The 57,671-nt window shown below is 54.5% G+C and carries 47 protein-coding genes and 1 tRNA gene (2 of these 48 only partly in view); 16 read left to right on the top strand and 32 right to left on the bottom strand.

Annotated features, from left to right (window positions below):
• The 3 genes from ACKPCT_RS14595 to ACKPCT_RS14605 all read right to left on the bottom strand — a co-directional run.
• Positions 1-539, bottom strand: partial view of a lipopolysaccharide biosynthesis protein gene (locus ACKPCT_RS14595; RefSeq protein WP_319567258.1) — the beginning only. The gene continues 865 nt to the left of window position 1, outside the view; only the first 539 of its 1,404 coding nucleotides appear in the window; its start codon is at positions 537-539; the stop codon falls past the left edge of the window.
• A 210-nt stretch (positions 540-749) separates the two neighbouring features.
• Entirely contained in the window at positions 750-1,544 is a 795-nt protein-coding gene (locus tag ACKPCT_RS14600) for a YdcF family protein (protein WP_319569426.1), read from the bottom strand.
• A gap of 6 nt (positions 1,545-1,550) precedes the next feature.
• Positions 1,551-2,246: an SDR family oxidoreductase gene (locus ACKPCT_RS14605; protein ID WP_319567259.1), complete on the bottom strand. Its 696-nt coding sequence runs from the start codon at positions 2,244-2,246 to the stop codon at positions 1,551-1,553.
• A 385-nt stretch (positions 2,247-2,631) separates the two neighbouring features.
• Between ACKPCT_RS14605 and ahcY the strand changes: the two genes are divergently transcribed.
• From ahcY to trxA, 7 genes are all read left to right on the top strand, one after another.
• A complete protein-coding gene (gene ahcY / locus ACKPCT_RS14610) occupies positions 2,632-4,023 on the top strand; it encodes an adenosylhomocysteinase (protein WP_319515544.1) in 1,392 nt (463 codons plus the stop codon).
• Between the two features lie 531 nt (positions 4,024-4,554).
• Positions 4,555-7,251 (top strand): PAS domain-containing sensor histidine kinase, encoded by a 2,697-nt coding sequence (locus ACKPCT_RS14615; RefSeq protein WP_319567260.1) that lies wholly within the window; start codon positions 4,555-4,557, stop codon positions 7,249-7,251.
• 202 nt (positions 7,252-7,453) lie between these two features.
• Positions 7,454-9,085, top strand: a complete 1,632-nt coding sequence (tsaE, locus tag ACKPCT_RS14620) for a tRNA (adenosine(37)-N6)-threonylcarbamoyltransferase complex ATPase subunit type 1 TsaE (protein WP_319567261.1) — start codon at positions 7,454-7,456, stop codon at positions 9,083-9,085.
• A 135-nt stretch (positions 9,086-9,220) separates the two neighbouring features.
• Entirely contained in the window at positions 9,221-9,964 is a 744-nt protein-coding gene (locus ACKPCT_RS14625) for a nucleotidyltransferase family protein (protein WP_319567262.1), read from the top strand.
• Positions 9,965-10,131: 167 nt separating this feature from the next.
• Positions 10,132-13,254 carry a double-strand break repair protein AddB gene (gene addB, locus ACKPCT_RS14630; protein ID WP_319567263.1) on the top strand — a complete coding sequence of 1,041 codons (3,123 nt, stop codon included), beginning with the start codon at positions 10,132-10,134 and terminating at the stop codon, positions 13,252-13,254.
• 2 nt (positions 13,255-13,256) lie between these two features.
• The gene (addA, locus tag ACKPCT_RS14635) at positions 13,257-16,817 is read left to right on the top strand and encodes a double-strand break repair helicase AddA (RefSeq protein WP_319567264.1); all 3,561 of its coding nucleotides are present in this window, start codon (positions 13,257-13,259) and stop codon (positions 16,815-16,817) included.
• A gap of 130 nt (positions 16,818-16,947) precedes the next feature.
• Positions 16,948-17,265: a thioredoxin gene (trxA, locus tag ACKPCT_RS14640; protein WP_319515538.1), complete on the top strand. Its 318-nt coding sequence runs from the start codon at positions 16,948-16,950 to the stop codon at positions 17,263-17,265.
• 323 nt (positions 17,266-17,588) lie between these two features.
• On the opposite strand, the gene ACKPCT_RS14645 is transcribed toward trxA, so the two are convergent.
• The 13 genes from ACKPCT_RS14645 to aroA form a co-directional block, all read right to left on the bottom strand.
• On the bottom strand, positions 17,589-17,744 hold the full coding sequence (locus ACKPCT_RS14645; protein WP_394704683.1) for a DUF1127 domain-containing protein: 156 nt from the start codon (positions 17,742-17,744) through the stop codon (positions 17,589-17,591).
• Positions 17,745-18,353: 609 nt separating this feature from the next.
• Positions 18,354-19,664: a bifunctional folylpolyglutamate synthase/dihydrofolate synthase gene (locus ACKPCT_RS14650; protein WP_319567265.1), complete on the bottom strand. Its 1,311-nt coding sequence runs from the start codon at positions 19,662-19,664 to the stop codon at positions 18,354-18,356.
• Positions 19,665-19,897: 233 nt separating this feature from the next.
• Positions 19,898-20,944, bottom strand: coding sequence for an acetyl-CoA carboxylase, carboxyltransferase subunit beta (gene accD, locus ACKPCT_RS14655; protein ID WP_319567266.1), 1,047 nt, complete (start codon positions 20,942-20,944; stop codon positions 19,898-19,900).
• A gap of 380 nt (positions 20,945-21,324) precedes the next feature.
• Entirely contained in the window at positions 21,325-22,155 is an 831-nt protein-coding gene (gene trpA / locus ACKPCT_RS14660; protein ID WP_090069708.1) for a tryptophan synthase subunit alpha, read from the bottom strand.
• An 18-nt stretch (positions 22,156-22,173) separates the two neighbouring features.
• On the bottom strand, positions 22,174-23,406 hold the full coding sequence (gene trpB / locus ACKPCT_RS14665) for a tryptophan synthase subunit beta (protein WP_319567267.1): 1,233 nt from the start codon (positions 23,404-23,406) through the stop codon (positions 22,174-22,176).
• 44 nt (positions 23,407-23,450) lie between these two features.
• The gene (locus ACKPCT_RS14670) at positions 23,451-24,104 is read right to left on the bottom strand and encodes a phosphoribosylanthranilate isomerase (protein ID WP_090069704.1); all 654 of its coding nucleotides are present in this window, start codon (positions 24,102-24,104) and stop codon (positions 23,451-23,453) included.
• Between the two features lie 201 nt (positions 24,105-24,305).
• Positions 24,306-24,695, bottom strand: coding sequence for a lipopolysaccharide assembly protein LapA domain-containing protein (locus ACKPCT_RS14675; RefSeq protein ID WP_090069702.1), 390 nt, complete (start codon positions 24,693-24,695; stop codon positions 24,306-24,308).
• Positions 24,696-24,727: 32 nt separating this feature from the next.
• Positions 24,728-25,021 (bottom strand): integration host factor subunit beta, encoded by a 294-nt coding sequence (locus ACKPCT_RS14680; protein WP_090069699.1) that lies wholly within the window; start codon positions 25,019-25,021, stop codon positions 24,728-24,730.
• An 84-nt stretch (positions 25,022-25,105) separates the two neighbouring features.
• Complete coding sequence (sppA, locus tag ACKPCT_RS14685) at positions 25,106-26,071, bottom strand: signal peptide peptidase SppA (RefSeq protein ID WP_090069697.1); 966 nt, start codon at positions 26,069-26,071, stop codon at positions 25,106-25,108.
• 180 nt (positions 26,072-26,251) lie between these two features.
• Positions 26,252-27,949 carry a 30S ribosomal protein S1 gene (rpsA, locus tag ACKPCT_RS14690; protein ID WP_090070391.1) on the bottom strand — a complete coding sequence of 566 codons (1,698 nt, stop codon included), beginning with the start codon at positions 27,947-27,949 and terminating at the stop codon, positions 26,252-26,254.
• 333 nt (positions 27,950-28,282) lie between these two features.
• Positions 28,283-28,909 (bottom strand): (d)CMP kinase, encoded by a 627-nt coding sequence (gene cmk / locus ACKPCT_RS14695; RefSeq protein WP_090069694.1) that lies wholly within the window; start codon positions 28,907-28,909, stop codon positions 28,283-28,285.
• A gap of 82 nt (positions 28,910-28,991) precedes the next feature.
• Complete coding sequence (locus ACKPCT_RS14700; RefSeq protein ID WP_319567268.1) at positions 28,992-29,747, bottom strand: helical backbone metal receptor; 756 nt, start codon at positions 29,745-29,747, stop codon at positions 28,992-28,994.
• Between the two features lie 5 nt (positions 29,748-29,752).
• Entirely contained in the window at positions 29,753-31,090 is a 1,338-nt protein-coding gene (gene aroA, locus ACKPCT_RS14705) for a 3-phosphoshikimate 1-carboxyvinyltransferase (protein WP_090070389.1), read from the bottom strand.
• Positions 31,091-31,346: 256 nt separating this feature from the next.
• Here aroA and ACKPCT_RS14710 point away from each other — a divergent pair, with 256 nt between their 5' ends.
• From ACKPCT_RS14710 to ACKPCT_RS14720, 3 genes are all read left to right on the top strand, one after another.
• Positions 31,347-31,730 carry a TIGR02300 family protein gene (locus ACKPCT_RS14710; RefSeq protein ID WP_090069690.1) on the top strand — a complete coding sequence of 128 codons (384 nt, stop codon included), beginning with the start codon at positions 31,347-31,349 and terminating at the stop codon, positions 31,728-31,730.
• 406 nt (positions 31,731-32,136) lie between these two features.
• A tRNA-Ala gene (locus ACKPCT_RS14715) sits at positions 32,137-32,212 on the top strand.
• Between the two features lie 261 nt (positions 32,213-32,473).
• Positions 32,474-33,124: a hypothetical protein gene (locus ACKPCT_RS14720; RefSeq protein WP_319567269.1), complete on the top strand. Its 651-nt coding sequence runs from the start codon at positions 32,474-32,476 to the stop codon at positions 33,122-33,124.
• Between the two features lie 3 nt (positions 33,125-33,127).
• Here the strand turns inward: ACKPCT_RS14720 and ACKPCT_RS14725 are convergent, their stop codons facing one another.
• From ACKPCT_RS14725 to ACKPCT_RS14745, 5 genes are all read right to left on the bottom strand, one after another.
• A complete protein-coding gene (locus ACKPCT_RS14725) occupies positions 33,128-33,880 on the bottom strand; it encodes a M48 family metallopeptidase (protein ID WP_319567270.1) in 753 nt (250 codons plus the stop codon).
• Entirely contained in the window at positions 33,867-37,163 is a 3,297-nt protein-coding gene (locus tag ACKPCT_RS14730; protein WP_319567271.1) for a type I restriction endonuclease subunit R, read from the bottom strand. Before ACKPCT_RS14730 ends, ACKPCT_RS14725 begins: the two co-directional genes overlap by 14 nt.
• 133 nt (positions 37,164-37,296) lie before the next feature.
• A complete protein-coding gene (locus ACKPCT_RS14735) occupies positions 37,297-37,572 on the bottom strand; it encodes a hypothetical protein (RefSeq protein ID WP_319567272.1) in 276 nt (91 codons plus the stop codon).
• Positions 37,572-38,753, bottom strand: coding sequence for a restriction endonuclease subunit S (locus ACKPCT_RS14740; RefSeq protein ID WP_319567273.1), 1,182 nt, complete (start codon positions 38,751-38,753; stop codon positions 37,572-37,574). The genes ACKPCT_RS14735 and ACKPCT_RS14740 overlap by 1 nt, the downstream gene beginning before the upstream one ends.
• A complete protein-coding gene (locus tag ACKPCT_RS14745) occupies positions 38,743-40,257 on the bottom strand; it encodes a type I restriction-modification system subunit M (RefSeq protein ID WP_319567274.1) in 1,515 nt (504 codons plus the stop codon). The genes ACKPCT_RS14740 and ACKPCT_RS14745 overlap by 11 nt, the downstream gene beginning before the upstream one ends.
• 256 nt (positions 40,258-40,513) lie before the next feature.
• Here ACKPCT_RS14745 and ACKPCT_RS14750 point away from each other — a divergent pair, with 256 nt between their 5' ends.
• From ACKPCT_RS14750 to ACKPCT_RS14770, 5 genes are all read left to right on the top strand, one after another.
• On the top strand, positions 40,514-41,347 hold the full coding sequence (locus ACKPCT_RS14750) for a ParB N-terminal domain-containing protein (protein WP_319567275.1): 834 nt from the start codon (positions 40,514-40,516) through the stop codon (positions 41,345-41,347).
• 116 nt (positions 41,348-41,463) lie between these two features.
• Entirely contained in the window at positions 41,464-41,865 is a 402-nt protein-coding gene (locus tag ACKPCT_RS14755; RefSeq protein ID WP_319567276.1) for a hypothetical protein, read from the top strand.
• A gap of 235 nt (positions 41,866-42,100) precedes the next feature.
• Positions 42,101-42,556, top strand: coding sequence for a ribonuclease HI (rnhA, locus tag ACKPCT_RS14760; protein ID WP_319567277.1), 456 nt, complete (start codon positions 42,101-42,103; stop codon positions 42,554-42,556).
• A 161-nt stretch (positions 42,557-42,717) separates the two neighbouring features.
• Complete coding sequence (locus ACKPCT_RS14765) at positions 42,718-43,284, top strand: recombinase family protein (RefSeq protein ID WP_319567278.1); 567 nt, start codon at positions 42,718-42,720, stop codon at positions 43,282-43,284.
• A gap of 116 nt (positions 43,285-43,400) precedes the next feature.
• Positions 43,401-44,123, top strand: a complete 723-nt coding sequence (locus ACKPCT_RS14770) for a GIY-YIG nuclease family protein (RefSeq protein ID WP_319567279.1) — start codon at positions 43,401-43,403, stop codon at positions 44,121-44,123.
• Here the strand turns inward: ACKPCT_RS14770 and ACKPCT_RS14775 are convergent.
• The 4 genes from ACKPCT_RS14775 to ACKPCT_RS14790 form a co-directional block, all read right to left on the bottom strand.
• A complete protein-coding gene (locus ACKPCT_RS14775) occupies positions 44,116-45,585 on the bottom strand; it encodes a tyrosine-type recombinase/integrase (protein ID WP_319567280.1) in 1,470 nt (489 codons plus the stop codon). The two genes, ACKPCT_RS14770 and ACKPCT_RS14775, sit on opposite strands and share 8 nt — an antisense overlap.
• A 337-nt stretch (positions 45,586-45,922) precedes the next feature.
• Complete coding sequence (locus ACKPCT_RS14780) at positions 45,923-46,876, bottom strand: TIGR03571 family LLM class oxidoreductase (protein WP_319567281.1); 954 nt, start codon at positions 46,874-46,876, stop codon at positions 45,923-45,925.
• A 10-nt stretch (positions 46,877-46,886) separates the two neighbouring features.
• On the bottom strand, positions 46,887-47,339 hold the full coding sequence (locus ACKPCT_RS14785; RefSeq protein ID WP_210186663.1) for a nuclear transport factor 2 family protein: 453 nt from the start codon (positions 47,337-47,339) through the stop codon (positions 46,887-46,889).
• Position 47,340: 1 nt separating this feature from the next.
• Positions 47,341-48,480, bottom strand: a complete 1,140-nt coding sequence (locus ACKPCT_RS14790; RefSeq protein WP_319567282.1) for an alkene reductase — start codon at positions 48,478-48,480, stop codon at positions 47,341-47,343.
• 148 nt (positions 48,481-48,628) lie between these two features.
• On the opposite strand from ACKPCT_RS14790, the gene ACKPCT_RS14795 reads away from it, so the two are divergent.
• Positions 48,629-49,555 (top strand): LysR family transcriptional regulator, encoded by a 927-nt coding sequence (locus tag ACKPCT_RS14795; protein ID WP_090069682.1) that lies wholly within the window; start codon positions 48,629-48,631, stop codon positions 49,553-49,555.
• Between the two features lie 167 nt (positions 49,556-49,722).
• Here the strand turns inward: ACKPCT_RS14795 and ACKPCT_RS14800 are convergent, their stop codons facing one another.
• The 7 genes from ACKPCT_RS14800 to ACKPCT_RS14830 all read right to left on the bottom strand — a co-directional run.
• Positions 49,723-50,889 (bottom strand): MFS transporter, encoded by a 1,167-nt coding sequence (locus ACKPCT_RS14800; protein WP_090069680.1) that lies wholly within the window; start codon positions 50,887-50,889, stop codon positions 49,723-49,725.
• Complete coding sequence (locus ACKPCT_RS14805; protein ID WP_319567283.1) at positions 50,886-52,244, bottom strand: PDC sensor domain-containing protein; 1,359 nt, start codon at positions 52,242-52,244, stop codon at positions 50,886-50,888. The genes ACKPCT_RS14800 and ACKPCT_RS14805 overlap by 4 nt, the downstream gene beginning before the upstream one ends.
• A gap of 20 nt (positions 52,245-52,264) precedes the next feature.
• A complete protein-coding gene (locus ACKPCT_RS14810; protein ID WP_319567284.1) occupies positions 52,265-53,335 on the bottom strand; it encodes a hypothetical protein in 1,071 nt (356 codons plus the stop codon).
• A gap of 25 nt (positions 53,336-53,360) precedes the next feature.
• Positions 53,361-54,647, bottom strand: coding sequence for a glutamate decarboxylase (locus tag ACKPCT_RS14815; protein WP_319567285.1), 1,287 nt, complete (start codon positions 54,645-54,647; stop codon positions 53,361-53,363).
• A gap of 400 nt (positions 54,648-55,047) precedes the next feature.
• A complete protein-coding gene (locus tag ACKPCT_RS14820; RefSeq protein WP_319567286.1) occupies positions 55,048-56,352 on the bottom strand; it encodes a TRAP transporter large permease in 1,305 nt (434 codons plus the stop codon).
• A 15-nt stretch (positions 56,353-56,367) separates the two neighbouring features.
• A complete protein-coding gene (locus ACKPCT_RS14825) occupies positions 56,368-56,874 on the bottom strand; it encodes a TRAP transporter small permease (RefSeq protein ID WP_210186662.1) in 507 nt (168 codons plus the stop codon).
• A gap of 15 nt (positions 56,875-56,889) precedes the next feature.
• Positions 56,890-57,671 carry the 3' portion of a sialic acid TRAP transporter substrate-binding protein SiaP gene (locus ACKPCT_RS14830; protein WP_319567287.1) on the bottom strand. It continues 208 nt past the right edge of the window, so the window shows 782 of its 990 coding nt (coding positions 209-990); its start codon lies beyond the right edge, outside the window — the gene reads right to left on this strand; its stop codon occupies positions 56,890-56,892.

The raw sequence follows: 57,671 nt of genomic DNA on the forward strand, positions 1-57,671 counted from the left end.
CATGTGAATTCATAATGTCCGTCGGCCAGTTTGATGCTGACGACAGCTCGCGTCACATGGGAGCTATAAAGCGCAAAGCAGTTGCCCGCCAGAAAGGCCATGGAGAAGATGGCTGTCCAGTTGCTGCCCTGGATGGTTTCACGGAAGAAAGGCAGATCCATGGAATAGACGATCCAGAAGCCCAGACAGACGATCAGAACGCCGGCCGAGCTGACCATCCAGCCATAACGCACGGCACCCAAGGCCAATCCGGGGCGATCGGATGCCAGATACTCATTCCAGGAACGGACGACCTGCATTTCCTGTCCGGATGCCGCCACGATGGCCAAAATGGACAGAACCGAAAAGAGAATGGAAAAGCGCCCGAATTCAACGGCTCCGGCAGCGTGCGCCGCCAGCGAGAAGAGCGCAAAGGAGATGACAGCGCTGCCAGCTTTGAGCACCATCGTTCCAAACAGACCCCGCGCATCTCCACTACCGATCAACCGCCGTATCTTGGCCATGGCCCCTGTCGAGGCCACTTGTGTCGCTTCTGTCATATATTGCTTACCTGTATGCTTCCCAGACAGCCAAAGATGATCGACGCACCAATGCACATCGCCTGCTCGATACCGTTGACCCCACCCGTCCTAGACAACCAAAACTAGAGGATCTTCAAAAATATTCGGTTACGACACATGATTAATGAATGATTAATCCGGCAACTCTCACTTTTCGCTTAAGACCCTGCTTACCGTGCTGACAGGGGGCTAGCGGCCGGTCCAGCCATAGACGACCAGCCCGACCAGCTCCTTGATCAACAAGTCCGCTCGCTCGATCTTGCCGCCGGGATACCAGCTGAAGGGCTTACTGGAGAGGTTGGTGCGATGATCCACCGGATAGGGCATCAGGTCTGTCCAACCCGCACGTTCAAAACTGCGCATGGAACGGGCCATATGGAAGGCGCTGGTTATCAGTAGCCAATGCTTTGATATATCATCGCCAACCAGACGGGCGGAGAATGTGGCATTTTCAGCGGTATTGCGCGATTTGGTCTCTATCTGAATGCGGCTGGCTTCAACGCCCATCCCGACCAGCAGATCGCGGGTCATTTCCGCTTCACTGGCACCCCTGTTACCAAGCACGACATCAAGAGGCGACGCGTTGCCCCCTGATATGAAGATCGGAATATCGGGCAGCAAGCGGGCGAGACGGGCAGCTTCGGTGATCCGTTCCCCGGCATGGTTGAGTTCAGGCTGCTTCCATTTTTCGGAATGGCCGGTCACGATGCTGCCACCCAGCACGAGGATGCCATCGATCGGCTTGCCCTTGGTCAGATCGGGGTTTGTTGGATAAGTGGTCTCCAACTTGGCCAGCGCCATGTCCGTTAACGGGGACAGCACAAGGACGAGAATGAGCAAGGTTATCGTCAGCCCACATTTGGCAGGCACCACCGCGCCCGCAAACAGCATGGCCAGACTGAAAAGCAGCCCAAGCAAAAGCCAGCTCTCGACCAGCAACAGCAACCCGACAATCTTGGAAAGGACAAAGAAGACCGTACCCATCACCGCTTACCATCCATGAGGTTCACCATTCCATTTAAAGAAGCTGCCATTATCCTTGAGCGTTGCCTTATCGATGGTTTCGGCAATGCCTCTGGCGCTCTCTTTGGGCGAGATGTCGGCATGCGCTCCCCCCATGTCGGTTTGCACCCAACCCGGATGCAGCAGAATACAAATGAGGCCGTCGGCTGCCACTTCCTGCGCCAGAATAGACATGACCTTGTTGACCGCAGCCTTGGAGGAGCGGTAGGCATATTGTCCGGTTCCCTTATGGCAAATGGCTCCCATCTGGCTGGAGATGGTGGCAATCTTGGCGCCTTCAGCGGCGTTGAGATGGGGCAAAAATGCTTCGGTGACCCTCAAGGGGGCCATGGCATTGACAGCAAAAGTTTCGGCCCATGCATCATAATCCATATCGCTGCGCGATTGGTGCTTGGACCCCTTGATGCCAGCATTGTTGATCAGCAAATCGATAGGCAGATCCTTGAGATCTTCAGCCAGCGCATCAACCGAAGCCTGATCCACCACGTCAAGCGTATGAAGCGTGATGCGTCCCAGATGGCTTGTTACAAGTTCGCGCAGGGCATCTGCCTTCTCCGGCTGGCGACAGCAGGCATGGACGTGCCAATCGCCCTTTTCCAGATAGGCCGTCACCAAAGCAAGACCAACACCGCGGTTGGCTCCGGTTATGATGCAATGCTTCATTCATTCGTCTCCTGATACTTGCTTGCCAGCCCACATGGCCCGCACACCCTTTCCGGCAGAAGGATAGTCCCAAGGGTAATCCCCTGCTCCTCTTTCAATGGTTACACAAAAAGGAGGTAATATGACAGAGACCACATATTCGGTGCCTTTCCGGCAGGAAGGCAGCAGCAAAGGGTGGTATCTTCAACATATATTGTACGATTCAGACATTATAGATCATATAAAGAATTCTTTATATCATTATTGCTTTGCCGCGCCATGCAGGGTATAGCTGTGGCAACATCGAGCGGATCATGAAACCAATTCTGATTTTTCGCCGTAAGAAATGACACGATTGAATAGGGAGCAGGCATCATGACCCGGCTCCGGAGTTTGAGGAACCACTATGGCTGATTATGTCGTCAAAGATCTGTCCCTGGCTGATTGGGGACGCAAGGAAATAACCATTGCCGAAACCGAAATGCCCGGCCTGATGCAGACCCGCGCCGAATATGGCCCCTCCCAGCCGCTCAAGGGCGCTCGCATCACCGGTTCCCTGCATATGACCATTCAGACGGCTGTTCTGATTGAAACGCTGACGGCTCTGGGCGCCGAAGTGCGCTGGGCAACCTGCAATATCTTTTCGACCCAGGATCATGCCGCTGCGGCCATTGCAGCGACCGGCGTTCCTGTTTACGCTATCAAAGGTGAGAGCCTTGAAGAATACTGGGCCTATGTCGACCGTATTTTCGATTGGCCCGATGGCGAAGGTCCGAACCTCATTCTGGACGATGGTGGCGACGCCACCATGTATGTGCTGCTGGGTGCCAAGGTTGATGCAGGCGAAGAGATCATTCCAAATCCTGAAAATGAAGAAGAGGAAGTGGTCAAGGCCCAGATCCTGAAACGCGCTAAAGAAACACCGGGCTGGTTCACCAAAATCCGCGACGGCATCCTCGGGGTTTCCGAAGAAACCACCACAGGCGTGCATCGTCTTTATCATCTGGCAAAAGCGGGTGATCTGCCTTTCCCGGCAATCAACGTCAATGACTCGGTCACCAAATCCAAATTCGACAACCTCTATGGCTGCCGTGAATCTCTTGTTGATGGTATCAAGCGTGCAACCGACGTGATGATCTCGGGCAAGGTTGCCGTGGTTGCCGGCTTCGGCGATGTTGGCAAGGGCTCTGCCGAATCTCTGCGCTCTCAGGGTGCGCGCGTTCTCGTTACAGAAATCGACCCGATTTGTGCCCTTCAGGCTTCCATGCAGGGCTATGAAGTGGTCACCATGGAAGAAGCCGCCCCCAAGGGCGATATCTTCGTGACCACGACCGGCAACAAAGATGTCATCACCCATGATCACATGCGGGCAATGAAAGATCGTGCGATCGTTTCCAACATTGGCCATTTCGACAGCGAGATCCAGATCGGAGCGCTGCGGAACTATAAATGGCACAATGTGAAGCCGCAGGTCGATGAAGTGGAGTTCCCCGATGGCAAGCGTATCATCGTGCTGGCGGAAGGCCGCCTCGTGAACCTTGGTTGCGCCACCGGCCATCCATCGTTCGTGATGAGCGCCAGCTTCACCAACCAGACCCTTGCCCAGATCGAATTGTTCACGAACCATGACAGCTATGGCAAGGATGTTTACGTGCTTCCAAAGGCCCTCGATGAGAAGGTCGCCATGCTGCATTTGGAGAAACTGGGCGTCAAACTGACCAAGCTCAACAAGGAGCAGGCAGACTATATTGGCGTACCTGTGGAAGGACCGTTCAAACCGGACCATTACCGCTATTAAGAGTTTCCTTAATCTTTTGTTAAGGAATGGCGGAAAACCAACAGGTTAACCCATCTGCTCGGTTAACGAGCCATCAGGCACCCTTTTCCCAATGTGAAGAGGGTGCTTTTTTTTGGCCATTTTTACACGAGGACTCTTCTGCCCGAGTCGCGGAAAGGTTAATGTAAAGTGATTCGATTTGGAACGGAGGAGGCCCCGAACCAAATCTCTTAGTGGCGTGTATCTTAGCAGTATCCAATGCGTTGGGCCTGAGGCTTCTCCCCTGTTTGCACCATTCAGGGGCCAATGGAGGAGTCTGAGTCTTTTACGGATTCTGTCCGTAGCTGGCGAGAAAAAGACAGCCAAACACGTTAGGCTGAGAATAAAGAACCGGTCATGGTGTGTTGGGCACCGCAAATGACCAATTGGGCAGATAGACTGGCTTTTGGCCGGTCCCGGATATGGACTCTCGAAAAGAAGGGTCTGTTCGGAAATTTTAAAAAATGAATGACCGTTGAGCGGTCTTTCGAAGCGGCGGAAAGGACGAGCAAGATGCCGAAAAACGGCCTGTTCGGAGAAATAATAAAAACCCATCGTCTCGGTAGATCCAAGGCCAGTCCTTATTCATCCAAGGGCCTTTCATCGCGGGACGCATCCTCTTCCCCTTCGTTCCGCTTTTTTCTAACCCTGGTGGCTATTTCCAGCCTTTTCCCTGCCGCAGCTTTGGCGCAGGCCGAGGAGGCAGCCGCCCCTCTGTCTGATGCTGCCCAACAGAAGCTGGTGGCCGGAGAGTTGTTGCCGTCCATCCCTGCCCTTGTTGAACGCCCCACCTCTTCGCTCACGGAATCCTTTGGCGGCAACCCACTGCAATGGGAAATGCTCGGCCTTGCACTTATCTGCGCCCTCACAATCTTTGTGCTGATAGCCGGATGGGCGGTCATGCGCGAACGGCGGCGCAGTCGCGAACGCCTGATCAATGCCATGGAAGCGATCCAGACTTTGCAGACCAAGCTGGACCGTTCGGAAAGCCTTCTGGATGCCACCGATCAGTTAATGATCATCTGGAATGGCAATCACGAGCAGCCTGTAGTCATCGGCAATCTGGTCAGCAATGATCATCTGCTGCCCGTGGGCAATGCCATTCTCGCCTTTGGCAATTGGCTACAGATCGACAGTGTACAGGACATTGAGACGTCCATTGCCAAGCTGCGTGCAACGGGGCAGCGCTTTGTCCAGTCGGCCCAGACGCTGAATGGCAACCTTGTCGAATTCCGAGGTCGCACCTCTGGTGGACGGGCGCTGGTGCAACTGCGCGTTCTGGAAGGCGATGAACATGACCGCGTTCGGCTTGAACATGAAGTGTCTCGCCATCGCAAGGAACTGGGCCGAATGAGCACCCTGCTCAACTCCATGCCGATGCCTGTCTGGTCTCGCGATGAAGACGGTCAGTTGACCTGGGCCAATGATGCCTATGTAAAGGCGGTTGATGGCGGTGATCTCGAAGCCGTTCTGGAAGACCAGTCAGAACTGCTCGACCAGCGCGGACGGGAAGCTGTTTTGCAGATCCACGAACGCCGCAGCGAGGCTGGTGGCGACAAAGATCTGGCCATCAAACGCCTGCCAATTATCGCTGAAGGCAAGCGCAAGATCTTCGATGTAACCGATATTTACTTGCATCCGGGCTCTGTTGGCATCGCAACGGATGTATCCGATCTGGAATCTGCCGAAAAGGCGCTTGATCGCATGCATCTGTTCTATGCCAATACGTTGGATCAACTGACCACCCCGGTGGCCATTTTTGATTCATCCCAGCAATTGCAATTCTACAACGCCGCTTACAGCAGCCAGTTCAATCTGGACCCGGCATTCCTTGACAGCAATCCCGACGAGAATGCCATTCTGGAAAAACTGCGCATCAATCGCAGCCTGCCCGAGCAGGCCAATTTCCATGAATGGAAGAAGAAATTCCTCTCGTCCTATCGCGATGTGGAAGCCCATGAGCATTGGTGGCATCTGCCAGATGGCCAGTCCCTGCGCGTCATTGCTGCGCCCAATCCGGATGCGGGTGTCATCTATATCTTTGAGAATGTCACCGAACGGCTGGATCTGGAAAAGCGCTACAATGCCCTTATCCGTATGCAGAGCGAAACGCTGGACCATCTCAATGACGGGGTTGTGGTGTTCGGCTCGGATGGTCGCCTGCGCATGTCCAACCCGGCCTTCAGCCGCCTTTGGGACTTTCAGGAAGACCAGCTGGAAGGCGAGCCGCATGTTGCCGCCGTTCTGGAGCTGTGCCGCCGCAAATATGATTCCACCAAGGTGTGGGCAACCTTGATCGGCAGCGTCGTCGGGCTGGAAGACAAGCGCGAGGGCGTCATGGGTCGTATGGACTGCATCGACGGACGCTTCCTTGACTATGCCTCGATTCCGTTGCCCGATGGCGCGACCATGATGACCTTTGTCGATGTAACGGGCAATGTCACTGTCGAGAGAAGCCTGCAGGAACGCAACGAAGCGCTGCTGGCCGCCGATCAACTCAAGAACACCTTCATCCAGCATGTTTCCTACGAGCTGCGCTCGCCACTGACCAACATTATCGGCTTCACCGAACTGCTCACCAGCGAGTCCTTCGGCTCGCTCAATGAACGTCAGCGCGAATATACCGATCATATCATGACGTCCAGTTCGTCGCTGTTGGCTATCGTCAACGATATTCTCGATTTGGCAACCATTGATGCAGGCATCGTCGTGCTGGAGCTGGCAGAGGTGGATCCGGTGGATTCCATTCGCGCCGCCGCAGAAGGACTTCAGGACAGGCTGGCGGAAAAGAATATCCATCTCGATATCTCGGTTGCCGAAAGCATGGGGCAGTTCAAAGGCGATCCCAAGCGGGTGCGGCAGGTGCTCTTTAACCTGATCTCGAATGCAATTTCCTTCTCCGATCCGGAGTCATCGATTTCCATCGTGGCCGAGCGCACACCGAGCGACATCATTTTCACCGTGGCCGATCACGGCTGCGGCATGCCTGAGGAATATCTCGGTTCGGCCTTTGATCGCTTCGAGAGCCGCACGACAGAGACGAATCGCGGCGGAGCGGGCCTCGGACTATCGATTGTGAAGAGTTTTGTGGAACTGCATGGGGGTAAAGTGACGATCTCCAGCAATGAGGGAAAGGGTACGAGCGTACTCTGTAGCTTTCCCATTGACCCTCAAATAGACGCCCAATCCACGACTGCTGCTGCGGAATAACAAGCTCCGGCGGCCCTTTGCCTCGGGCGGTTAGACCCACCGCTCAAGGCGCAACAAGACGATGAGCGTCTTGCTCATGGCTCACATGCCGCAAGCGGCTTGTAGTTTTTCACCATAAGAGTCGACAAGCTCCCCATTCCTGCTATATCCAGTGCCCAGAACATGGCTTTGCATTTTCATCGCGCTGATAGCAGGGTGCCTGATGGCTGACCAAACATCCTCTTCTTTCCATAACAGCTCTGATTGGTCTTTTACCTTTGACCAGTTATCTGAGGCCGCAAGCGCAGCTCTGGCTGCGGACATTGCACCGCTGCTCACATGTGGCGATGTGCTTGCGCTGGAGGGGGATTTGGGCATGGGCAAGAGCTTTTTTGCCCGCGCCCTGCTCCGCGCACGGGCGGATGACCCGTTCATGGAAGTGCCTAGCCCGACCTTCACGCTGGTGCAGGGATATGACATTGCCTCCGGAGACCAAGAGCTGGAGCTGTTTCATTTCGATCTATACCGAATCAGCGACAGTGAAGAACTCTATGAGATCGGCTTCGAGGAAGCCTGGGAGACCGGCGCCGCCCTTGTGGAATGGCCCGACCGGGCGGATGATCTGATGCCCGCCTCGACCCTTTGGGTGTCCTTTGTTCCCTCTCAAAGCGATGATGCACGCCGGCTCACCCTTTCAGGCGATGCCCGCTGGGGTGAACGCCTCAAGCGCCTTTGTGCCAAGCGTCAGCTGCTGATTGATGCCGGTTGGGGCGATGCCTTGCGCAAGCCGATCGCTTCGGATCTGTCCCCGCGCACTTATGATCGTGTCCGGCATGCTGAAGATCTGACGGGAGAGAGCAATGAAACCGAGCCGTCAACTCAGGGCGCTCCGAGAGAACACGATAGTTCTCAAGCTGCCATCCTGATGGATATGCCCGAACGCCAGCCGGGCCCCAAGCTTGATGATGGCCGCCTTTATGATCTGGTCGCCCATCGCGTAACCCGCCTCGCCCCGATGCTCTCTATCAGCGAGGGGTTGGAAGCCATGGGACTGAGGGTTCCCAAACGCTATGGCGTCGCGCTCGAAGAAGGTTTGATGTTGTGGGAAGACTTTGGCGCCATGACCCTCGCCGAAGGACCGGAAGCGCCGGTGGAGGCGCGCTATCTGGCAACGGTCACCGCGCTGGCTGCTCTACATCAAAAGCCTTTACCCGACGCATTTGGTGGCTTTGGTGGACAACATAACCTGTCCCGCTATGACAAAGCTGCTTTCGAAGTCGAGCTGGATGTTTTTCTCGATCATTACTGGCCTCATATCCACAGCGCCCCCTGCCCTCAAGCCAAGCGGACAGCCTTCAAGGCTCTCTGGTCGCCACTGCTTGACCGGCTCGTGGAAGCGGAGCCGGTGCTCGTTTTGCGCGATGTGCAGGATCCCAACTGTTTCTGGCTGGGAGAGGCAGGGGAACAAGGTGAGGAGCGCATCGGCTTCATCGACTTTCAGGATTGCCTCATCGGTCCGAACGCCTACGACCTTGCGGCTCTTTGCATGGATGCCCGTGTTACCATTCCCGTTTCGCTTGCCGACAAGATGCTCGCGCATTACAAGACCAGCCGTGCGTTAGACGACGCCCAAAGCGCGGCTTTTGACGAAGCCTACCATCTTGCTGCTGCCCAGCGCATTTCGAAAAATCTCGGGGCCTTCGCCCGCGCGGCCAATGAGGCCGGGCGCACCACTTACCTATCCCACATCCCGCGCAGCCTTGCCTATCTGGCGCGCAGCATGGACCACCCTCTTTTGGAGACTCTACATAGCTGGTATCAGGCCGAACAGCTGATGCCGCCTTCTTCTGTCTGACGCTTTTTTGCGAAGCATTTAACCTTGTCTCCGGATTTTGCAGACAGAGACCGCATAGAATGATAACCACAGCCAAGCCCCGGTGCTTCCTGTTGCACCACCGGGGAAAATAAAGACTAAAGCACGGACGAAACCATGACCACGCTCAAACGCCCCAAAACCGGAATGATCCTCGCAGCCGGAATGGGCAAACGCATGCGACCCCTTTCTGCAATTACCCCCAAGCCCCTGATTACCGTAGGTGGCAAGGCGATCATCGACCGCCCGCTCACTGCACTAGAACGGGCCGGAGTGGATCGCACTGTTATCAACGTGCATTATCTGGCAGACTTGATCGAGGTGCATGTCAAGCAATATGACAAATTCGACATTGTCATTTCAGATGAGCGTGATGGCCTGCTGGAAACTGGCGGTGGCGTGACCAAGGCGCTGCCCCATCTGGGCAAAGAACCTTTCTATCTGCTCAATTCCGACAGCTTCTGGATGGAAGGGTCTGTTCCCAATCTTGATCTTCTGGCCCATTACTGGATCGACGAAACCATGGACGCCCTGCTGCTGCTGGCGCCAACCGTAACGGCAGTCGGCTACAAGGGGCGCGGTGATTTTCTGCTCGACCCGCATGGCCGTTTGCGTCGCCGCAAGGCCCACGAAGTCTCCCCTTATGTTTACAGCGGCGCTGCCATCATGCATCCACGCCTGTTCAAGGATGCACCAGCCGGCTCGCACTCCCTCAATGCAGAATTTGACAAAGCCATTGAAAATGGCCGCCTCTACGGCCTGATCATGGATGGCACATGGATGCATGTGGGCACACCGCGCGATATCCGCAGCGCCGAGCGGGCTTTGGCCGAAAGCGCAACCGGTGGACGCCAGCTCTGATTTCGGCATCTGTCGCCTTGCGTCTTGAGGCGATCTGGCTTCAAATACCCCAAACATGAATCAGTTGGCCGATACCTATCGGCCAATTGGCTTTTGTGGCTCGCTTTAGGCCGAGCTGGCCGGTCGTGAGCCTGAAATGAGCGAAGAAACCGCATGGGGAGTGTCAGATGTACGGCGCAGCAAAAGTTTTTACCATCTCTCCTTCCTGCACTTTTCTATCCACTCTGATCGATGCGCTGATTGATGGCCATCTGGTTGAGGGCTTCTGCGCCGAGAATCCTTCCGATCTGGGACGCGCCATTATCTATGTGCCCACACGGCGTACCGCCGATGCGCTCAAGGAAGCCTTTCTGCCCCATTTGCGAGAGCGTGGATGGCAAAGCGCCATTCTTCCCAAGATCCATGTGATCGGGGATGTAGAAGAGGATCTTCTGCCCTTCAAGGTGGCAGCCAGTGGCGGCGAGGATTTTCGGCATTTGCCAACCGCGATGGACAGCGTAGAGCGCCGCCTGACGATGACGCGGCTTGTGCATCACTGGGCCGAGACGGTGGCCCGTCAGGTTCTGGCGCTTGGGCCGGATCAGCCGTTGCATGTGTCCGGGCGCCCCACAGATGCCGCCTATCTGGCGATTGACCTTCTGGCGCTCATTGACGCTGTGCATCGCGAACGCTCCGACTGGGCTTATCTGGACAATCTGGTGCCTGAGGATTACGGCGCCTTCTGGCAGATGAGCCTTGAATTTCTCAAGATCGCCACGGCCACATGGCCTGAGCATCTCAAGGGACTTGAGCTTGTTGATCCGGTGGAGCGGCGCAACGCTGTGCTTGCTGCCGAGATCATGGCCATTGAGCAATATGACGGGCCTGTCATCGCGGCAGGCTCTACCGGCTCCATTCCCGCCACTGCCGACCTGCTGGAAGCAGTGGCACGCCACCCCAAAGGCGCGCTCATCCTGCCTGGTCTCGACAAGGATCTCGACGAGGAAAGCTGGCAGGCCATCGGCCATCTACATCCCGAGTTAGGGCAAGCCGAACCTGCCGCCGGTCATCCCCAGTTCAACCTTAAGCAAATGCTCGACCGCATGGCCCTCAAGCGCACGGATGTGATCAGCTTGGGCGCCGTATCCACCCCACTGGCCTTAAGGGAAAAGCTGGTCAGCGAAGCCCTGCGGCCTGCGGAGACCACCGAGCATTGGCGCTCAAGCCTTGAAACCCTATCTCTTGCAGACCGCGCCGCCGCGCTTGCTGGCGTGACGATGGCCGAGGCAAACAACGAGCAGGAAGAAGCCCGCATCGCCGCGTTGGCTTTGCGCGAAGTTCTCGAGCGCCCCGACGCCCGCACCGCGTTGGTAACACCTGATCGCGCACTGGCCCGGCGTGTACTGCTTGAGCTCAAGCGCTGGGGCATCAATGTGGAAGACACCGCCGGGATGCCCCTTGCCGAGACGCCGCCAGCTTTGCTTATGCGCCTGATGATTGACTGTGTGGTCAGCGGCTTTGATCCGGTCAAGCTGCTCTCGTTGATGAAGCACCCGCTGGCCTCTTTTGGCATGCCACGGGCAGATGTACGCCGTGCGGCCCGTTTTCTGGAGTTGCGCGTTTTGCGTGGTCCGCGTCTTGGCGACGGGTTGAAGCCGCTGCTTGATGAATTTGCCCGCAAGCACGACAAAGAGCAGGAAAAACTCGGAGCCGATATTGCTCTGCCGGAGGTCTGGCAGATTGCGGCACAACTCCTCAAGCGTTTTTCAGAGGCAATCGCACCGCTGATCTCATTGATGGATGCAGAAGAGGAGCCTTCCTTTGGTGAGTGGCTGGCCGGTGTCATCTCCGCCGTTGAGGCTGTTGCCATGGACAAGGATGGTCTGCCTGACCGTCTTTATGACGAAGCTGCCGGTCGCTCCATTCAGGACTTCTTCGATCGCGCTTCGCTGGCGGCAAGCATTTCGTCCGACCTTTCACCACAGGATCTGGAGCCATTTCTGGTGGCCATGATGTCTGGTGAAACGGTGCTCTCCCATGGCGAGGGCGATCCGCGCATTCAGTTGCTCGGCACGTTGGAAGCGCGACTGCTAGATGTGGATCGGGTGGTTATTGGTGGCCTCAATGAAGGATCATGGCCAGCGGAGACAAAAACAGACGCGTGGCTATCGCGCCCGATGCGCGCGCAAATGAAGCTCGAGCCGCCCGAACGCCGGATCGGGCTCGCCGCCCATGACTTTGCACAAGCCATGGGACGCTGCGAAGTCGTACTGATCCGTGCCCTCAAGACCGGCGGTGAGCCCACCGTGCCCAGCCGTTGGCTGCAACGCCTTGAGGCGGTTGCCGGTTCCGATGCCCGCCATGCCATGCATGAGAAGGGCGCCGAGCTGAAACGATGGGCTGAACAACTCGATGCCGCGCGCGCACAGATTACTCTTAAACGCCCAGCCCCCTGTCCACCTCTGGAAGCAAGGCCGCGCTCGCTTTCGGTCACAGAAATCGAGACATGGGTGCGCGACCCTTATGCCCTCTATGCCAAGCATGTGCTGGGTCTGAGAGATCTCGACCCCATCGGCTCGGCACCGGGCGGCGCGGAAAAAGGATCGATCATTCACGACATACTTGGCCGCTTCACGCAGGATTGGACGGGCCCCTTTGATGAAACGGCGGTTGAGTGCCTTCTGGATATGGGGCGGGAAGCCTTTGCCCAATGGGAAAATTTCCCTGATCTGTTGGCCTTCTGGTGGCCCCGCTTTGAGCGCATCGCCCGCTGGTTCATTTTGGAATGGGAGGCCGAGCGCGAGAACACCGTTGCTGGCCGCCATGCCGAGATATCAGGCCGCATCACCCTGCCGGTGCGCGGGGGAGATTTTGTGCTGCGAGGCCGTGCCGACCGACTGGACATTACCAAGGATGACCGGCTTGAGGTGATCGACTTCAAGACCGGACAGCCCCCTTCTGCCAAGCAGGTGTTGCCCGGCTTTGCGCCGCAGTTGGCACTGGAAGGCTATATGGCCAAGCTTGGCGGCTTTGAGACCATTCCGCGCGGCATAGAAGTGGGCGATATGGTCTGGATACGCCTTTCCGGCGGTCGCAAGGCAGGCGAACGCAAGCCGGGGGTGGAGAAGGATTACGCAGCCGAGGACATTGTCGAGCTGATCGGCAAGCGCCTGCTCGCCCTGATCACCGCCTATGATGATCCAGCCAAGAGCTATCCTTCACGGGCGCGGCCCATGTTCGAGCGGTTCGAAAGCCCCTATGATCATCTGGCACGCGTCAAGGAATGGTCGCAGCAAGGCGGGGAGGAATAGAGATGGCAATGCAAATCCCGCAGGAAACCAAAGACGCTCAGGCCCGCGCCTCAGACCCGGAAAATTCCGCCTGGGTAAGCGCCAATGCGGGCTCGGGCAAGACCTTCGTGCTCGCCCGCCGTGTTATCCGGCTGTTGCTGGCGGGCACCGAACCTTCCAAGATCCTATGCCTCACCTTCACCAAGGCGGCGGCGGCGGAAATGTCGAACCGCGTGTTCAAGCTGCTGGCCGGCTGGACCGAGCTGAGCGACGACGAACTGCGCGCTGAACTCGTCGAACTGGATGGCAAGCGCCCCACAGATGCCCAGTTGCAGCGGGCACGGCGCCTGTTTGCTCGCGCATTGGAAACGCCGGGCGGGTTGAAAATCCAGACCATCCATGCCTTCGCAGAACGGCTGCTGCATCAGTTTCCGCTGGAAGCCAATGTTCCGGCGCATTTCGAGATTCTTGATGACCAGCTGGCAGCCGACCTTCAGGCGGCGGCACTGGCTCATGTCATGCGGGCCGCACGGCTGCAAACACGCCCGCAATGGAGTGCAGCCCTGACGCTGCTGGTGGACCATATGGGCGATATGGACATCCAGAATGCGCTCATTTCTCTGGTCTATGACCGGGAAGGGTTTGGCCGCTTCATGGAAGGGGGCGAAAGCTCCGAAGCGGGTGCAGGCTCAACCGGGCTTGACGCAGCGGTTGCCAATCTCGCCCAGACGTTGGGGCTGTCCGGAACGGACAGCATCGATGCGCTGGAAGCGGATATCCCGTTCGGTCCGTTTTTCCCTGCCTATTATCTTGGAGAGTTGGCTCCCCTGTTCGAGACCGGTGGCAAACGGGACAAGGCGCAGGCGTCCCTTATGCGGGGACTTCTTGCCCACCCACCGCTCAGTGAGCAGACACGGCTCTGGCTTGAGCTGTTTCGCAAGAAGGATGGCGCGGCCAAGTCCCTCTCCTACACCGCGTCGAAAAAGATGCTGGAAGGCGATCTCGGCCTTGTCGACGCCATCGAGCGCGAGCAGATGCGGTTGGACGCCTTGTTTGACAAACGCAATGCCCTCATCACGCTGGAGGTTAGTCGGGCGCTTTTCACACTTGCCGAAGGGGTGATCGGCTATTATCAGCGCGCCAAGGCGGCGCGCGGGCTGATGGATTTTGAAGATCTAATCATGAAGGCTGCGCAAATGCTCCGTCCGGTGCGTGCGGCTGCATGGGTGCATTATAAGCTTGATCAGGGCATTGACCATATTCTGGTGGACGAGGCACAGGACACCAACCCTTATCAGTGGGAAATCATCCAGCGGTTGGGGGAAGAATTCTTCTCAGGAGACAGCGCCCGCGAGGTCAACCGGACCGTCTTTGCGGTAGGCGATGAAAAGCAATCCATCTATTCCTTTCAGGGAGCCGAACCGAAATGGTTCGCCTATATGCGCGATTTCTTCCGCACAAGAGCAAAGGCGGCGGACAAGCCTTTCCATGATATCAAATTGCGGCTCTCCTTCCGCTCGACCCCCCATGTGCTCAAATCGGTCGATCAGGTCTTTTCCAGCGCAGCCACCTACGAGGCACTCTCTTCTGACAAGGAACGAACCGACCATGAGCCGATCCGCGGACGTGATCCCGGTCTTGTTGAAATCTGGCCACTGCATGAGCCGATAGAGCAGGAAATGGACGAGGACTGGGCCAAGCCGCTAGACGCGCAGGGCGAAGCCGACCCACAGGTGAGGCTGGCGCAGGACATCGCCAAGACCATTCGCCATTGGCTGGAGAGCGGGCAACATCTGGAAGGCAACGGACGGAAAATTTCGGCCGGAGACGTGCTTATTCTGGTGCGCAAGCGCGGGGCTTTTGTCACTGCCGTCAACAGGGCACTCAAGGAGGCCGGCTTGCCCGTGGCAGGGGCAGACCGCCTTGCTCTGCTCGATCATATCGCGGTGCAGGATCTGCTGGCGCTGGGCGACGTGATGCTGTTGCCCGAAGATGATCTTTCCCTTGCCGCCGTGTTGCGCAGCCCTCTTTTCGGCTTATCGGACGAGCGCTTGTTCGACCTTGCTTACGAACCGGAGGGACGCCACACAAGCCTCTGGGATTGTTTGCGAAAACGCGCTGATAGCACGACATCGCAAGACGCGGATTTCGTCGAGATTTTCGCCCATCTCAGCCGCTGGCAAGGGCAGGTGGATTTCCAGCCTCCGTTTGATTTCTTCGCCCAGATTCTGGGACCGGAGGGCAAGCGCCGCGCCTTTATCGAACGCCTTGGGCCAGAGGCTGACGAGGTGATTGACGAGCTGTTGTCTCGCGCTCTGGATTTTGAGAAAAAGCAGACTCCGAACCTTCAAGCTTTCCTTGCCTCCATGCGGCAAGGCGGTGCGGAAATCAAACGCGATATGGGCGCCGCAGAAGGCCAGATCCGCGTGATGACGGTGCATGGGTCCAAGGGGCTTGAAGCACCCATCGTCTTTTTGGTGGATGGTACCGGCAAGCCCGCCAGCGCCAGCCATCATCCGCATCTGGTGGAGCTGGAAGCGGCTGACGGAGGCCCTGCCATGATGGCGTGGAAGGCGCCAGCAGCCAACCAGCCTTCCCCTGTTGCCTCTAGCCTTGGCAAGCTCGATGCGGAATCCGAGGAAGAATATTTGCGCCTGCTTTATGTGGGCATGACCCGCGCGGAGGATCGGCTTTATCTTTGCGGTTTTGCAGGCGTGCGCGGGCCAGCGGAGAATTGCTGGTATGAAGTGGCGCGACGGGCTCTCTCTGATCATCTCGAAGAAGTGCCCCATCCGGTGACCGGCGATTCCATCCATCGCTGGCATCTGGAAGGACGGTTTCAGGAGCGGCCAGCAGACAATCCCAAGCCTCTCTCCGGCGGCAAGGAAGCGCCTGATCTGCCCGTATGGATCAAGCAGCCAGCGAGCAAACCGCCCAGTCCGATGGCCTTCTTGCAGCCCTCGAAGGCCGCAGAGAAAATCGAAGGAGATCAGGGGGCCATGCAGCTTGTAGCCAGTGGTCCAAGCCGCAGTCTGGTGCATGACTGGGAGCCTCGCAGGCGGGGCACCGTCATCCATGCGTTGATCGAGCATCTGCCGCAAGTCTCTGAATCAGAAAGACAAAAGGCAGGGCTTGCTTATCTTTCTCATGTCGCCAAGGATATGCCCTTGCAGAGCCGCAAGGTAATTCTGGAAGAGGTTTTGCAGCTGTTGTCACGCCCCGAGCTGGTAGATCTGTTCAGCCCGCAGGGCCTGGCCGAGGTCTCTATTGCAGGCATGGTCGGCGTTAATGGCGAGGACCATACCGTGTCCGGCCAGATCGACCGACTATTGGTGGGCGAACAGACTGTCACCATCGTGGATTACAAGACGAATCGTCTTGTGCCTAACTCTCCAGAGGAAGCCCCCCTCGCCTACCGGACACAGATGGCCCTTTATGCCCACCTATTGGCACCCCTTTATCCGGGCAAGACTGTTGAAACTCTATTGCTGTGGACCGCGGAGCCTAGCATAATGGCGATTCCAGAGGCTCTGCGGCAATCCGCGCTCGACGAGATTGGCGTCAATCGACCTATTGCTCCTTGACGAGAGAAAGGGGAATACCTACCTTCAGGGCAACAGAACAATATTCACTTATCAATGAATATTGATAGAAACTAGCCCGAATCCGTTCGCTTGTGGAGCTCGGAAGGGGCGCATTGAAAAGAGGCAAGCTATGGCTATCGTAAATGCTACCGACGCAACCTTCGCTCAGGATGTTCAGGGTGATGTTCCTGTTGTTGTTGATTTCTGGGCAGAATGGTGTGGTCCGTGCAAGATGATTGCGCCTATTCTGGACGAAATCTCCAAGGAAAAAGCCGACAACGTCAAAATCGTCAAGGTCAATGTTGACGAAAACCCGAATACGGCCGCCCAGTATGGCGTGCGCTCCATTCCAACGCTCCTGCTCTTCAAGGGCGGTGAAGCCGTTGCCATGAAAGTGGGCGCAGCACCGAAAACCGATCTGGTCAAGTGGATCGAAACCGGCGCCTGATCACTTCGGCACAATCAAGACATAGCAAAACCCGGTCAGCAGCTCTGGCCGGGTTTTCTTTTTGCCTTTTGCCAACTTTTGCCCGAGAGCAAAAATGGCGATCCACGCACATTGGCGCTGGTTGGCACTAAATAGATCGGAAAACAGGAAGCCAGACAAACGAAAGCCCACCGGGGGAGGAGGTCCGGTGGGCTTCGTTGGAGGATCCAAAACCGGGAGGAGGAAGTTTTGGATCGGATCAGGCTTTGGGAGGAGGTAAAGCCTGAATTCTTAAGAAACTCGTGGCTTTCGCTTGGACTTTTGATCGTCAGCGAAAGACTTTTTTATTTTGCAGTAGCAGCTTCGCGTGCAATGTCGCTGATGTCTGAACGGGAGATGCCCAAGTCGTTAAGATCGCGGGTGCTCAAACGGTTCAGTTCTTCAACAGTGTCACGGTAGTTGCGCCACTGACGGTAGTTCTTCACAACAGTATTCATCATTGTCGTCATCCTTTGTTGCTATGTGGCATTAGGTGTTCAACTGCTTTTTTCCGAAAGCGTCTGATTTGTAACTCGTTTTAAAGTTCCTCATCGCTTTCTTGATTATGTATATAGAACATGGCTTCGAAATTTTCACCCCACAAGATTGCATAGCTGTCTTGACAATCATGCAATTCAAGATCATCTAAAAATATAGCTATGCATTTTTGACCGGTCTAAATATTTGTAGAAAAAATATCTATATATTTCAATGCGTTATAAACTCCTCTTTTTACTACTAAGGGATTATGTAGTTTCCACTGCTCGATTCCATTGCATAGAATGCAAGGCTTGTTGGAGGGAGAAATCGGTGTTGTCGGTGCAAAATATCCCTTTACGATAGGCAAAAGGGCACTTATTTGCCCCCAGCCAGCCCTCCAAAATCAATTTATATCGATTTAAATACACAGCTCTTCGAGCTGATCGCTAGCCACTTTGCGGAGAGTTTCAGAAATTTTGGCACCAATGGCATGGCGAAAGCACACCAAAAGACAACAGGTAGGCCCGGAAAACCCCGGGCGCCCCAAATTGCCCCCTGCCGTAGCAAAACGGCAGAGCAAATTGTCACTGTTATTGTGGCAGGGTGCCGTTGGTCTTGAGAATATTGCCAGCCAGATAGAGCGAACCGGAGACCAGAATTCGCGGAGCTGGCTTCATGTTCATCAGAGTCAGGCGCTTGAAGGCCTCTTCAACCGATCCTGCCGCCGAAGCGGGAATCCCCGCCTGCTGAGCGATCTGGGCCAGATCAACCGGATCTAGCGCCGCATCATTGCCCTCGATGGGCACGGTAATGATATCTTTGGCCAGGCCCTTGAAAGGAGCGAAATAGCCCGCAGGATCTTTGGTGTTGAGCATACCGACGACCATATGCAAAGAACGCGGGGCCTTTTCTTCCAGATCTGCAAAGGCCGAAGCCACAGCCAGACCGGCGTGGGGATTGTGGCCACCATCAAGCCAAAGCTCGGACCCTTTAGGCAATTGATCGAACAGATGTCCCGAAGTCAACCGCTGCATACGTGCTGGCCAGTCAACCGAGGTTAAGCCCTTGGCAATCTGCTCATCGGTAATGCCCGGCAGAACCTGACGGACCGTAGCAATCGCCGTTCCGGCATTGAAGAGCTGGTGGCGCCCACCCAGGCGCGGCATAGGCAGATCCAGCAAACCACTCTCCCCCTGAAAAATCAGACTGCCATGCTCTTCAAAGCTCATCCAGTCCTGTCCGCCAATGGAGAGCGGCTGAGCCCCAACCTTGGCTGCCTCGGTTTCCAGAACGGCACGCACCTCTTCTTCCTGCTGCGCCCAGATAGACGGAACGCCCTTTTTCATGATCCCTGCTTTTTCCCAAGCGATGCGGGAAATCTCGGTACCGAAAAAGCCTTCATGGTCATGAGCGATCGGCGTAATCACGGTCGCTAGCGCATCCTTGATAACGTTGGTCGCATCAAAGCGGCCACCAAGGCCCACTTCCAGGATCAACAGATCGGCAGGTTGCTCAGAGAATAGAAGAAAAGCGGCAGTGGTCGTAATCTCGAAAAAGGTGATCGGCTCGCCATCGTTGGCTTTTTCGCAGCGGCGCAGAGCATCGATCAGAATTTCGTCGGAAACCAGCGTGCCCGCCAGCCGGATGCGTTCGCGAAAATGCACCAAATGCGGTGAGGTATAGACATGCACTTTCTTACCCGCAGCTTCTGCCATCGCGCGCAGGAAAGCCGAGGTCGAGCCTTTGCCATTGGTTCCGGCGATATGGATGGTTGGCGGCAAGGAAAGATGCGGATTACCCAACTCGGCCAACAGCCGCTCGATGCGCCCCACCTCCAGATCAATGCTTTTGGGATGGAGGCCAACGAGGCGTTCCAGAATGGCTTCTGTCTGTTCGGTCATTGTCTTATGTCGCTATCCAGATCGGGGAAGCCGCAAGAGAACCGGGCGTTGGCGCCAACAGCTCATTCATGCTGTCATTCCTCAAAAACAGCAGGCCACGCAGCGGTGGCCCCGAATCAAGAACATCCCGCGTTTTCCAACAACAGGATGCTCCGGTATAATATGTCGGCAGGTCTCTTGCGAACGCCCTCCGGCCCCGCTCACCCCGCCACGCCAAGCAAGGATCAGAAGGATCAATCAGCCTTCTTGTCGGTGTCTTTTGACTTTTCTTTCTTCTCCCCATCGCTGGCACCGTCTTCTGGTGCCTTTTCAGATGCGGCTTCAGGGGATGCTTCGGCGCTTCCTTCCGGATTGGCATTCGGAAGGTCAGCCATGGCCTTTTCGATGGCGACCTGTTCGGATGTCAGCTCTTCGCCAAGATCTTCTGGCACATCGGTATTGGTGAAGAAACGGCAGAGTCGCGCTATAACCTTCTTGAGGTCGTGACGATGGACAACCATGTCCACCATGCCATGATCCTTGAGATATTCGGCGCGCTGGAACCCTTCTGGCAGCTTTTCGCGGATGGTCTGCTCAATGACACGCTGACCGGCAAAGCCGATAAGAGCCCCCGGCTCGGCAATATGGATATCACCCAACATGGCATAGGATGCGGTTACCCCGCCCGTGGTCGGGTCGGTCAACACGACAATGTAGGGCAGACCAGCTTCGCGCAGCGCCTGAACGGCAATGGTTACGCGCGGCATCTGCATCAGAGACAGAATGCTCTCTTGCATGCGCGCGCCGCCGGAAGCGGAAAAGAGGACGAAAGGCGTTTTGTCTTCCACGGCCTTCATCATGCCCTTGATCAGCGCTTCGCCAGCAGCCATGCCCAGAGTACCAATCATGAAATTGGGGTCCTGCACGGCGGCTGTCAGCAACAGGCCTTCCACATCGCCCTGCGCCACTTGCACAGCATCTTTGTAGCCGGTTTTGGAACGGGCTTCCTTCAGGCGATCCGAATAGCGTTTGATGTCGCGGAATTTCAGCGGATCGTCGACAACTTCAGGGGCTTCCAGAAGGCTATAGTCCGCATTGTCGAACAAATACTGGAAGCGCTGGGAAGCGTTGAGCCGCATATGGAAGTTGGAATTGGGAACAACATACTGGTTGTTTTCGAGATCCCGATGGAACACCATTTCACCGGTGACCGGATCTTTAATCCAAAGGTTTTCCGGGACATCCCGGCGATTCAAAAACGAACGAATTTTCGGTCGAACGACAGTGTTAATCCAGTTCACGAACCAATTCCTGACTTGAGCCTTAAAACAGTCTTGACGGGGCAAACCCCATATTTGCTCCCCTGTCTTACCGTATTGCAGCTGGGGATGCAATCTGATGGTTTCAAGGCCCGATATTAGTATAGGCCTTGCCACACGAGCCGCTGCCCCTTGCGCCCGGAAACAAAAATCCATGCTTTTCGTGATCTTGTCCGGGCCGGAAGCATCGGGGTCTCAGCAGTAACACTCAATTGTGGTCAGGGCACGCCCTATTTTGTCACGCACAGCTTTTTTTTGTCTCACCCTTAACAAGGTTGTGGCGATGACACGGACTGATGGCGCCGCATGAAAAAGCCCCGGACAGAGCCGGGGCTTCATCTTACTTCTGATTGTGCCAGACCTTAAGCCTTGGCGCGTTTGCAACCGTCTGCCAATCCCTTGACGATATCGGTCACGGCAGAAACAGTCTTGTCTGTCGCCTTGCCGTCAGCATCAAGGCTATCCTTGATGGCATTGACCAGTACGGATCCAACAACCACACCATCGGCATTGCGTCCAATGGCTTCGGCCTGCTCGGGGGTTTTCACGCCAAAGCCAACAGCGACCGGCAGATCGGTATGATCCTTGATGCTCTTGACGGCGATGGCCACCTTGTCGGCATCCAGTGCGCCCGTGCCCGTAATGCCGGTGACCGAGACGTAATAAACGAAGCCAGAGGTGTTTTCGAGCACCTTGGGCAGGCGCTTTTCGTCGGTAGTCGGGGTTGCCAGTCGGATGAAGTTTACCCCGGCCTCTCTAGCCGGAATGCACAATTCATCGTCATGCTCGGGCGGCACATCGACCACGATCATGCCATCCACGCCCGCTTCCTTGGCATCTTTTACGAAGGCTTTCGGGTCACGCACATAAATGGGGTTGTAATAGCCCATCAGGATGATCGGGGTTTCATTGTCTTCCTTACGGAATGCGCGCACCATGTCGAAGGTCTTGGCCATGGTGTGACCACCGGCCAGCGCCCGCTGTGTGGCCAGTTGGATGGGAACCCCTTCGGCCATCGGATCGGAAAAGGGCATGCCCAGTTCGATCACATCAACGCCTGCCTTGGGCAGAGCCTTGAAGATTTCCAGCGAGGTGTCCAGATCCGGGTCACCTGCGGTGATGAAGCCAACGAGGGCTGCGCGATTTTCGGCCTTGCAGGCAGCAAAGCGGGTATCAATGCGTGTTTTTTCCATTGCTCTTACTCCTGCATCCTATTCCGCAAGGGACCCCTTGCCGAGAAACTTGCTCACGGTATTGACATCCTTGTCGCCACGACCGGACAGGTTCACCACGATAATCTGGTCTTTGTCCATGGTCGGAGCCCGTTTGATGACTTCGGCAATGGCGTGAGAGCTCTCAAGAGCAGGAATGATCCCCTCGGTCTGGCAGAGCAGCTGGAAGGCCTCAAGGGCCTCAGTGTCGGTAGCCGAGACATACTCGACCCGGCCGCTATCCCTGAGGAAAGAATGCTCCGGCCCGATGCCCGGATAGTCCAGACCGGCGGAAATGGAATGCCCTTCCAGAATCTGGCCATCGTCATCCTGCAGTAGGTAAGTACGGTTGCCATGCAGAACGCCGGGCTTGCCCGCATTAAGAGAGGCGCAATGTTCATCGGTATCAAGACCGTAACCAGCCGCCTCGACGCCGACAATCTGCACGTCTTTGTCATCGAGGAACGGATGGAAGAGGCCGATGGCATTGGAGCCGCCACCAAGGCAGGCACAAAGCATATCCGGCAAGCGCCCTTCAGCAGCCAACATCTGCTCTTTTGTTTCCTGCCCGATGATCGACTGGAAGTCGCGCACCATGGCGGGATATGGATGCGGGCCAGCCGCCGTGCCAATGATGTAATAGGTGTCGGCCACGTTGGTGACCCAGTCGCGCAGGGCTTCGTTCATGGCATCCTTGAGGGTGCCCGCGCCTGCGGTGACGGGATGGACCACGCCGCCAAGCAGATTCATGCGGAAGACGTTCGGCGCCTGACGCTCCACATCGGTCGCGCCCATATAGACCTCGCAAGGGAAGCCGAAGCGGGCACAGACGGTAGCCGTTGCCACACCATGCTGGCCAGCGCCGGTTTCGGCGATGATACGGGTCTTGCCCATGCGTTTGGCCAGCAGAATCTGGCCAAGGCAATTGTTGATCTTGTGGCTGCCGGTATGGTTCAGCTCTTCGCGCTTGAGGTAGATTTTCGCACCACCCAGATGCTCAGTCAGGCGCTCTGCGAAATAGAGCGGGCTCTGGCGGCCGACATAATCCTTATGCAGCTTGGCCAGTTCCTTGTGGAATTCGGGGTCTTCCTTGGCTTCGTTATAGGCCTTGTCCAGATCCAGAATGAGCGGCATCAGGGTTTCTGAGACGAAGCGTCCCCCGTAAATGCCAAAAAAGCCGCGATCATCGGGGCCCTGGCTGACGCTGTTGGGCAGAGTGGTCGGGTCAGTCATTAGTGCTTCCTTGTTCAAAAGCTGTCCACGCCTGACCGCATTCCCTAGAGCTCTTGAGCGGCGGCCTTGGCGGCATGGACGAAATCCATGATTTTCTGCCGGTCTTTAACGCCCGGCGCGCTTTCAATGCCCGAGGAGACATCAACTCCTTGCGGGCGGGTCAGGCGAATGGCCTCGGCGACATTGTCCGGATTAAGGCCCCCTGACAGGACGAATGGTTTCTTGAGCTTGAGATTCTGTATCAGGCGCCAGTCAAAGGTGATGCCGTTGCCTCCGGGCAGATCTGTCTTCATGTCCTTGGGTGGCTTGGCGTCAAACAGCAGGATATCGCACACAGCCTCATAGGCAGGAATGGGCGCAAGATCTGCTTCGTCCCGAATGGGCAGGGCTTTCATGACAGGGCGTTTGAACCGTGCCTTGATCTCCAAGACACGCTCGGGTGTCTCGGAGCCGTGCAATTGCCAGATATCAGGATCGATCGACCGGTCGATGGCCTCAAGCTCATCGTCACTCGCATTGACAGTGAGGGCTACTATGGACGCTTTGCCGCGTACCGAACCCACCAGTTCCTTCGCTTTCCCATAATCCACATGCCTCGGGCTTTTCGGAAAGAAAACAAATCCAATCCAGTTGGCACCACATTGCAGGCCTGTTGCGATCGCCTCTGGCGTCGATAGCCCACAGATCTTTACATACATTGGGAACCCTCTTGTTGCAATGGCTTTGTCATCACCAGTTCGGGAGCTTATGGAAATCAAAGCCCTTCTTGGGTCGAGGCCAAACAGAAATGCCAGCCCTTGAGGCTGGCATCAATTCTCGTCAGATCGCTTTGCGTCTATCAGTCTGGCTCGGGTCATCCGGTCAAACCAGAAAGGAACCGACCAGCACACCTGTCCGGATTACATCGCGACTTTGGTAACGGCGGTCGACCCTGCTGCTGGCAAAGCCGGAACGTCGCTCTTTGGATCGGCGGCAATCTTTTCAAGGCGCTTTTGCTGGCGATCTGCTTCGTTGCGCCACTTTTGCGCCTCATAGCGTTTCTCGCGCGCAGCTTTACGGTGGCGACCCTGTTTGAGCCATGCCATGAACCCGCCGATGAAAATTCCAATCAGCAACGCACCAAAGATCACCACATAGAGCGGCACCGTAAAATCCAGAACAGGCTGTTCAGGAGAAAACGGGTCTAAAGCCAGCTGCACAGTGTGGCGGTTTGCCACCGCCAGAGAAATGGCGATAATGGCGAATGGCACAAGAATAATGAGCTGCAAAAAGCGTTTGATTATTTTCATAATCGAAAGATATCCAGTCTTGATCGGCAGGCTTATTCGCTCCCGTCCCCATCATTGAGACGCTCGCGCATTTCCTTGCCCGTTTTGAAGAAAGGAACATATTTTTCAGCCACCGGAACCTTCTCACCGGTTCTCGGATTGCGGCCGATGCGCGCCGGCCGGTTCTTGACCGAGAAGGCGCCGAAGCCACGCAGCTCGACCCGATCACCGCGCGCAAGAGCGTCGGAAATCTCATCGAGAATGGCATTCACAATATGTTCGACATCTCTCTGATAGAGATGCGGGTTTTGTTCTGCGATATGTTGTACCAATTCGGACTTGATCATCGTCCGCTCCCCTTCATTGCTACGCTTACAGATTTGAATTCGTTATCGAGCAGATCCCAACGTAATAAAAAGCGTAAAATGCTCTTATTGTTCGTTTTTTTGAGCCTGCCAAACTGAAACCAGTCCGTCAAGTTGCACTGCGGTATTTCGTTGGTCAAATAGGTCAATAATTGGTTGAGGAAGCAGGCTGGCAGCGATCTTGCTGGCAAAGCCAAATGGAAAACTCTCGGTGATCGGTTCCGGTTTCCACTCGATCAATTGCAAATTACTATCCAGATTATGGTTTTGAATCAACCAGTTCTTCGCTTCTTCAGGACCGCCTAGCTCATCCACCAACTGCAGATCAACGGCTTGCCCACCTGTGACAATTCGGCCATCGGCCAATTCCAGTGCCCTTTGCCTGTCAAAAGGACGATTTTCCGCAACAAGGTCAACAAACCATTGGAAAGAATCATCAATCATTTTGGCGATCATCGCTTCGGCTTCGGGATTCTGTCCGGAAAACGGGTTTGGCTCTGCCTTCAGCGGGGCGCTTTTGATGCTGCGCATCTTCACGCCCACGGTATCCATCAGGCCGGTAAGATCGGTATATTGAAACAGCACACCGATGGAGCCGGTGATTGAGGTGCGCCTTGCAAAAATGCGCTCAGCGGGCAACGCGATGATGTAACCGGCGGATGCAGCCAAAGCATCCATACTGGCAACAACTGGCTTTTTCTCGCCCAGCTGCTTGAGGGCGTTGTAGATCGCTTCACCGCCCGAGGTTGCCCCGCCGGGGCTATTGATGGAAACGATGACGCCCTTGACGCTGTCGTTTTTTTCAAGCTGCCGGATCAGCTTGAGCTTGCGTTCCTGACCAATGATTGTGCCGGAAAAAACGATCTTGGCGATATGGCTTTTCTTGTGGGAGAGGCTATCTTCATCAACGACAAAGTTCAGCGATGCGGCAGCAACCAGAATGATCAGCGCCAGCACGGCCACTATGCGCCAGACCGACAATTTGCGCCGTAGCTTGCGTCGCTCGACCAAATGATCCATATCGAAAGCCATGGTTGTAATTTCCTCAAGCTGTTCCTGTTTGGTTTATCACCCGCGCAAACATATTTTGCAACGCCAATATAGCCTGCGTATCGAAAAAGAGTTTGAAAAGAAATAACAAATAAAAAATGCCGCAGGCGAGATCACCTGCGGCATCCGTTTTATTGACAAGGGCCTTTAAGGCAGAGCGACTTATTCGTCGTCGCCGCGTGCTTTAAGGGCTGCACCCAGAATATCACCGAGGGAAGCGCCAGCGTCGGAAGACCCGAACTGTGCAATGGCTTCTTTCTCTTCAGCAACTTCAAGCGCCTTGATGGAAACACCGAGTTTACGGTTTTTCTTGTCGAACTGGGTGATGCGAGCGTCAACCGTTTCACCAACCTGGAAGCGGTCGGTGCGCTGGTCAGCGCGGTCACGGGCCAGATCGGCACGACGGATGAAGGCAGTCATGTCGGAACCGACAACCTTGACTTCCAGACCGTTTTCTTTCACTTCGGTGATTTCGCAGGAGACAATTGCACCGCGTTTCATTTCACCAGAAGCGTCTTCGAACGGATCGGATTCAAGCTGCTTGATACCCAGGGAAATACGTTCTTTGTCGACATCCACATCGAGGATGACGGCTTTGACAACGTCGCCCTTGTTGAATTCTTCCAGAACCTGCTCGCCAGGACGGTTCCAGTCCAGATCGGACAGATGAACCATGCCGTCGACTTCGCCTTCCAGACCGATGAAGAGACCGAATTCGGTCTTGTTCTTCACTTCGCCTTCGACGACGGTGCCAGCTGGATTGTTTTCTGCAAAAACAGCCCATGGGTTGTCGAGGGTCTGTTTCAGGCCCAGAGACACGCGGCGTTTTACAGGATCGACTTCCAGGATCATCACTTCTACTTCCTGAGAGGTAGAAACGATTTTGCCCGGATGAACGTTTTTCTTGGTCCAGGACATTTCGGAAACGTGGATCAGGCCTTCGATGCCTGGTTCCAGTTCGAGGAATGCACCATAGTCGGTGATGTTGGTCACACGGCCGGTGAATTTCTCGCCCACTGGGTAACGCTGCTCGATTTCAGACCATGGGTCAACTTCAAGCTGCTTCATGCCCAGAGAAATACGATGTGTTTCCTGGTTGACGCGAACGATCTGAACCTTGACCGTCTGGCCAATAGACAGAACTTCGCTCGGATGGTTGATACGACGCCATGCAATGTCGGTGACATGCAGCAGGCCGTCGATGCCGCCCAGATCCACGAATGCACCATAATCGGTGATGTTTTTGACAACACCCTCGACGGTCTGACCCTCTTTGAGGTTCTGAACCAGTTCGGTGCGCAGTTCTGCGCGTGTTTCTTCCAGAATAACACGACGGGAAACAACGATGTTGCCGCGACGTTTGTCCATTTTCAGGATCTGGAAAGGCTGTGGCGTGTGCATCAGAGGGGTCACGTCGCGAACCGGACGGATATCCACCTGAGAGCGAGGCAGGAAGGCAACGGCGCCATCCAGATCGACGGTGAAGCCGCCTTTGACCTGGTTGAAGATGGTACCAGTAACTTTTTCTTCTGCTTCGAACGCTTTTTCCAGCTTGCCCCAGCTTTCTTCGCGGCGGGCTTTGTCGCGAGACAGAACAGCTTCGCCCATCGCATTTTCGATACGCTCGAGGTAGACTTCAACCTCGGAGCCAATCTCAAGACCACCGTCTTTTGCCTGAGCACCAAACTCCTTCAGTGCTACGCGGCCTTCAACTTTCAAGCCAACATCGATGATAGCCATGTCTTTTTCGATGCCGACGACGGTCCCTTTGATAACCGCACCTTCATGAGGTGAGGTTTCGCTGAAGGACTCATCGAGAAGGGCGGCAAAATCTTCCATGGACGGATTAAGATCGCTCATAAAAACTCCTAAATAACCCCATTTTTCGGGGCTCTTCGCGCCAATTGGTTCGTGTTTCACCATGCTCTTTTCCCGACCATGTCCAACTTAAGGACAAGTCCACCCTTTGTGATAAAGGAGTGGTCCGGCGCGTATGCGGTCGGTAGGGAGCGCAATTTTAAAGGCATTCCGCAAGGATGCCCGTCAAGGTCTGAAAACAGAGAAAACTGAAAAAGCACAATCCGCCTGTAACATCCCCCAACGTAACAGACTGAAAGACATAAGAAATAACCGGAATTATGCAAGTGAGCGCATAGCAAAAAGGGCAACAATCAAAGATTGATTGCCACTCTTTTATTTTATCTGGCTTTCCTCAACAATCCTAACAGCTTGCTGGAATGCGCCTTCTATATCCAATTTTGTTGTATCAAGCAAGTGGGCATCTGCCGCAGGCACAAGGGGAGCCACAGCTCTGTTCTGGTCGCGTTCATCCCGTTTTTTCACATCAGCAAGGATCTGCGCATAGTCCGCCTGCTCGCCCTTGGCCAGAATCTCATCGGTGCGGCGCTGGGCGCGTTCTTCTGCGCTGGCGGTGACAAACAGCTTCACGTCCGCATCAGGGCAAACGACAGTGCCGATATCGCGCCCGTCCAGAATGGCCCCTCCCGGTCGGCTCGCAAAGCTGCGCTGGGCTTCCAGAAGCGCCTGACGCACGCGCGGCATCACAGCTACCTTGGAGGCTGCCTCGCCAATGGCATGGGCCGAGAGCACCGAGCGATCCAACGCCCCAAGATCCAGCCCGCGCGCGGCCGCTTCAGCCACATCTTCGTCATCAAGCGGTTTATCCGCAACAACAAGCGCATGCGCCACAGCCCGGAATGTCAGCCCCGTATCCAGATGCGGCAACTTGAAATGCTCCGCCAATCTGCGCGCCATGGTGCCTTTGCCAGAGGCTGCGGGGCCATCAATTGCGATGATCATTGGACAGTCCACTCCTTAACAGTCTTGTCTCACGTCTTTTCTCTTTGATCCGGCGGTGCGGGATGTCGCGCCGAATTCTTCCTTAGCGACCCAATTCGCGTTCCAGAAACTCAAGGCTCCGGATGCCATACCAACTGAGCCACTCGCCATCGACGAAGGCGTGGGCAAAGGGCAACTCAGCCAAGAGCTGCTTCTTGGCATGAAACGGATAGGGTTCTGAGGCGCACAATAGGAGAGTCGTTTCCGGATCGAAAGCATCGAGATCGATCACGGGATATCTTTCATCAAAATGCGTAATCTCGACGCCAAGGCGTGAAAGGCTATCACCGATGAAACACTCCCGGCTGACAGCCATCCATGGTTTGCGCCAAATGAGATAGAGAATTTTTTCCGGTGGTCGCACGGGCTGCCGCCCCCATTCCATCAATGCAGGCAAAGGGGTTTCCGGTTGCCATGGCTTCTTCTGAAGACTCAATAGTGTGTGGCACCGTTCGGCCATCTGCTGCAATTTATCATTGGCCAGCAGGCTTGCCAGATCGGCGAAGGTCGCCGCCATGTCTTCCAGCGACGTGACATGGGTGACATGACAGGGAATGTCCGTCTGCTCGCCCATGAAGCGGGCATTCTCTTCCCTGTCCAGCAGGATCAGATCCGGCTTTGTGGCCAAAAGCTTATCCCAGTTCCAGTCCTTGGTGCCCCCGACGACGGGAATGTCGGCGACCGTCTTCTGAGGGTGTATACAGAAGCGCGTGCGTCCGACCAGCATGATACCGGCTGCCAGCAGGGTTTCCGTCCAGCTGGGGACAAGAGAGATCACGCGCTTTGGTGTCGCAAGCATCGGCTCTATTCAAACTCTGCGCCAAGCGCTTCCATGAGATCGGCAAAGCCGGGGAAAGATGTATTGATGATGGCAGCGTCATCAACGGTCACCGGTTTTTCTGCCCCCAGCCCGAGGACAAGGAAGCTCATGGCGATGCGGTGATCCAAGTGAGTGATCACCCGGCCTCCACCCGCAATGGTGCCCCCACCCCTCACGACAAGATAATCCTTGCCTTCTTCGAAAGGCACGCCATTGGCTTCAAGCCCTGCGGCAACGGCTGCCAGCCGGTCGCTTTCCTTGACGCGTAATTCTTCCAGGCCTTCCATGCGGGTTTCCCCTTCGGCATAGGCAGCCGCCACACTCAGCACCGGATATTCATCAATCATGGAAGGCGCGCGTGCTGCAGGCACCGTTACACCTTTCAGCGCAGAGCTGCGCACGCGAATATCGCCAATGCGCTCGCCACCACTGTTGCGTTCATTCTCGATGGTGATATCCGCGCCCATTTCCAGCAATGTGGTAATGAGGCCAGTGCGGGTCTCGTTGAGCAGAATGTCTTCAATGACCAGCTCCGAGCCCGGCGTTATCAGGGCAGCCACAATCGGAAAGGCAGCCGAAGACGGATCACCCGGTACGGTGACGTCCTGTGCGGTCAGCTCTTGCAGACCTTCAATCGTCAGAACAGTCTCGCCCGCGTCATTCATCTCTTCGCCGAGCGTTGCGCCAAAGCCGCGCAGCATCTTCTCGGTATGATCACGGGTCTTGACCGGTTCGATCACCCTTGTGGTGCCAGCCATATTGAGACCGGCCAGCAAGACGCAGCTTTTCACCTGCGCTGATGCCATGGGCACGCGATAGGTAATGGGCTGGGCCGGATCGGCCCCTTTCAGTGTCAGTGGCAGGCGATCACCAGAGCGGCTCAGAACCTCGACACCCATCTCGCGCAAAGGATTGAGCACACGCCCCATCGGGCGGCTGGAGAGGGATGCATCCCCCATAAAAGTCGTCGCAAAGGCATGGGCGCCGGCAATCCCCATAACGAGGCGCGCACCTGTACCGGAATTGCCGAAATCAAGCACACCGGTCGGCTCTACCAAAGAGCCCGTGCCGAGCCCCTCGACATACCAGACATCTTCATCATCTTTGCGCACAGTGGCGCCGAAGGCTGCCATGGCCTTGGCCGTATTGAGCACATCCTCGGATTCAAGCAAGCCGTGAATTTGCGTTTCTCCGCGGGCCAGAGCGCCAAAGATCAGAGCCCTGTGCGATATGGATTTGTCACCCGGTACACGCAAATGACCGCGAAGGCCTGAACACTTGCGCGCGGCAAGCGGAGACAAGTTGGTGCTGTCGTGAGCCATTCTCACCCCTTGCTTGATTTCTATACTGGGCCTTTTGGCAGAATTGCGCATAATAAAGCAATCCTGCAAGGCCATTTCTTCGTTGAAACGGAACCCGACTTACACCATATTGCCCACTACGTCACGCCAACTTCGGAAGAAAAGAGTAAATTGACTCTGTTTTCGACTTTTAGCTTTTGACAGGCCGCATAAGGTTAGCTAATGGAGTTGGTCAAATCTTAGAATCGAAAACCTTGCTAGGTGAAGAGGCAAAGCTGTGGCACGACCAGAACTTGGAACCAAACGCGTCTGTGCAGATTGCGGCGCTAAATATTACGACCTTAACCGCGACCCGATCGTTTGTCCCAAATGCGGGACGATTTACGAATTGGCCAAACCATTGGCTGCTGAAGTGGCTGAGGTCGATGAAAAAGAAGAAGAAGTTGTAGCAACCACCGCGGCTTCGGACGACGATGGTGATGCGGAAGTCATCTCCCTTGAAGATGCTGACGCTGAACAGGCTTCTGATATCGATGTGCCGGATCTCGACGACGACGATAACAGCGATGACGCTGATGTCTTCCTTGACGACGAAGAAGACGAAGAAGCCCTCGATGCGATCGGCCTCGACGTGGCAGTGCCAAACGAAGACGACGAGTAATCAATACGCGCTCTTTTCAGGTGGCTTATGGCCCTTTGTGAAGAGCATGCGTATTGTCCGATCCTTCGCGGCGGCAATCTTCTTATATCAAATACAAAGCGCAGCCGGAAACCGCTGCGCTTTTTCTTTATCCCGTCTTGGGCGGAGGCCATCGGCCCTTATAGATCCTTGTTGGAATTTTGCTCCTGTCCCCTCGCCAACCGCCGAAGCCAAATGTTTGTCAGCCCATATAATGCCCCTCTCATTGCCTTTCAGGCACCGCCAATTGGCCTTTGGGACCAGCCTTTGAGAAAGACATCATCTATCTGGGGAAAGAATCCACATTTTCATGAGAATGGGGATTGATTTCACCTAAACGCTTCAATATGTTCCGCTTCACCACGAAGCGAATATGACGCTTTGATGTGGGGCTATAGCTCAGTTGGGAGAGCGCGTGAATGGCATTCACGAGGTCAGCGGTTCGATCCCGCTTAGCTCCACCATTTCTTCCCTTATTTGAATTTTCCCAGCATTATCAATCCTTTAGATGGATGTGAATTTTGGCTGCGTACCCATGTTCGTACCCAGATTGCGTACCCACCTGTGGAAACCGCATCGCCACTTCCAGAGCACTCCCCTAACTTATTGCCAGAACCCTCTAGATGCATTTCTAGGATCGCATCAATTCAGCGTTGTCACTTTGACATTGCAGAGCCTAAGCTCCCAGCAATGACATTTTGGAATCGCAATCAGGAGTAAAGCACATGGGTTGTTCTGATGGTGCACCGCGTATAGCGGGTGACTTGACCACCGAAGACTGGTTTACGAGAGAAGAGCTTCTGAAAGGAAATGCTGCCTCCGCTGATGATTGGCAGAAGGCGGTGAATGACTTCTTTAAGGAGCGAGTTCGAAAGCGGTATCTCAATCCCATTGGCAACCTTCAGAATGGCGATGGAGAGGGAGAGGGCTTCGCGATTGTCACGATCCAATGTGCGCTCATTGAGTTCCTAGCGGCACTGAGAAAGGGAGCAATCTATGAGTTCCACGAGCCTGACAACGCAAAACACGAGTACAACGATAGCCGCAAACTGTTTGTCGACTTTCTTCGAAATACTCCACCATTCTCAGAATCTTTCAGCAGGAAACAAGCAGAGGAGTTTTATAGCTCGATAAGGTGTGGCCTTCTACATGAAGCACAATCTAAGGGTGGCTGGCGCATTCGGAATGTCGGCTTACTCCCCGTTGATCATGATACGAAAACTCTTAACCGCGACTCGTTCCATAGGATCATCGAGACATACATCGACAAGTATGTTGAAGAGATCAAGACTTCGAAAGACCGTCAAGATGCGTTCATCCGCAAATTCAACCACATATGTAAGACCGCTCAGAAGGCCCCACGACAGGCTCAATGACCACTACTCGTTGAGCAACACCTCGGCCCAATCATCAAGCTTGGCCTTGATGGGTTGCCAGCCGGGTTGGTAACGGTCTAGCAGATCGTAAAAAGCCTTGCTGTGATTGTGCTCCTTGAGATGGCAAAGCTCGTGCAGGAGGACATGATCGATGCAATCGCGGGGCGCTCGAACCAGAAATGGATGCAGTCGAAGGATGCCGTCTGTTGCGCAGCTTCCCCATCGTTTCTGCATCTCAAGAAGTTCGAACTTGGGTGGGGTGTCGATCCAGGGCAGCTTCTCGGAAATCTCTTTGATGCCGTTGGAGAATATCTGCTGGGCTCGGAACTTGTGCCAGGCTCGTATCCTTACCCGAATGGTGTCGGTATCTCTGGTCTCAGTAAAAATCTCCAGACTGCCACGATAGAGGCGCGTTCTCCGCTCTGCCTTTGGGGTATCAATCAGTTTGAGCTGATAGCGTCGGCCAAGATAGAAGATCTCCTCTCCGCTCACATATTCACGTTTGAGAACATTGCTGCGCCGTTCCTGCGCTTGAACCACATTATCGGAGATCCAACGGGCCTTGGACTGAACCGCCTTCTGGATAGCCGCAAGGGATGCCCCAGCACTGGCTAGTACTTGAACGGTTCCATCGGGCTCAACATTGATGGCGATCTTGCCTGAAGGGCGATCTTCGCGGAGAACAACGTAAGGCAGCCTCGTGTCACCATAGACAAGCAGATGGCGCTCTGGTTCGGCTTCTTCAGAAGCTGCCATTGGTGGCCCCTGCTCTCACCTTATCCTGGATCGCGGAGATCAACGTATTAGCAATGGCAAGATCACCATAGGTCTCGAAGAATTTCGGCACAAGAGCCTTATAAATGTCATTCATGATGTCTTCCTGGCTCAGTGAATTGGCGGCAATGGCATTCATCACCACACCATCGACCAGTTGGGCCTCGGCAATGAAATGCTCTTCCCCAAGTTCCTCGAAGCGAACCGGATCAACCTGCTGTTTGAAAATACCAAAGTAAGCCCGAACGTGACGATTTCCCTTGATTGCCTCAGGGATGTCAGCCGTAGCGCCGCCCTTCACCTGCTCTTCAAGATCCTTGAACAAATCATATTGCTTGCCAGGGAAATCGAACATGGCTTCGGCTTCTGCAATGGCTTCCCGCAATAGCTCCGAGAAGACTGCCTGGGCATAGGGATCATCAGCAAGATCCACCTCGATGCTTTGGGTGACACGGGTACGGATGAGATCGGCCTCGTTCTTCTTCTTCTCATCGCTCCAGTCTTCAGGATCTGGGGAGTTGTCGCCCGGATTCCCGCCGACCTGAATGAGGCCCTCGGGGTCCTTGATGCTCACTCCAGTGACTTGGCGATCAAGAAGATTGCGGATCTGCTTCTCATATTTCGAGAAATCCACGGTCTCCATGGCATCCGCTCGGGCCTGTTGCCGGATCCCCATGAAGAATTTTAGGTCTTCCTTGTAGCGGTTCAGCTTCACCTCATCAAACCCTGGGTCCTCGAAGAAAGCGCGGGTCGAGGTGGCCAGCTTCAGGCACATGCCGAAGTTGGTCAGTGCCGCATAGAAGTCTTCTCGGAACTTGAGATTGGCGTCAAAGCTCATCCCGTCTTCTGTCACCATCTTCGGCACAAGGAGGCGGCGGAATTGCTCCTTGTCTGCCTTGTTCTCCACGTCCGCGAACAAAGCCCAAAGCTCCCGGTGCAGTTTCGGCAGCTCGAGATATTCGGTGCTGACATTGGCATAGATGCCTTCGAGATCTTCGGGGTCATACCCGTCTCGGGTCTCGTTTGCCAACATCTGATAGTCGTGCAGTGAGGTGTCGAGTTCCTTAAGGATGCCACGATAGTCAACCAGATAGCCGAATTTCTTGTCCTCGTGCAGTCGGTTCACACGGGCGACGGCCTGAAGCAGGTTATGCTGCTTGAGGTCTTTGTCGATGTAGAGCACAGCGTTGCGCGGTTCATCGAAACCGGTGAGCAGCTTGTCGACCACAATCAGGATGTTCGGCGGTCCAACCAACGAGAAGCCTGAGATCACCGCTTCTTCATAGGCATCTGCGTCATTGCCGACATTGTCCGCCCACCAGGTCTGCACTTCGGGCGCATTGGCGGCGTTCGTGTCTTCATGGCCTTCGCGGGTGTCAGGTGTCGAGATGATCACCGCAGACGTCACAAGACCCGTTTCATCCAGTGCCTTCTTGTAGCGGATGGCCGAGAGCTTGCTGTCCGTCGCCAACTGCCCCTTGAGGCCGATGTCCTTGAAGCTGTCGCAGAAGTGCGTGGCGATGTCATAGGCGATCAACTGGATGCGTTGTTCTGCGCCATAGACCTGGCCTTTGGAGGAGAATTTGCGTTTGAGATCGGCTTTCTGCTCGTCGGTCAGAGTTTCGGTATATTTATCGAACCAGCTATCGATGGCTCTGTCATTGATATCGAGCTGTGGCTGGCGCTCTTCATAGAGAAGAGGTGTCACGGTGCCATCATCCACAGCCTCGCGCATGGTGTAGGCGTGAAGGATCTTGCCGAATTTGTTCTCGGTCTTGCGCTCTTTGAGCAGCGGCGTCCCAGTGAAGGCGATGAACGCGGCATTGGGCAGAGCAAGTTGCATCCGCTCGTGGTTCTCGCCGCCCTGGCTGCGGTGGCCTTCATCCACCAGCACGATCATGTCCTCGCTGTCATTCTTGCACTCGGGGTATTTGGTGGCCGAGTTGAACTTCTGCAGCAGGGTGAAGATGATCCGGTCGGTTCCTGCCCCGATCCGCTTTGCAAGATCCTGTCCGCTTTCGGCCCTGGCCTTCTCGCCTTCCTTCTTGGTCGCAATAGCCGAACCGAAAGCACCACCAGACCGGAAGGTGGCCGCCAGCTGCTTCTCAAGGTCTGTGCGGTCGAGCACGATGAGCAATCGGCATTTGGCAAGGTCTGGGTTATGCAACAGGGCGCGGCAGAGGAACACCATGGTGTAGCTCTTGCCCGAGCCGGTGGTGTGCCAGATGATGCCGCCCTTGCGTTTCTTGCCTGAGGCACTTTTCTCGTCGCGCTGCTGTACCTGGGCCAGCATGGCGCGAACGCCGAAAAACTGCTGATACCGAGCCGCGATCTTGCCCACTTTACTGTCAAACAGCAGGAAGTAGCGAACGAACTCCAGCAGTCGGTCCGGCCTAGCGATGCCGATCAACAGCCGATCCTGTTCGGTGATTGCCATATCGGCAGACCATAGCGCTGTAAGGTGGGCCTTCACCTTCGCCGGGAGCCCTGCCAACAATGCCGACTTCTGCGCCGCATCAAGTGGTAGGTTCTTGATCGCCAGCATATCGGCCTCAGAGATTTCTTCCTCATGCCAGGCGGCCCAGAATTTCAGCGGGGTCTCAGAGGTGCCATATCGAGCCTGGCTTTCGGCGAGTGCCATCAAGACCTGACCGTAGGCATAAAGGCTCTGGATGCCATTGGGCATCTGATTACGCAGGTGTTGAGAGATCGCCTCTTCCACCATCTTGTCTTTACTAGCGGTCACGGCCTTCTTGGCTTCGATGATCAACAGCGGCAACCCGTTGACGAAGCCGACAATGTCCGGGCGATAGGTTGTCGTCTGGCCCTGCCGTTCGACACTCATCTCTTCAGTCACCTCGAACCGGTTGGCGCTGATGTCCTGCCAATCCACCAAAGACACGGTAACGGACTGCTTGTGACCGTCGGGCATGAACTCGGAAACGGTGATGCCGAGGGTGAGGATGGTGTGCAGCGCTTCGTTGGCCTTGGCCAAGCCTTGTGCAAGCCCGAGATTGGTGACTCCCTTCATCACCTGCGCCTTGCCATCATCGGACAGAGGGTAGAGCTTGCCGCGATAGTCGAAGCGGTAGGCATCGAGCCAAGCGTGAAAGCTGTCCTCCAGCAGCACCGCTCGGTTGGAGCCGCGCCGGGCAAAGCAGTCTTCGGCGGAGACATAGGCCCAGCCCATATTGATCAGCAGCGCCAGCGCAGGAATCTTCGAGGCAGCTTCTTCGGTGGTGATGGGCGTGGGCTGATCGAGCATGGCGACCTCGGGCAATGATCTGACTATTAGGCACGGGTCGGCTGATCGACCTTAAGTTGTCGCCATGTCAGCACATCAGAGCAGCCAAGAGCAAGGTGAGGTTGAACAAAAAGCGCTTTTGCCACCGAAAAGGTCAGCCACTCACCACCTCATAGGGCCAATTGAAATGGGAATAGAGGAAGGGCTTGCCTCCCTCTCGGCTCGTCTCCTTGGCATAGATGCGGAAGCAAGTGCCAACGGGATGGCTCTTGCGCATAGAGCGGGAGCACTCAACGTCCATGGTGGCGGGATAGACCTCGCCCTCGACGGGGCGCACATGGACCTTCGAGCTCTTGCCGCTCTTTGTCGCCGCGTAGGTCTCGACAACGACCTGCTGGTAGGCACTCCATGGGGCGTTCACGTCGGTCATCAAACCGTCACCCGCTTCTTGCCCGTCAGCAACTGCTGCATAAGGGCGCGTTTCTCGGAGCGGAGGCCGACTAGTTTTCTGTAGCAAAGTTCCTCATCTTGAAGAAAAAGGCCCATGGTTTCAGCTAATTGCTTTTGCTCTTCAATTTGAGGAACAGAAATCAGACGCTTCTCCATTTCTCTCTTCTGAGTATGGACCAGAGCGGCAGCTCCATGCGCCGAGTTCTCAATTTCTGCTGTGATTTGCTGCAATAGCCAGTAGAAAAATACCTTATCGAGGTCCCTTCGTGGTTTCACATTCCATGTGTGATAATTGAGTACTGCCTTTGGACCGTTCCAAATATGTGGCCCAAATGAGGTGCCACGACTGCCGGACCAAGCAAACAGCAGATCACCAGGAACCACCAAAAGCTTGGGATTGAATGACCCGTTGTAGTAGTTGAACTCATCGCTTCCGTTTAGGTTTTGAATGCGGATGATTGGGTAGCCTTCATCACTCCACTCGTGTGGCTTAAAGCCCCTCCCGTTCACTAACTCACACACATCCCCCAGCTTCACGGTCTTCCACTCGCCATCAAATCCGGGGAGGCGGCGGGTGCCGGTTAGGAGCTGTTGCATCAGGGCCTTTTTCTGGCGCCGCGCATTCTCCAGCTGCCGCTCCGCCACCTCAATCGCCCGGTCCCACGTCGACAGGATCTCGGCGATCTTCTTCTGTTCGGGGAGCGGGGGGAGGAGGATCGATATCTCCGAAAGTCTCTCTTTTGTCAGGTGTGCGATAGATGTTTGGGTTCCAAGGCCGGAAAAAAGTTTGTTGGTGCTCCCAAACAAGAAAACATTGAAGACAAACTCCACATCAACTTCATCACTACGACGCCTCAGCCGATGAAGCGCCTTCTGATAATAACAGTTAGCAACTGCTCCTCTCCAAATCGCACATCTGCCAATTTCCCCTCCTTCGCAAACGAGCAAATCCCCATCCCAAAGAGAAAATTTCTCTCTTTCGCAGTCAGAAAAGCTCATCGAGTTGAGCTCCGCTAGAGCAAAACTTCCCCAACGCACATTTTTGTTTGTCAAATAGACATGTTGATCTCCGCCCACTTTAGCTTGTTTGTTCAACATCTTACCAAGCTGAACATGAAACAGCTGATCGACCCTTTTTCGTCGCCACCCCTCAGGCACCATAACCAAGCTCCTTGAGATAGGCGTCCATCTGTGCTTCCAGCTCGGCCATTTCCGCGTTCAGAGCCTTGCGCTCCTTACGCACGGCAACGAGGTCGATCTCCTCTTCCTCCTCGAAGGTGTCGACATAGCGCGGAATGTTGAGGTTGAAGTCGTTCTCGGCGATCTCCTCGACGCTAGCGCGATAGGCATATTTATCGAGCGTCCCACGGGCGCGATAGGTCTCGATGATTTTGGTGATCTGCGCCTCGCCCAGCTTGTTCTGATTCTTGCCGTCAACATACTCCCGGCTGGCATCGATGAACAGCACCGAACTGTCTGGCTTATTGTGTTTGAAAATGAGGATCGCCGCCGGGATGCCCGTGCCGAAGAACAGCTTTTCGGGCAGACCAATGACAGCATCCAGCAGGTTCCCCTCGATCAGCGCCTGACGGATCTTGCCTTCTGATGAGCCACGGAACAGCACACCATGAGGCACGACCACGGCCATGCGCCCCGTGTCTGGCTTCAGGGTCTCGACCATGTGGGAGATGAAAGCATAGTCACCCTTGGTTTTGGGTGGCAGACCACGCCAGAACCGCTTGTGCGGGTCCTTTTCGGCGCTGCCAATGCCCCACTTATCGAGGCTGAAGGGCGGATTGGCCACCACCACGTCGAAATGCAACAGGTTGCCATTGCCATCTTGGAGCTTGGGGTTGCGGATGGTGTCGCCCCATTCGATCTTGTGGTTGGTCTCGCCATGCAGGAACATGTTCATCTTGGCCAACGCCCAGGTCGACCCGATGGCCTCCTGCCCATAGAGCTCATAGGTGCGTTTGCCGGTTTCTTCCAGAATGCGCCGACCGCATTTCATCAGAAGCGAGCCGGAGCCGCAGGTCGGGTCGCAGATCTGATCGCCCTCCTTCGGCTCGACCAGATGGGACATGAGCGTGGACACTTCTGCCGGGGTGTAGAACTCCCCTGCCGACTTGCCAGCTTCTGAGGCGAAGCGCGAGATGAGATATTCATAGGCCCCACCGATGACATCCAGCGCTCCCACACGGCTCGGGCGCAGATCGAGCTCATCCCTGGCGAAGTCTTCGAGCAGGAAGCGCAGGGTATCGTTCTTCTGGTCCTCGTCGCCAAGTTTGTTGGAGTTGAAGCTGATATCCTGGAACACATCGCGCAACTTGGTGCCGTTGGCGTCTTCGATGGCGTGAAGCGCCTTGTCGATGCGCTCGCCATTCTTGGGCTCATGCCGGTGTTCATAAAGAAAGCCGAAGCTCGACTGAGGCGGCAGGACGAAATTCTCCTTCGCCATCATCGCCTCGATCAGCTCGGGGGCGTCGCCATACTGCGCCTTGTAGCCCTGATAGTGATCGCTCCAGACGTCGGAGATGTATTTGAGGAACAGCATGGTGAGGACATAGTTCTTGTAATCCGCTGCATCCACGACACCCCGAAAGGTGTCACACACCGCCCAGGCGGCCTTGTTGATCTGATCCTGGGTGACGAGACGATCCGCCATGCTTCTTCCTTGTCTTGTTCCTCGTGTGCTCCGCGAAGCACTTCATGCGGGACAGACTAGGCTGTTGCACGGCTGGAGGGAAGAGGCCGAAGGGCGAACTTTCACAGACAGGTAGGCTCAAAAAGCACAACCAACGGCTCCTTTCTCAAGCACACTGTTATCGAGCAGTGACCCATCATTTTCTACTACAGATTTTAGTTGCGTTTAGTGACATACCAAACGCGGTTTCGACCGCTCATTCAACGCAAGGAGCATCATGCCAAACACCCCCACAGAACCACCCGAGGCTAACGATGAACTCTCGGAGGCCATCGCCAAGCTGACAGAGGAAGCCGCCAAAGGCACCCGAGAGGATCGCCCTGATCGATTGCCCATAGCTGACATCATCGAATGCCCGGAAGCCTTCAACGTCCGAGGCGAAGATCCAGCCGAACATCACCTAACCGAACTGAAGCGAGCACTCGAGCGCATGGCTGATCTCGATCCGGCGTTGATCCTGCCGTGCGGTGACAGCTTCGTGCTCATCGATGGGCATCACCGCCTAGAAGCCTATCGCCGCGATGAAGAGCGAATGGACATCCCCGTCCGGTATTTCGAAGGCAGCATTGAGAAGGCTGTCCTTGAAGCCGCCCGGATCAACTCCAAGGCAGTCCTCCCACTCAACAACCAGCAACGGCAGAACCTCGCTTGGCGTCTGGTACTCACAAAACGATACTCGAAGGCCCAGCTTGTCGAAGCCGCTGCCGTCTCCTACGGCCAAATCAGCAACATGAGGAAAGTAATGAAAGCATTGAACGATGACGCAAATACCTTTGACAGCTGGTGGAAAGCCCAGCAGGCAGCAGCGGGAAAGCTGCGGGAACAAGATGAAGACTTCGACCAGGATGCTTGGCTTCGCGAACAAGTCGCCATTTATGTTGATCGCATGTCGAAAGCACACGGTACCAAGCTGTCTAGCAACCCATCTCTCCTCGCTCTTGTCCTGGTCGATTATTGCGGTCGCAACGCTAAGAGCCTTTACGATGAGCTAGGAATGATCCTCGACCTCGATCCTGCAGATGAGGTGGACGACGAAGATACTGACTTCTGATCAGCGCTCACTGACCTCCTGAATTTCACCAAGGCTCCGCTCATGCATGCGGGGCCTTTTTCATATCCGGTGGGGTGCAATCCCTTCGCCACTATCAAACAATCAAAGGAAACACCATGAGATTTATCACCGACATCTATACCGCTTACCTCGACAACATGCCACTCAACTTTTTCATCCGGTTTGAAGAAAACGGCAAAATGCAGCTGTTCTATGCCACCCACGAGCTTCGGCGCATCGCCTCTTGCTTTGTTCGAGCTGAGAATGCCTGGAACTTCGTTGAGCAGTGCGAACGGGAAGTAGGCGTTCATGAGTTCATTATGTCGAACCGGAAGGATACCTATCGCGTCGCTGAAGTCTGGCACCTCTCGCCGCTTCTTGAGGACGGCAGGATTGAGTTCCACCTCCCTGAAGAAATTACCGAATGGATCATTCACCAGAGCATGCTTGCCTCAGACAAGGCGCTTGAGTACGGCAGAGACATGCTCGAGCAAGAAGAAGAACTGCTCCCATTCTGAGGGCATCAAGAGCAGACCTCGGTGTTGCCGCTGGGGTCCCCATTGCGAACCGGAGCGACCCTCCTGTTTATTCCTTAGGCTGTACATTTTGTACAGGCTGGCGCTCATTCGGGATGTTGGGAGCAAAAATCCGAGCGACCAATCAGATTAACGGCTCACGCCTATCCCCCCTGTGGGGGCCTCAAGCCTACCCAAACAACTTCAACATTTCTCAAACATGGAGGCCGGTCCAACCATGACCTACCCCGACTACATCATCACGATCCATACCGATGGCTCATGCTCTGGCAACCCTGGCCCTGGGGGCTATGCCGCTATCATCCGCAACCCAAGGCGGCAGCTTGAGATCTCAGGTGGAGAGCCTGGGACCACCAACAATCGTATGGAGCTCCGAGCAGTGATCGAAGCCCTCAACACCCTGAAGCGCCCCCTTCGCCTGAAAATCTTCTCTGACAGCCAGTATGTCATCAAGGGTGCCTCCGAATGGCTCAAGAGCTGGAAGGCCCGACATTGGAAGAATGTCAAGAATGTCGACCTGTGGCAGGCACTCGATGCTGCAGCAAGTCGTCATGACATCGAATGGCAATGGGTGAGAGGCCATGCTGGTAACGAGATGAACGAGAAAGCCGATCTCCTCGCCAACCAAGGCAGAGAGCGGCAGAAGCAGACCAAGCGAAGAACCAGGCTCTGATCCTGCGCAACAATGGCATGGGCGTCACAAGATGCCCTGCCCACCCCAGGCCCCAACGGTCACAATTGTATACTCTCGTGACCGTCCACAGGGCAGCTTGACAATGCGGTCATTTTCCGTTCATAAATTTTTGGTCATTTAAGTCTCAGAGGTAATGAACAATGTCATTGGTCGGTTATGCGAGAGTGTCTTCTATCGGTCAGTCCCTGGATGTCCAGGAGGCGAAGCTTCAGGTGGCAGGGTGTGAGGAGATCTTCCGAGAGAAGCGGAGTGGGGTCGACACCGAGCGCCCCCAGCTCAAGGAGTGCATGCGCTACATCCGCAAAGGTGACACTCTGGTAATCTCCCGGATTGACCGCCTCGCACGGTCTGCAGAGCACCTGCTTCAATTGTCCAGAGAGTTAGAAGAGAAGGGTGTCACGCTCAAGGTTCTGGATCAGAGCATCGACACTGGTGATGCTGCGGGGAAAGCATTCCTCGGCATGTTGGCCGTCTTCGCTCAGTTCGAGAATGACATCCGCAAAGAACGGCAGATGGACGGCATCGCCAAAGCCCGAGAGAAGGGTGTCAAGTTCGGGCGCAAGCCAGTAATGACCGGTGAGCAGGAGAACGAGGCCAGGCAACTTCGCAAGGATGGCTGGGCTCTACAACGCATCGCTGACCATATGGGCGTCTCCAAGGGCCTCATTCACAAGGTAACCAGCCGCCCAGGATCTTCAGGCGTCTGAGCGTCTATATCTTCAGGCGTCTGAGCGTCTATCAGTGTTTTTTCGGTGATGCAATACCAAAAGCAAGTAGCTAAGTTTACCTAACAGCCTGAAGTAGAAGAGCTCAGATAATCAAGATGAATAACGAGAATACCAAAGAAGCCTATCGGTTTGAGAATGTCCGATTGACACCGAAAGTCGTAAGTGAAATCGCACTCATCATATTCAGCGGCCAAGCAATCGACAGCAAAGATATCATGCCTGCGGTAGAGCAATTTCACCTGAACAAGGGTGGTCTTCCTTCCATTGCGTTGAATGCAAACGCAACGAGGAAGAAAGCGCTAAGGACCTTGGTACAACAAGGAGCAGCAGAAAAAATTGGCTATGGTCGATATAAATTTCTCGTCGATGAAACCAATGCCAGCGTGGCCACCACGAATGAGCTACCCCAAGATGCAAGCAATACCCAAAATTTGGTTGAGTGTCCTGCTTCTGCGCAGATACAAGCCGAAAAAACCTTGGGAGAGGGCAATGAGCTGGTTTATCTCTATTATTATCCAACAGCCAAAGAGCTTGCAGAATTGAAAGGTGAAGCGGTTTGGTCGATCAAGATCGGTCGAACCAGCGTAGGTTTATCGCGAATTACGGAGCAACTCGGAACTGGTCATTCCGAAATTCCGATTGTTCCGCTAGTCTTCAAAACCGATAGTTCCGCTAATCTAGAAGCAGCTATTCATCGTAGCCTAGAGTTTGCAAACAGAAAAGTGCCAAACGCTCCGGGTACGGAGTGGTTCCGAACAAGTACAGAAGAGGTTGAGCACATTTACGATCAATTGGTGGTGCTCAAAGACACTAAATAGCACAATCAACTGACGTGATCAGAGTTTCCGGTAGATGCACTGCTTCAACGCACCGTCTCGCTTGTTCAAGCTTCGGACCTGCCGAATAACGACCTAATGTCATGCCAGGTCTCTTGTGGCCCACAACTGCCGCAATGATATGTTCAGGTTGATCGGCTCTCTCTGCTTGCGTAATGAACCACCGACGAAATGAATGGAAATTGACAAGTGACCGCCGCTTACCGGGGATCACTTCGTCGACCCCGAGTTTTCTGCGATAGTCAGTGAACTGTTGCGATGCCTTGAATGAACGCTCCCGTTGGGAGTTCTTTTTGGGCAACGGCCATTCTGGAAACACATCATCTTCCAATTTCTTCCCCTCGCAACGTCGCTTAATGATCTGTTCAAGGTCAGAATGGATCGGGCAGGAGCGTTCTCGCTTCTCTTTCTTCTGCGGCTTGAAGATGAACACGCCGTCTTGGCAGTCCTTCACCTTCAGACAAACAATGGGATCGATACGACAACCAGTCAGTGCCCCAATCCGCATGAGATCGTGCATTGCCTGACTTGTGTCTCCATTGAGAAGAGTGATGACCTCGTCATCGGTGAAAGCTCGTTCCACCTCATCATACGGGGTAACAGGCACCGATAGCGAAAGCCCCTTCCAAATGTCCTGGTCGACTTCACTTCTCTTCTGAAGCCACTGCCAATACCTAGAGAGGCGTCGAATGTACTTGTTAAGCGTGACTGGCGATAGGCCGTTTGTCAGCTCAGGAAGTGCATCCATGAAGCGAACAGCCGTTTTGCTGTCAATGGTTTCCAGAAATGGCCCCACACCGTTGTCCTGCATCCAACCTTTCAGCAGTTTCATCGAGCGAATATCATCGGCTTTGGTTCTGGGCTTGACCGTCAATTGATCGAGGTATTTGTTGTGGCTGAGGTCGATAGGCGTAGCCAATCCCTTCGCAATGCGTATGAACTCACCAGCCCTACGTTCACTTTCAGGATTATAACGAGGCTGTGGCTCACCAGTTTCCGGGTCTGGTTCTTCCCCAACTTCGCTACCTCGGAGCATATCTCCCGTTATGTCGATCCCTTCTTCGATTTCATGTTGACGCTCCGGAGTACTGGCATCCTTGAGAAGCTTGGCCATCTCAAGAGCAATCTCGATATGTGGTGCGGAGGTTGTCTTATCTTGGGCTTCTGCGATCTTCTGTTTGAGCTCAGCAACGGCTCCCCATTTCATCCGATTGGCAACCGAGAGAGAGTCTGTGCCTAGGGACTTCTTGAGCTTTGTCCCAAGAATGTCCTGCAGTTCTCGGGGGACTGAGACGACGACACGCCACTTATTGCCGTGCTGCTCAAGATAGCGCTTATCATTTCCTGCTGACCGCCCCAAAACAACCTCCTGCGTACCCAACTTCGTACCCAGAGCGCTACCCCCAACAGATTGAAATTTCAATACATTGCTGTTTTCATTCAACAAAAAACTACCGCAAGGACTCCCCGCTTAGCTCCACCATTTCTTCCCATCTATTTGATATCTATACATAACGTTTGATTTCAAGCGGTTGGTTTGCTGTGTTGATATACAATACTGGTACTCAACTTTAAAGAATCTCCCTTGCCACGCGCATCAAACAACCTCATCAAAAGAGGAAATAGATACTCCTTCCATAATTGCGATCACCAAGGCCTCATCGAGCATCTTGTAAGCTCGGCGTCATTCCGGACCCCGCTTTCTCTTCAAGCCGTCTTCCGATGGTTTTCAAACGCCAGATGATCAGCACAAGGGCCAAGCATCTGGCATTCGTTTTCCATCATGCATCTGTAAGGGCTGGCAGGACATATGTCCCCATTTCCTCGATGACCGACTGCGCCGGGCGGTGCGAGGGCTTGAGGTTGAGTGCAATATGCTGGACACCAAGATCACGGTGGCGCAAAAGCCGGTCTATCAATGCATACCGCCCTATCCGCACCACATTGTAAAACCGCTGGTAAGGTGCATCCGGGTTCGGATCCAGATCAAAGAACGTGGAGTATCCGTAGCCAGGTGGCGTTCTGTCCCCTGCCGCAGCCTTTAGAGACGAGATAATCTCGCGGATTGCCTCGTCATCATCCACCGCCCAGATCCATGCATCGATGGTCTGCGCAAGCCACTCGATGGATTGTCGAGAGCGCCCAACGGCCATCAACGGAAGCCGCCCATTCAATGGCTTGGGGTGCATATCGAGATTGCCTGCAAAGGTGCCAAAGCGCTGTGTCTTGATCCGTGGGAAACGGTTTTCAGACAGGGCGCAGATCAACTCCACCTGCTCGCGATAGCGAGCACCGCGATCCTCGAAATCGACATTGAAGGCGGGATATTCCACGGGCCGGTCGCCCGTCGACAAGCCCAGAATGAAGCGCCCATCTGACAACCGGTCCATCGAAAGCGCCTGTTTGGTGACCGAGATCGGCTCGCGCAGAGGCAGAACAATGCCGGTGGTACCAAGCGTGATGTCTTTCGTCACCGCAGACAGGAAACCCAGATAGACGAATGGATCGAGCATCTGTGCTGCGTCGCCAAAATTGGGGTCATAAAAGGGAACGTCCCGCACCCAGATGCTGGCAAAACCCGCCTCTTCGGCCAGTTCAGCAACCTGTTGATGATCATCAAGGGTTGGAAACGGGCTATCGGGATAGGATTCAATCGGGGTGATCAGCCCAACCGTCAGGCGGTTTTCAGAGAAGACCCGGGAAAAGCTCCGCGGGGGCGTTGTAATATCATTCATGGCGACCGTCTCACTCTTCATCATTGGGCCAGACAACATCAAGTACAGAGCGCGCAATGCGCCATTCGCCGTTCACACGAACGTAGCTGTCCTCATACCGACCAAGCAGCAGGAAGGGATGCAGGGTGCTCTGGCGATCCGTGACAAAGTCCAACAGGTAGCAGCTGCCGGTTGCCGCATCCGGGCCGGTCAGAGTGATTTCGTGGTTCGCAACCGCATGGACAAACGGATAGTGGCCGCGGTTGAGGGTATCAAAGCTGTGATAGGCCTCCTTGAGGCTAGCCTTGATTTCCTCAAGACCACTCATCGAGCCAACAGTCACTTTGACTTCGGCGTCCGTGGTGAACACCTCACCCATCCGGTCGGCCTTTCCGCCATCAAGGAGCGCACTATAATGAAGGCGCAATGCCCGGATCTCTTCGCGATCCAGCAAGGCGTTGATGCGATCGGTCTGTGTTGTCATGTTACTTGTCCTTCTGCGCGGCATTTGTCTGTTGAGTGTCCGCTTGTTCGCGCCAGGTGGGAAAATCCGTGTAACCGGCAGAACCTGTGCCGCCATAGAAGGCCTCACGCGGTGCCTCGTTGATCGGCCAGTCATTCCGCATCCGCTCCACAAGATCCGGATTTCCAATGAAAGGCTTGCCAAAAGCTATGAGGTCGAGTGCGCCGTCCTCGAGCGCCTGTTCTCCTGTTTCCTTCGTAAAGCCGCCTGCTGCAATCAACGTGCCTGTAAACGTCTTGCAAAACTGGGAAGGGAAACCCGCAGGCATCGCTTCGCCGCCAATGGTCAGTTGGTCACTGAGATGGACATAGGCTGGCTGGCGCGCCTCCAAAGCTTCGGCCACGGCAAGCCATGTATCGGCTTCTCCGTCATATCCGGTCATGCCAGAAAGCCGCCCGAAGGGAGAGATGCGAACACCGGTCCGGTTCATTCCAATCTCCGCAGCCACTGCATCGATGGTTTCCATGAGGAAACGCAGCCGGTTCTCAACGCTGCCGCCATAGCGATCCGTACGCTGGTTGGAATTGGCATTGAGAAACTGCTCAAAGAGATAGCTGTTGGCCCCGTGGATCTCGACCCCGTCAAAACCCGCAAGCATGGCGCGCTTGGCGGCGGCAACGAAATCGGCCGTAATGCCAGCTATTTCGTCTGTTGCCAGCGCGCGCGGAATGCTGGCCGGCTGCTGACCGGGTTGACCATCCGGACCGATGGCATAGGAAAGGGCTCCCTCCGCCCGCAATGCACTCGCCGACACCGGGGCAGCACCATCCGGCTGCAGCGAGGTATGGGAAACCCGACCAACATGCCACAGCTGAACGAAGATACGTCCGCCTCGCTTGTGCACGGCCTGTGTGACCTTCGCCCACCCGGCCCCCTGCTCATCGGTGTAAATGCCGGGCGTATAGAGATAGCCGTTGCCTTGCTGACTGACCGGCGCTCCTTCGGTGATGATCAAGCCGGCACTGGCGCGTTGCGCGTAGTAGATAGCGGTTTGATCATCCGGTACACCGGTCTCGGCGCGCGAACGCGTCATGGGGGCCATAACCACCCGATTGGGCAGTTGAAGACCGGTAAGATCAAAAGGTGAGAAGAGCAGGGACATGAGAGCTGTCCTTTCAATAGATCCGATAAAGAGAATTTGGTTGCATGTCGTTTGCGTAGATCGGCATGCCATTGCCACTCAATCTATTGATCATTCTCAAAATTATAATATACTTCAAATTCCCTTCATTCCGTCCTGAGATTCCAGAATGATAAACACAACTGATCCCTTTGCTGGCGTGCGTGAATTTGTGGAAGCTGTACGTAGCGGTTCCTTCACAGGGGCTGGTATGCAGCTGGGACTAACCGGCTCGGCCGTGGGCAAGAGCGTCAGTCGCCTTGAAGCAAGGCTCGGGACAAAGCTCCTGCATCGCACCACCCGTCGCCTGTCGCTCACCCCGGAAGGCCAGCGCTATTTCGATGGCTGGGCGGAGATTCTGTCTGATGTGCGCAGCCTTGAAGACTCGGTCGTCGCACAGAGCGGGCGCATTTCGGGACGGTTGAATATTCACCTGCCAGCGGCATTCGGGCGCAGGCATGTGCTGCCCGTCCTGACCCGACTGGCGGGCGAGCACCGGTCGCTCGATCTTTCGGTCAACTTCACGGAGCGACGCGTGAACCTTATCAACGACGGAGTAGATCTCGTCGTGCGGATCGGATCTCTGGCAGATGATGCGGACCTTGTGGCTCGGCGGCTGGGACGCCAACGACTGGTGATTTGCGCTAGTCCGGATTATATCACACAGTTCGGTGAGCCTGAAACGCCTGCGGACCTCATTGAACACGATGGCATCATCGGCAGCCGTCGTGAAGACAGCCCCGCAGCCTGGTTGCTTCGCCAGCCAGATGGCACCTCCACGCCGCACCTCATCAGGGTGCGGCACGAATTCAGTGACGGTGATGCCATGCTGGAAGCCACGCTGGCTGGCGCAGGTCTCTCGCAATTGCCGACATGGCTGGTGACAGGTGCTCTCGCGACCGGAGCACTGGTGCCTGTTCTTGAATCCTTTGCAGGAGCCGAGATGCCCATTCACGCGGTATGGCCCCGATCGCGCTACCTGAAACCGGCACAGCGAGCGCTGATCGACACCTTGGTAAAAGACGCCACCCGCCCCGATTCTGCCTACTGGTTGTAAGCCTCATTGCTTTTCACAGGAGCGGTTCTGAGGGGCATTCGAAGCAAAATGGCATCCACTGCCCGCGCAACCCATTCGCTGACCTTGGGTGTCCAGACTATGCGGCGAAGCAATCTCTCTATTGCTGCCGTTTAAACAGGGTGCAACGCTCGCAAGAAGTGAAAAATTTATGTTGCGGGGTCGGCTAGATTGCGGACAACAGAAAAGCGGGATGCTATCGATCTGAAGAAATAGACCAGATAGCACATCGCGGCCACCACGATGGTATAGGACAAGCCCTCGGCACCGACAATATCCATACTGGTGCCGATGATACAAAGGCCAATCATGCCACCAAGCGCATCCATAAGCGTATAAGACATGTTGGCTGACATCTGGTCCTCCTGGCGGAATTGTTCACCGATAATGTTCAGCCCCAGCGCATAGATCCCCCCCATACAGCCACCCCACAGATAAAGCAGGCCCAGAGCGACAAACAGATGAGAGTAGATTGCAAGTGACAGGAAAGAAGCACAGAAGACCGAGACACAGACACAGATGAAAACGAGACGATAGTGACTGTAAAAAGCAGAGAGCGTGCTCACAATCATGCCCAGAGTAACGCTTCCCAGCATAAACATCGTTAGCAACAAAGCGGCATCTTCTGCCTTCAGGCCATTCTTGATGCCGTAAATCGTGAGAAATGACGGTAGCCCGAAAAAGCAAAAACCACCCACGACAGCAGACAGAAGAATGAGTTTGGCATGTTTGAAAACGAAGCCAATGCGTGCCCTTTTGTCAGAATGAAAAGACGGGCGACTTTTGACAACCGTCAACATGGTTGCCAGAACCAGAAGCGAAATCATACTGCTGATAATAAAAGGCAAGCGGCTATGCATATCGGTAAAGCGTAAAATAATGGGGGCCAGTGCGATACCCAACGATAGGGCCGAGGAAAAGAGCCCCATGATCAGGCCCTTGAGTTTGCCAACTGAAACCATGTTCAGCCAGGTCTGCACCACGACAAGAAGAGCATTGGTCGTGAGGCCATAGATGAACATGCCTGCGATCCAGCCGACAATCATGTCATTGTTAGACAGGAAATAGACGACCGCACAGCGCACCAGAGAACAGATGATGATGGTGTTGATCACACCGAGCTTTTTGACAAGCAGTGAAATCCTGCTCGAAAAGACAATCAGTGCAAGAATATCGCAGGACATGATAAAGCCGATCAACGCATTGGTTGCTCCCTGCGACTGGAGCACGAGCGGAAAAGTGATATAGTTGATCCCTGATGACAGTTGGATGCCAAAGGCGGCAAGCACCAGAATGAAGGGGGTAATCTGTTTCATTCGGCAGCCTCTCGCGCATTGTCTTCTTCATATTTGCTTATTGGAAGCTCCAATGAGAGACTTAAATTCTCATTGTTTTCTGTGTCTTCCTGCCAACTGACATGGCCGCCCATTGCCTTTACGGCGGCAACTGCCTTGAAGAATTCGAGATCCTGCACGCTGTAGAGTTCGGCTTTCGAGTACTCTGGTTCTAAGTTCCGATCAGACATTCCCTCGCTTGGGTGATGGCCTTGGGCCTTGAACACCATTGCAAACGTCAGGCTGTCGACAGCTTCATCGAGCCGCTTTATATCGAGCGTTACAGTATTAGCCCCAGCCATTGTTCCAATATGCGTGCAACAGATAACGAGCAGCTCTTGAAGGACGTTCTTATCCGCCAGCAGAACAGGTGGAATAGCCTCATCAGTCGAGATAGTCAGGGATGTGGAAGGGAGCATCCGGGCCTTAACATCATCCATCAATGCATCAATTCGGAAATTTTCCTTATCTTGAACGAGCGCCTCTGTGCTTTTTAGATACTCTAGCCAAACCTTGATCAAAGGCGTCAGGCCGTCTTTCTGAGGCGTTTTTGCAAAGACCTCAAGCAGATCAATGAAGTTTTGTTTGACCAAAGCAAGATGGTCACCTCTCTGTGCTTGTCGTGACTGCAAAAAGGCATTCTGTTGGCCCAGAAAGGCAGCATATTTTCGCGAGATCCATGTCAGCAGCCCGATGATCAGGCCGATAAAGACCACAATGAAGGCGGTTTTCTCAAAAGCCAGCCGGATGGGATAGATACGGCTGTAGAAATCATTCAACTGAAGATCCATTCCGAGCACACCAACAAAGGCGCCCTGCGCATCATAGAAGGGCGCATAAGCGCTGATGAAGGTGCCCCATTTATCGGTGTAAGGATCGGATACGACCTTCTTTTGAGACTTCAGCGCTTCGATCAACTCCGGGGCTGCGTCATCATAGCGTTCCATCAAGGCCGGAGGCACATCCGGTTGCCCATCACCATCATTGTCATTCTGAGGACTGGGGTTAAGGATGAAGAAGACATCATCGCCCTTGAGAATATTGGTGTAGATATACCGAATATTGGCTGATGCCTGACGGATTTTCTCCAGCGGTCTGATAGCTGCCAGATAGTCCGGATCGTCGCGCGCAGTGGACTTATCAAATGTCTTGTGCAGGTCGCCGTCAATGGTTGTCGCAGCGGCAGACACATTGGAAAGCAGACCGATCTTGATCTCCTTTTCCAGCACATCAACAGACTTGCTGTAGATTAGAAAAGCCAGAAAGCAGATGAGGGAAACCACGAGACCAGAAAGAATGGCAGCCTCCATTTTCGGTCTTGTCTTGATGATGTCCATGGGGCCTCACTCTTGGCGTTCTACAGATCAAAAATACGAATTTGAAACAGGATGATGCAGATAATGCAGATCGGATAGAAAACCCGCGCACTACGCATAAGCTTAGCCTTGTCAAAATCCTCCGATTTCCTCTCGAAGAGCTCGGCCGCCACAATCACAACCATACTGGCAAAGATGCTCAGATAGCCCAGTATCGTGAGCATCCCCATGAAGGTCGTGTAGGGTAACCGCGGCAAAAGGCTCGTTGCCTGAAAGGTGAAGGCTACAACCGTCAACATGAGTGTAAAGGCAATCGAGATATTGGTGAGAAAGTCATCGACCCAGAAGACACACCACGACGAGGTGATGATCAGGATCAGAGGCAGCATGAAGTTCCAGACGTAATAGTCGCATTTCCGTTCAAGCGTGAAATTCAGATTGTAGCGTGAGAATTCGGTTTTGCTGCCGTCTTCGCTCAGGTGCGAATAGTCCTGATCACTGATGAAAACCTGTTTGTCGACGATATTCCATTCAGCCAACATGTCCATATTGACCAACTCGGGATACACTTTCGGGTCGACAAATTCAAAACGGGTTTTGTCGTAGGAAAAGGATTCCAGCTGAACGGTCAGTATTTGGTTGTCGAAAGGAAATTTGCGAAAGTCCATCGGGGTTGAGAAGGTGGCCTGAAAACGCTCATTGTAAAGAACCTTGCCGTCTTCACCTATCACCACCTGTCGGTTGGCAACGGACCGGTTCCCAACCACATTGATAAATTCAATTGCTGGAATACGTAGACCACCGGCTATCAAATTATCAATGGCGCTGTTCTCATAGACATCCGGGGCGACTGCACCGCTTTCTATGCGCTCCACCAGCCCGTCGTCCTGCCAGGATGTCACAAGATAGCCGTCGATCACATAGGTCTCGTTCAACTCATTAAGTTCGTAGATTTTGTTGATGTTGAGAGCAACGCTTGCCTTTGTTCCAAGTTGCTCGCGGTTTGAAGACGGCGGCTGAGCAGAATAGCCAGGGGCGGCAATCATCCACGAAAACATGATAAACAACGTGCCGGCAATCAGCCTTCTACAAGTCATCGCCCTCTGCGTCATGCTTCTGTTTTCCTTGTCGATTATCTCAAATTGCGTGCTTCAATGGGGGAATGCATCTTACCTGCTTACTCAGAATGTCAGCCACGTCATCAAGCAGGGCATCCAGTCTGTTGCGGGTCATGTCCTCTCGAATGACAATCCGCATTGCGTTGCAGCCTATATTTTGCGGCATTGCAAAATGAGGGAGCATCCAGCCTCTTTCTCCAAGATCCCGGCACAGCGCTTCCTCGGTCAAAGCGCTGCCCGACTTAAGGCTGAAAGTAATAACCGGCAATGAAAGGGTGCTGATAATATCGAAGCAACCCATTGCTTCCAGGCTTGCCGCAACATAGCGGGCATTTTTCATACAGCGCTCGATAATCGCTCCATATCCGGCGCGGCCGAAATGAAGGAAATTGAAATATTGCGCCACAACAAGAGATGAGGAACGAGAAAAAGAAATCGCGTAGGACTGGGTGTTACCGGTGAGATAGCTCGCCGTCATGTTCATTGCATCAGGAATAATGGATTGGTCTCGCAAAATGAGCCAACCAAGACCGGGATAAACCAGTCCGAATTTATGCCCGGAAAGATTGATTGAGCGGACAAGAGGCAAAGCGAAATCCCATACCGGTTTTGCGGGATCTTCAAGAAACGGCAGAATGAAGCCTCCTATGGCACCATCGACATGAATGCCCACATTCCAGCCGTTGCGCGCGTTCAGCTTCATAAGCGCATCGTTTATCTTCTCTATCGGATCGCAAAAGCCAGAAAAGGTCGAGCCCATGACGGCGACCACACAAATAGTATTTTCATCCACCAGATCAACGACATTTTGCAGTGGGTAGCGATTGATCCTCTTGAAGCTCGCTTCCCGCACTTCAACGCCCAGATAAAGCGCAAATTTCCGCCAGACCAAATGTGCGTTTCTGCCAAGAACGATATTGGGAGCGCGTTGCAACTGGATGCGTGATGCGCTGGCTTGCCAAATTAGTTTATGCATCAGCATCGCAATGGCACAGGCTTCAGACGACCCAGACGTGGAGCACCCTGCTGCATGTTCTACATTCGGTGCCCCCAAAAGATCGGCGATGGTTTGGACCAGCCTCTTATGAATGTGCGTGGTTTCACCATATTCATTTTGATTGGCAAGATTCTTGCCCAGATGATCGCAGATAAGGCGATCAGCTTCTGGCTCCATGCGCACAGCTGTAAAGCTACCCAGATCCATATATGGATCACCGTCACCTTCGAGCTCTAGAGAAATCTGCTGATAAGCTTTTGCCGGCGCCATTCCAAAATCGCTCAGGCAACTGACGAACTCTTCTTGCATTGGCATCATCCATCTTTCGACGTTTCGCACCTTGAAAATACTCTGATAGGTGATGGAAAAAACCAGAACGTCGATCGTACGCGGATGCATCTCTGTGTAAGCAGACCTTAGAAACCGCTTCCAAGGAGGCTGTCTGAAAAGAAATGCGGTCTGGATGCAATGTTAGATAGACAAAAATAAAATACGTTTTACATCCACAGGCTGCGACAAAATGCCCTTTAACAACAAAGCTATCCTGCCCGCTTATCCGATTTGCATTCGAAACTCCTCACCTGCGACAAAGGTTCACTTCCTGCTTCCCTCGCACGAAACAAAAACGGGTGGCTCCGTCGCTTGGGGCCACCCGTTCTCAGTCTGTAGGCTTTGGTGACGTGCATCAAAGCCGATTTTGGTAGGACGCTTAGAGCATTCCTGCATAGTGAGGTAGCCACAGCACCAACTGCGGGAAGAAGGTCAGCAGCAGCAGCAGCATGATCAACAGGGCAAGGAAGAGCCAGCATTCGCGGATCATCTCGCCAAGCGGAATCCCGTTCAAAGCCTTGATGATGAACAGCAGGATGCCATATGGAGGCGTCACCAGGCCAATCATCATGTTGAACACCAGCACGATGCCCAGATGGTGCAAATCGATACCCAATGCCAACGCCGTAGGGATGAACAAAGGCGTGACAACCAGCATGATTGTCGAGCAGTCAAGCACGCAGCCGAGCACCAGAAACAGAGCATTCAGGATCAGCAGGAACTGAACCCGGTTGAGATCCATTGCATCAAAGAATGCGAAGACCTGCTGGGGAACCTGCTCCACAGTGACGATATAGTTGAAGATATAGGCACCACACAGAACGATGGTGACCACTGCCGTCGTCTTGACCGTTTCCCGCACCACCGAGATGAAGGACCAGAAGCCAAGCACACGGTAGGCAAAGGCAGCCAAAAGCAGAGCGTAGAAGGCTGAAACAGCTGCTGCCTCGGTCGGAGTGAAAGCGCCCGAATAGATGCCACCAAGCAGAATGATCGGCATCAGAAGCGCCGGCAGCGCCCGGATCAGAATGATCGGGAATGCCTTGAGGGGGATGGCTTCTTCAACCGGGAATCCGCGCAGCTTGGCCATGATCATCACCGCGATGCCAAGCGTGGTGCAAACCAGAAAGGCCGGAACAACACCGCCAAGGAACAATACGCCAACGGATGTGGAGGAGATCAGTGCGTAGAAAATCACAGGGATAGACGGAGGGAAGATCGGACCGACAACGGCAGAAACCGCCGTGATTGCTCCAGCAAAACCACGCGGATAGCGATCTTCCTTGATCATCATGTCCGTCAGGACTTTACCGACACCGGCCACATCGGAGATGGCCGAGCCGCTCATGCCCGAGAAGATAAGCGACGTCATGATATTCACCTGCGCCAAACCGCCGGGCACGCGCCCGACCAACGCCAAGGCAAAGGTCAATATTCGGTCTGACACCTTACCGGCATTCATGATGTTGGCAGCAAAAATGAAGAGAGGAACCGCAAGCGCCACGAAGTTACCGAACACACCGTTCAGAACATTCTCGGCAGCCAGACCGACATCTTGTCCGGAGAAAAAGAGATAGAAGATACTGGCAACGATCATCGAGATACCCATAGGCAGCCCGGCAATCGTGATACCAATCATGATGATCAGCATCAGGCTTAGAGCGTGATCTGCGAAGAAGGTCATTCTAACTCAACCCTTTTAAATATATTTTTCCCACTTCTGGCTCAGCAAACCGTACAGCCGATAGGCGGCCTGAACGATAAAACCCAGGATAAACAGCATGTAGCAGCCGTAGATCCAATACATGGGCAAACGCAGAACAGAGCTTTTTTTGCGGGTGAGGAATTGGAGATAATCCCATGTGGCCGGAACCAACAGCACGAAAGAGATGAACAGTGCCAACATGGAAATGATGCTGAACATCCTGCGCGTTCTGGGATTTACGACGTCGTAAACCACATCGAAAGACACATGAGACTGAACCGGCGTCATGAATGCAGCCGCCCAGAACACGGTCCAAATGAATGCGATCATCGTGATTTCTTCCGTCCACAGAAGAGGCGCGTTCATCACATAGCGATAGAAGATCTGTACAATGAACCCGCCAAAGGCGAACAGGAAGAGCAGGACGCCGATCGCGTCGGCCGCCTTTTTTAAAAGGCGGCCGGTTGCGAGCAGCATATCCTTTGAAAGGATATTAGCCATAGCAGCAAATGCTCCTTATTCGGCCATTGCGTTGATCTTTTCGACCCAGCCTTCCGGCCAGTTTTTGGAACGATCCGAGCTGAAGTAGAAGTCCTGCACATGTTTGCGGAATGCATCAACATCCGGCGTTGTGACTTTCAGACCTTCTTCCTTGAAGAAGTCGATCAAACGGGCTTCTTCCCTGTAGCGCTGTTCGTTGTTCCAGTCACAAGATGCCTGAGCAGCTTCGACCATGGCAGCTTTTTCGCTTTCGCTCAGCTGTTCCCAGGTTTGGTTGTTCACGGCAATGTTGAGACCATCAACAAGGTGGTCGGTCAGAGTGATCTGCTTTGTAACTTCGTAGAATTTAGCAGCTTCAACCGTTGGCAGCGGGTTGTCCTGAGCATCGATAGTGCCGGTCTGCAGGCCGAGATAGACTTCGCCGAATGGCAGCGGAGTGGGGCTTGCACCAAGAGCCTGGCCAAGGAACAACCATGCATCAGAGCCAGGCATGCGCAGCTTGACGCCTTTGAGATCATCAGGGGTCTGAACGTCTTTTTCGGCACGCAAGTTCAGCTCGCGCGTACCAAGATAGCATGTATCAAGAAGCTGTACGTCCATATCGTTGGATACGGCTTCTTTCAGTTCGGTACCCAGATCCGAATTCAGGAAGGTGCGATAATGCTTCGCATTCTGGAACAGATAGCCCGCCGTCAGCACGCTATATTGAGGCATATTGTCAGCGATCAACTGGAATGACAAATAGGTCATTTCTGCATTGCCACGCTGCAGAGCGTCAAGATCAGCACCTTGAGCGA

Source organism: Cohaesibacter marisflavi, from assembly GCF_963665895.2.
In the GTDB taxonomy this organism is placed as follows: Bacteria; Pseudomonadota; Alphaproteobacteria; order Rhizobiales; family Cohaesibacteraceae; genus Cohaesibacter; species Cohaesibacter marisflavi.

Coding starts and splice junctions, on each gene's coding strand:
- ACKPCT_RS14600 (WP_319569426.1), bottom strand. CDS start 1,544: ATGGGTACGGTCTTCTTTGTCCTTTCCAAGATTGTCGGGTTGCTGTTG.
- ACKPCT_RS14605 (WP_319567259.1), bottom strand. CDS start 2,246: ATGAAGCATTGCATCATAACCGGAGCCAACCGCGGTGTTGGTCTTGCT.
- ahcY (WP_319515544.1), top strand. CDS start 2,632: ATGGCTGATTATGTCGTCAAAGATCTGTCCCTGGCTGATTGGGGACGC.
- ACKPCT_RS14615 (WP_319567260.1), top strand. CDS start 4,555: ATGCCGAAAAACGGCCTGTTCGGAGAAATAATAAAAACCCATCGTCTC.
- tsaE (WP_319567261.1), top strand. CDS start 7,454: ATGGCTGACCAAACATCCTCTTCTTTCCATAACAGCTCTGATTGGTCT.
- ACKPCT_RS14625 (WP_319567262.1), top strand. CDS start 9,221: ATGACCACGCTCAAACGCCCCAAAACCGGAATGATCCTCGCAGCCGGA.
- addB (WP_319567263.1), top strand. CDS start 10,132: ATGTACGGCGCAGCAAAAGTTTTTACCATCTCTCCTTCCTGCACTTTT.
- addA (WP_319567264.1), top strand. CDS start 13,257: ATGGCAATGCAAATCCCGCAGGAAACCAAAGACGCTCAGGCCCGCGCC.
- trxA (WP_319515538.1), top strand. CDS start 16,948: ATGGCTATCGTAAATGCTACCGACGCAACCTTCGCTCAGGATGTTCAG.
- ACKPCT_RS14645 (WP_394704683.1), bottom strand. CDS start 17,744: ATGATGAATACTGTTGTGAAGAACTACCGTCAGTGGCGCAACTACCGT.
- ACKPCT_RS14650 (WP_319567265.1), bottom strand. CDS start 19,664: ATGACCGAACAGACAGAAGCCATTCTGGAACGCCTCGTTGGCCTCCAT.
- trpA (WP_090069708.1), bottom strand. CDS start 22,155: ATGGAAAAAACACGCATTGATACCCGCTTTGCTGCCTGCAAGGCCGAA.
- trpB (WP_319567267.1), bottom strand. CDS start 23,406: ATGACTGACCCGACCACTCTGCCCAACAGCGTCAGCCAGGGCCCCGAT.
- ACKPCT_RS14670 (WP_090069704.1), bottom strand. CDS start 24,104: ATGTATGTAAAGATCTGTGGGCTATCGACGCCAGAGGCGATCGCAACA.
- ACKPCT_RS14675 (WP_090069702.1), bottom strand. CDS start 24,695: ATGAAAATAATCAAACGCTTTTTGCAGCTCATTATTCTTGTGCCATTC.
- ACKPCT_RS14680 (WP_090069699.1), bottom strand. CDS start 25,021: ATGATCAAGTCCGAATTGGTACAACATATCGCAGAACAAAACCCGCAT.
- sppA (WP_090069697.1), bottom strand. CDS start 26,071: ATGGCTTTCGATATGGATCATTTGGTCGAGCGACGCAAGCTACGGCGC.
- rpsA (WP_090070391.1), bottom strand. CDS start 27,949: ATGAGCGATCTTAATCCGTCCATGGAAGATTTTGCCGCCCTTCTCGAT.
- cmk (WP_090069694.1), bottom strand. CDS start 28,909: ATGATCATCGCAATTGATGGCCCCGCAGCCTCTGGCAAAGGCACCATG.
- ACKPCT_RS14700 (WP_319567268.1), bottom strand. CDS start 29,747: ATGCTTGCGACACCAAAGCGCGTGATCTCTCTTGTCCCCAGCTGGACG.
- aroA (WP_090070389.1), bottom strand. CDS start 31,090: ATGGCTCACGACAGCACCAACTTGTCTCCGCTTGCCGCGCGCAAGTGT.
- ACKPCT_RS14720 (WP_319567269.1), top strand. CDS start 32,474: ATGGGTTGTTCTGATGGTGCACCGCGTATAGCGGGTGACTTGACCACC.
- ACKPCT_RS14725 (WP_319567270.1), bottom strand. CDS start 33,880: ATGGCAGCTTCTGAAGAAGCCGAACCAGAGCGCCATCTGCTTGTCTAT.
- ACKPCT_RS14730 (WP_319567271.1), bottom strand. CDS start 37,163: ATGCTCGATCAGCCCACGCCCATCACCACCGAAGAAGCTGCCTCGAAG.
- ACKPCT_RS14735 (WP_319567272.1), bottom strand. CDS start 37,572: ATGACCGACGTGAACGCCCCATGGAGTGCCTACCAGCAGGTCGTTGTC.
- ACKPCT_RS14740 (WP_319567273.1), bottom strand. CDS start 38,753: ATGGTGCCTGAGGGGTGGCGACGAAAAAGGGTCGATCAGCTGTTTCAT.
- ACKPCT_RS14745 (WP_319567274.1), bottom strand. CDS start 40,257: ATGGCGGATCGTCTCGTCACCCAGGATCAGATCAACAAGGCCGCCTGG.
- ACKPCT_RS14750 (WP_319567275.1), top strand. CDS start 40,514: ATGCCAAACACCCCCACAGAACCACCCGAGGCTAACGATGAACTCTCG.
- ACKPCT_RS14755 (WP_319567276.1), top strand. CDS start 41,464: ATGAGATTTATCACCGACATCTATACCGCTTACCTCGACAACATGCCA.
- rnhA (WP_319567277.1), top strand. CDS start 42,101: ATGACCTACCCCGACTACATCATCACGATCCATACCGATGGCTCATGC.
- ACKPCT_RS14765 (WP_319567278.1), top strand. CDS start 42,718: ATGTCATTGGTCGGTTATGCGAGAGTGTCTTCTATCGGTCAGTCCCTG.
- ACKPCT_RS14770 (WP_319567279.1), top strand. CDS start 43,401: ATGAATAACGAGAATACCAAAGAAGCCTATCGGTTTGAGAATGTCCGA.
- ACKPCT_RS14780 (WP_319567281.1), bottom strand. CDS start 46,876: ATGAATGATATTACAACGCCCCCGCGGAGCTTTTCCCGGGTCTTCTCT.
- ACKPCT_RS14785 (WP_210186663.1), bottom strand. CDS start 47,339: ATGACAACACAGACCGATCGCATCAACGCCTTGCTGGATCGCGAAGAG.
- ACKPCT_RS14790 (WP_319567282.1), bottom strand. CDS start 48,480: ATGTCCCTGCTCTTCTCACCTTTTGATCTTACCGGTCTTCAACTGCCC.
- ACKPCT_RS14795 (WP_090069682.1), top strand. CDS start 48,629: ATGATAAACACAACTGATCCCTTTGCTGGCGTGCGTGAATTTGTGGAA.
- ACKPCT_RS14800 (WP_090069680.1), bottom strand. CDS start 50,889: ATGAAACAGATTACCCCCTTCATTCTGGTGCTTGCCGCCTTTGGCATC.
- ACKPCT_RS14805 (WP_319567283.1), bottom strand. CDS start 52,244: ATGGACATCATCAAGACAAGACCGAAAATGGAGGCTGCCATTCTTTCT.
- ACKPCT_RS14810 (WP_319567284.1), bottom strand. CDS start 53,335: ATGACGCAGAGGGCGATGACTTGTAGAAGGCTGATTGCCGGCACGTTG.
- ACKPCT_RS14815 (WP_319567285.1), bottom strand. CDS start 54,647: ATGCAAGAAGAGTTCGTCAGTTGCCTGAGCGATTTTGGAATGGCGCCG.
- ACKPCT_RS14820 (WP_319567286.1), bottom strand. CDS start 56,352: ATGACCTTCTTCGCAGATCACGCTCTAAGCCTGATGCTGATCATCATG.
- ACKPCT_RS14825 (WP_210186662.1), bottom strand. CDS start 56,874: ATGGCTAATATCCTTTCAAAGGATATGCTGCTCGCAACCGGCCGCCTT.